The organism is Pyrinomonas methylaliphatogenes, assembly GCF_000820845.2.
Taxonomy (GTDB): domain Bacteria; phylum Acidobacteriota; class Blastocatellia; order Pyrinomonadales; family Pyrinomonadaceae; genus Pyrinomonas; species Pyrinomonas methylaliphatogenes.
In genome coordinates this window covers 172,845-228,866 of sequence record NZ_CBXV010000002.1, presented here as the reverse complement: position 1 = coordinate 228,866, position 56,022 = coordinate 172,845, and the positions used below count along the sequence as shown (strand labels likewise).

The window sequence follows — 56,022 nt, the reverse complement described above, 5'->3', positions numbered from 1 at the left end:
CTTTACGAGGCTGGTGAACCGAAAGAGGTGACGGATGTGGTCGTCTCGACGCAGCATGCCAGCGGGACGAGTCAGGATGAGATTCGACAGTATGTCATCGAAAGTCTCGCGCCGCGCGCTCTCGACCGTTGGTTCCATCCGCGGATCCGCTTTAGCGTCAATCCAACGGGCAGTTTCGTCCAAGGCGGGCCTTCGGTCGATTGCGGCGTGACGGGGCGCAAGATCATCGTCGATACTTATGGCGGGATGGGGCGCCACGGCGGCGGCGCTTTCTCCGGCAAGGACCCGTCGAAAGTGGACCGCAGCGGCGCATATTTCTGTCGCTGGCTCGCGCGCCAATTGATTAAGGAAGGGTTGGCGCGGCGAGTCGAAATCCAAGTCGCCTACATGATCGGCGTGGCGCGGCCCGTCTCGGTCAAAGTCGAAACTTTCGGGACCGGAGATGATGAGGCGGCGGCGGAGTTCGTCTCGCGTTTCGATTTCCGTCCCGCGGCGATCATCGAACGGCTCGATCTTTTGCGCCCGATCTACAGACAAACGACGAACTACGGCCATTTCGGCAAGCCTTGGCTGACTTGGGAAGAATAGGGACTTCCATCTGATCCAGCCAATCGGAGTTTCTTGCGCGCGCGGGTGTATCGCATCTTTCATCTGATCCAGCCTCAATCGGCGAGCGCTTGGCGGTAGACGGCCTCCGTTTCGGCGACCATCCGTTCGAGCGAAAACTTTTGCTGAACGATCTGGCGGGCCTTCTCGCTCAAACGTTCAGCCTCCTCGGCGCGGTCGAGCAGTTCGATGATCGTTGCCGCCAGCGCTTCGGCATCGCCGATCGGAACGAGACATCCGCTTACGCCATCCGTAATGATCTCGCTGGCGCCTGCGGAGCGGGTCGCGATCACGGGAACGCCGCTCGCCATCGCTTCGACGATCGCGAGGCTGAAGGCTTCGTAACGCGAAGTCGAAACGAACAAGGTGAGCGCGGCGAACCACGACTCGATGTCTTCGACCCAACCGGACAGGCTGATCCTCCCATCGAGATCGAGCCGTTCGATCAACCTCAAAATGCGAGCGAGATTCTCGCGCCCCGGCGATCGGTCCTCGCCCGCGATGACGAATCGAACGTCGCGGTGCCGCCGCGCGACGAGGCTCGCTGCGCGAATGAAATCTTCTGCCCCTTTGATCGCCGTAAAATCGCTGATCGTTCCGATCAGTTTGCCGGACCGGTGGGCTTCCCGCCGATCGGCGAACCTCTCACAATCTATGCCGTTGTGGACGACGCTGATCTTCGCTTCGTCGAAGATGCCTTGACGGCGTAGCGCGTCGCCGACGGCATGGGAGACGGCGATGATGCGCGCGGCGTTGCCGAGCGTCAAACGGTGAATTCTCGTCAGCGGAAAGAGCACGTGGCGCGTGAGCACGAGGCGCGCGGAACCGGCCCATCTGACGGCGACCGCGGCGAGCGTGTAATCGCGCGCAAGATGGGCGTGAACGATCTCTATCCGATGTTCGCGGATGAAGCGCGCGAGCTGCCGCGCGCTCAGCAGATCCACGGCGTTACGTAGCCCGAGCGTCAAGATGTTTCGTGGCTGTAGCGAGGTCAGTTGCGCGCGAAGCGGAGAATGAGGGCGCAGCGCGACATATACTTCGTGTCCACGTCGGACGAGAACATGGACGAGATCGACGAAATGCCTCTCTCCGCCGCCGATGCTTCGTGCCGAACTGATCTGCAGGATCCTCATGCGCCCTTGCCGAAGATTTTAGGCTAAATGCGCGTGACGGAGATAACCTTCGCGCATTCGCCTGAGTCGCCGCCGTTGAGTCTCAATCGGTGGCGATCCGCTCGCGTTCGCTTTTGTCATCACTTGCAGGTAAAATAACGCGCTTTGCGGGTGTCGAAAGGGAGTTGTGCGCCATGACCTTTGCGCATCTGGGTGGGATCGAGCTGGCTTACGATGAGCGAGGTGAAGGGCTTCCGGTCGTCCTGTTGCACGCCTTCCCGCTTAACCGCACGATGTGGAGCGAACAGGTCGAAGCCTTGAGCCACGAGTATCGGTTCATTACGCCCGACCTTCGCGGTTTCGGCGAGTCAAGCGTGATGCCATCGGCGACCATGGAAGAAATGGCGCAGGACATAGCTTCGCTCCTCGATGACTTGGGGATCGAGCGGGCGGTGATCGGTGGACTCTCGATGGGAGGATACGTCACGCTCGCCTTCTACCGCCAATTCCCGCAGCGCGTGCGCGCCCTCATCCTCGCCGATACGCGCGCGCAGGCCGATTCGGAAGAGGCGCGACTCAATCGCGAGCGGATGGCCGAGCGCGCGTTGCGTGAAGGGGCGGCGGCGATCGCCGAAGAGATGATCCCGAAATTGATCGCGCCGCAGACCATAGCCGAACGACCGGAGATAAGCGAAAGGCTGCGATCGATGGTCGTGCGCAACGATCCACAAGGGATCGCCGCCGCGCAGCGTGGCATGGCGGCGCGGCGCGATCAAAGCGACTTGCTCGCTCAAATCCGCGTTCCCACGCTCATCATCGTCGGGCGCGAAGATCAGTTGACGCCGCCGGAGCTGTCTGCGGCGATGCATCGCGAGATCGCTGGTTCGACTCTGGTGGTGCTCGACGGAGCCGGGCATCTGTCGAACGTCGAGCGACCGGAAGAGTTCAATCGCGCGCTGGACCAGTTTTTGAGCAGCCTGTGAACGGAGAAGAGTCGTTGCACGAACCTTGGAAATTCTGCATCGAGGAGCGCGTCCGATGGGGCGATGTCGATGCCGCGCGCATCATCTTCTACGGCGCTTACATACGCTTCTTCGAGTTCGCCGAAACCGAACTGTTCCGCGCCATCGGTTTGCCTTACAGCCGCCTGTTCGATCAGTTGGATATATGGTTGCCGCGCGTTCACTTGGAATGCGACTTCTATCGCGCTGCGCAGCTCGATGACCTGTTGGAAGTGGCGACCTATGTGGGCCATTTCGGCCACAAATCCATGCGCATAAATTTCGAGGTGCGCCGTAAAGGCGAGGCCAATCTGATCGCCGAGGCCCATTTCGTGCTGGTCGCCGTCAAGCGCGAGACGATGAAGAGCGTGCCGATCCCCGAAGAGCTCAAACGCCGCCTTCTACCTTACACTCATCCGGCGGCTCGCGCGCAATCGCATGCCGTTTCCGACTGATCCCTCCAGCCTGCGACGCCGGGCGAAACGATCTTCGCGCATAGCGCGTCGAGGGGAGCTGGTCAAAAACCGGCGCGCTATCTGGGACAACGGGCGCAATCTGTGACCATCCCTTTCGACCGACAACCAGCCTTCATCGTCGCTCACAAGAGCGACGGGCGCAATCTGTGACCATCCCTCACTCGGCGTTCGAGTCAATGGTTAGATTCACTCGCCGCGCCGGAACGCTTGTCGAAGACGTTCTGGCGAAGAAGCCGAAAACGCAAGATTTTTATTGATCTCTCATGGCGAAGGCAACGCAGCACTGCCATAGTTCGGCGGGTTTCGAAACGGTTCGGCGCGTGTTTGGCCATTCGGATGAAACAAACCTCACACATTCGAGCTTTGCGCTTGAACTCTTCCTGAAGCTCTTAGGTAAAGATGCGACCTTACAGATCTGGCTTTTTCCTGAAACTCAGATCGAAATTGGCCTGTAAACTTTCTTTCAAAGAATTGTCAGCTTCTTTCAAAGACGGATCGTGCGAAAGGCTCTAAGGTAAACGCCATGCGGTTGCAGCCAGATCGAAAAAAGCCAGGTCGTATGGGTAAGGCAATCACCGCGCGTTAGGGCGGTGCAGTCAGAGTCAGTTCGCGCGGTCGAAAAGGGCGAACGGATCGTTTCGCGTCGATTCTAGCGCGGAGGGCGAGACTGGTGAGCAACCGAACGTTTTCGCACAGGCCGTCGTGCGTCGCATTGTGCCCCAGGTGGCGCGCGCTGGCATGCCCTTAACCCTCTTGAAGTGCCACATCAAATATGGAGGATAAAGATGCGGCAAACCCTCAAAATCTTCTTTCTCGCGGCCATCTGCCTGCTCGCAGCGGGCTCCCTTCGGGCCGACACTCTCACGGTGACAAACAATAACAACGCTTTACAATTGGCCAACGCGCTGCTCTCTTCATCGAGCGGCATCACTATCAACAGCGCCACTTTGACCGGCGCGCAAAATGCTGCTGGCACCTTCACCGGCGGTGGCACGAGCATCGGCATCACGCAAGGCATCGTGCTCACCACAGGATTGGCCACCTTCGTTCAAGGTCAAAACGGCAGCGGCAGCTCAGGATCAAATAACGGCGCGCTGGGCAGTTCGTTGCTTTCCGGGTTGGTCAATGGGGCCAATACCTACAATGCGACGTTGCTCGAGATCAGGTTCGTGCCGAACGGCAACCAGATTCAGTTCAGCTACGTTTTCGGTTCGGAGGAGTACAATGAGTACGTCGACAGCCAGTACAACGATGTCTTCGGCTTCTTCGTCAACGGAGCGAACTATGCCTTGATTCCGGGAACGTCAATGCCCGTTGCGATCAACAACGTCAACAATGGACACGCTAGTGGTAGAAATAGGGCTGCAGGACCATGCGCGAACTGCAGTTACTACATAGACAACAATCCGTTTCCGGGCAACACGGTCGGGCCGTACGAAACGCAATTGGATGGATTCACGACGGTGCTGAGTTTTGTGGCGCCTGTGAACCCTAATCAAGAGAACGTGCTGATCCTCGGCATCGCCGATGTCTCTGATGCTAATCTTGATTCCGCCGTGTTCATCCAGGGCGGGAGCTTACAGGTTTGCGGTGGTCCGAATCAGCCGCCTTGCGGGCAACAAACGCCCGTACCGGAGCCGACGACGATGCTGTTGCTCGGCACAGGGTTGACTGGCATGGTCGGCGCGATCAAACGACGCCGGCGCAAGTAAGCGCGAGCGCGAATTCTGTCGCTGTATCGCACGAGCCTTGTAAGGGGCGCGAGACCAGCTTACAAGGCTCAAACTTTGCGAAGGGCAATTGGCGACCGATCGGAAGCGGCGCTGGAGTTGATGGTTGTGGCGCCGCTTCCCGAATCGCGCTTATCGCATTGGGGAAAGACGAGAGCGACGCGAGGCCGTCAGCCGAGCCTCGCTCGCCAAAAGATCGGGAGCGGGATCTTAGTTTCTGCGTTTCAAAAGTTCTGCGATCAGTCGTTGGTATTCGGGATCCGCGCGCAGCCAGTCAAAGTCAGGCGCCTGCATAGCGTACACCAGTCGGCTTTCGCGCCGCTCCACCGCCTGCCGCAAGCTTCGTAACGCGAGATCGCGTTCGCCTATGCGCGCGTAGCTGCATGCGTTCGCGTAGGCGAGACGCCACGGATAGCGCGCGAGAAAGCTCTTGACGGCGGCTTTATAGCCTATTGTGCGGTACGACCGCATGAGTTCTTCGGCAAATTCGGTTCTGCCGGCGGCGACCAGCCCCGCATACATCGCTTCGATGGCGCGTTTGTCATCGCCCATCAACTCGTAAGTCTCGTAGAGGCGAAGGTGGGCCAAATAGTAGTTTCTATCTAATTCCAGCGCGCGTTGAAAATGCGCAATCGCTTGGTCATATTCGCGGGCGAATAGGTATGGGAGCCCGCCGTTAGTCACGATGATGATCGAAAGCGGATTGATCTCGACGGCGCGTTCCATCTCCGCTTTGGCCTCATCGAACCGCCCAGCCGTCATCAGGAAGAGCGCATACCAGTAGTGGGCCATATCGTAGTTCGGCGCGAGCGCGATCGCCCGTTTGAAATCCTCTTCGGCGCCGGTCCAGTCCCAATCGTAGCGATGTTTGACGAAGGCGAGCACGGCGTAAGCGGGGCCGAACTCAGGATCAATCGCGATGGCGCGCAGTGCCATATCGCGCGCCCGTGAGAATGCTTCGGGCGCCTCCGCGTAGTTGAGGTCGCCGAGCAGGGCGTAGGATTCTGCCAAACCGACATAGGCGAGCACGTAGTCCGGATCACGGGCGATGGCTTCGCGGAAATGTTCGATGGCCTTTCTCGTCGCCTTTTCCGTGCGCTGATTCAAGAAGTGGCGACCCAAAAGGTAGCTCTTCTCCGCCTCGGGATCGGCTGTCGTCCGTCGCAGCAGCCGTTCGCGCTCTTCTTTGGCTAGGGCGAGGGCGAGCGTGCGCACGACCTTTTCGGCGATGCGATCTTGGACATCGAAGGGATCATCCTCTTTGAGATCGAACTTCTCGGCCCAGATGATCGCCTCGTCTTGCGAACGGAAGATTTGCGTCACGACGCGCATCCTGTCGCCGACGCGCTGGATCTTGCCGATAAGTACGGCTTCGACGCCGAGCGCGCGCCCGATCTGTGTGATCTTCTGCGTGTTGCGCGCGCGCTCGAGCGTTTCGCCGGTCGGGCGAATGACCAACCGTTTGACCTCGCTCAAACGTGTGACTAAAGCATCGGCTGCGCCGAGGGCGAAAGCTTGATCGCCAGCGCGCGCGTCGAGCATCTCGAACGGAAGCACGGCCAACGTGCGCAGCTTCGCGATTTCGGCCCCATCTTCATGTGTCTGCTTCTCGCTTCGCCGGAGAACAAGCGCCGTCATCAGCAGCAGCGCGACGGTCATCAACATGGCGATGAGAAATGGTTTGCTCTTGATGAACGAAAGGTCGCTCCCTGCGCTCGAGGGGACTTCGCGCTTGAAAAGCGGCGTGGCGGTGAGCGCCGTTTCATGGCCTCGCTCAGCGATCGCTTGTTCGGCTCTTTGAATGACGGCAGATCCTTCTGGCGACTCGCCTTCGGGCGGTGACGGCGATCTTTCGACCGGCGCGGTGAAACGGTAGCCGCGTTTGGGCACCGTCTCGATGTAATTGGCCCCTAGAACCTTGCGCAACACCGAAACGTTTCGCGCCAGACCTACCTCTTCGACAAACGTGTCGGGCCAGATGCGCTCCATCAACTCATCTTTGGTGACGACGTGGCCGCAACGCTCCACGAGCGCAAGCAGCGTCTCAAGAGCTTTGGGCGTGATGGCTATGCGTTCGTCACCGCGCCAGAGCGTCTTCTCGGCGACATCGAGCGTGAATGGACCGAATCTGTACTGGGAGGGAGATTGCTCTAAGTTGGCCGTTGAGGTTCTCTCCATAATGAAGACTCCGCGCAAGGCTTGTAAGGAATTTGTCAACTCACTCTTCAACTTTTTGTCAAGACAGAAGGATCGCCGGAAGTTTAATCTCGCTCGTTGCGAGTCAAGGGGCTAGAGACTCTCGGGCGGGTTCCGAGTGTCGCCGTATCCGGAGGCTTTCCAGACGGAACGATTTTACCTTAGGGGGCGCAGTCGAAACAACACCAAACTTGTTGATTTACTACTGCTATACATCGTTTATCAGCTTGGGGAGGGAGCGATGATGCGAGCAAGGGGGATGAAGGGCACACGGCGTAGGGCTTTTGGGGAGAGGGCCCTATGGCCGTGTGGCTCCTTCGGGCAGCGGGTTCGGTCTCCTCGAACGCGGGGTAGAAGGCAAAGGAGGGTGAAGATGAGGTCGGCGATCAAGTTCAGTTTCCTGTTATTTCTCATCAGCGCAATCGGCCCTCTCGCCGACGCTGACGTGAGGATCAAAAGTCGCACATCTGTGTCTGGTGGGCAGAGTTTCGAAAGTGCGACATACATCAAGGGGAAGCGCGAGCGTTCGGAGCAGAGCATGGGCGCGGTGCAGATGGTGACCATCACGCAATGTGATCTGCGCCGCTCCATTCAGCTCATGCCGGTGACGCGAACCTATAAGATCACGCCTTTCGCTACGGCGGATGAGGAGACGAACGAGCCGACGAAGGTCGAACCTTCTCGTTCTGGTCCAATGCGACGTGGAGGCGTCGTGACCTATCTGGTCGATGTCATCGATACGGGCGAGCGTCGTCAGATGTTCGGCTTGACGGCGCGCCATCTGAAGATCACGACGACGTGGGACTCTTCGCCTGATGCCTGTAATCGGTCGCGGGGCAAGATCGAGGAGGAGGGTTGGTACGCGGATTTCGACTATGATTTCGACTGCGAGCGGGGACCGCGAAGACCGATGCAGCCGATGCGCGCCGACAAACCGGATTGCGTTGATCGCGTGAGATTCAGAACTACGGGGGCGGGGCGGCGCGGCTATCCTCTCGTGCAGACCGTCAAGTTCTACGATGAGGGCGGGCAGGTCATCTCGACCATCATGGTCGAAACGCTCGAGTTGAGCGTCGCGCAACTCGAGCCAGCGCTCTTCGAGATCCCGCCGGGCTATCGCGAGGTGCAAGATGAACGAGAGATGTTCGCCGGCCTCTCCCCGCAAATGAAGTCTGGAGAGAGCGAGATGGATTCGACCCGAGCTATGGCCTCTGCGCCGCAGGCGAACCCAGCTGGCTTTACTTCTGTCTCGGCGCCGAAAAGGGAAGGCATCATGCGCATTGGGCTCGCGTTGCCGCGAGCGCAAGTGTCGGGTGGCGATCCGAATCTCGCCGCGGAAGGTTTGCGTAACTCATTCGCCAGTTACTTGAAGGGCCCGAGCGTTGAAGTCATCGCGCTCGACGCTCGATTGCCCGTTCAAGCTTTGGAAGAAGCCAAACAGAAGCAGTGTGACTTCGTGCTCTTTTCGGAGATGGCGGTGAAGAAGGGCAAAGGCGGCGGGCTGCTGGGCAAAGCGCTTGGCAACGCGGCGGGCGCGGCTGTTTGGAACATCCCGTATGGCAACACGGCGGGCGAGGCGGCGGCGCGCGCGGCTACCGTTGCGACCGTTTACACGGCGGCTGACGTGGCGCGGGATTTCAAGACCAAAGACGAGGTGAGCCTCGACTATAAGCTTCAAAAGGTCGATGGGACGATCGTCGCGACGAATGGTCTAAAGGCCAAAGTGCAAGCCGATGGCGAAGATGTGATTTCGCCGATGGTCGAAAAATCGTCCGAAGCGATCGTTACGGCGATGCGCAAGTGAGAGGGTGTTGCCGTAAGTTCATTTCGTCTGCGCTGAACATTGGCAGATCCGGTCAATGCGGCGGCTTTAGGAGGCGCGTCGCGTTGGAGTTTGACAAGATCCTATCCCCAAATCGGGCTGAAGCTGAGGCGAGGCGACTTCGGCCATTTGGGGATTGGGTAACTTGACCCGCTTTCGATCATCACGGGTGGTTGAGGCGAGGCGGCCACCTCTCGGTCGAGGGCGGGTCAAGTTGATTTCAAGGCGGCGAATATTCCGAGCTATTCGCGGCTTTTATCGCTCAGTCCACGCACAGACTCAACCGATCTGAGTTCCGGGAGATTCACAATGAGACCACAGTCATCGCAACAGTCCGACCGCGCGCCGGAGCCTTCACCGGCGCTCTTCTTTGAAACGGTCAACGCATATCAGCGCACCGCCGCGCTCAAAGCGGCGATCGAACTGGACCTTTTCACCGCCATCGGGGAGAAGAACGAAACCGTTCAAGAGCTGGCCCGTAGATGTGACGCTTCTGAGCGCGGGTTGCGCATCCTTTGCGACTATCTGACGATCATCGGCTTTCTCACGAAAGAAGGCGATCATTATGCGCTCACCGGTGACTCATCGCTCTTTCTCGACCGGCGTTCTTCGGCTTATCTCGGGAGTTCGATCGAATTCCTTCTCTCTCCGACGCACGTCGAAGCTTTCGGAGATCTCAAAGAGGTTGTGCGCAAAGGCGGCACGCTCATGCCCGATGGCGGAGCGCTCGCTCCGGAGCATCCGATGTGGGTGCGATTTGCACAAGTGATGGCTCCGATGATGGCCCTGCCCGCGAGGTTGCTGGCGAATATCGTAGATGAGCGAGCGACCGACAAATTGCGAGTGCTCGACATCGCCGCCGGGCATGGGATGTTCGGCATCGCGCTCGCTGAGCGCAATCCGCGAGCCAAAATTACGGCTCTGGATTGGCCCAATGTGCTCGAAGTGGCCCGCCAGAACGCGCGCGAAGCGAAGATCGAAGATCGCTTCCAGACCATCGCCGGAAGCGCTTTCGAAGTCGATTATGGCGACGGTTATGATCTCGTCTTGCTAGCTAACTTCCTTCACCATTTTGACATGCCGGCGTGCGAGACCATCCTGCGGAGAGTTCATGCCGCGCTCGCCGAAGATGGGAGGGTCGCGCTCGTCGAATTCATCCCGGACGAAGATCGAATCAATCCGCCGATCGCCGCTTCGTTCAGCCTGATGATGCTCGGCACGACGCCAAATGGCGACGCCTACACCCTTTCGCAATTCGACGAGATGTTTCAACGGACCGGTTTCGCCGAAGTCGAGCTTCGCGCCATGCCGCCGACTTTCTTCCGGGCGTTGGTCGCGCGCAAAAGATGAGGAATGGCGTGAGGCTAAGCGAGGGGGGATCCATTCGCGCGAAACTCACGCGGCGCGCGAATCGGTTCAAGATGCGCCCGTTTCGGCGCGCCGCTTGTGCTAAAATTGACCGTCATGGTCGAACCGGCGCATCTGCTCGGACTGTCGCTAGATGAGGTGATCCGCTTCGTCGAAGAGTTGGGCGAGCGCCCCTTTCGCGGGCGACAGCTCTTCGCCGCGCTGCACGCCCGACGTGTGCGCTCGTTCGAGGCGATCACGGATCTACCGAAAGCCTTCCGCGCGATTCTGGCCGAGCGCGCCGTCGCTTCGGCGCTTGCGCTCGAAGCGCGGTATGTTTCAACCGATGGCACGCGCCGCTATCTTTTCCGCACGCGAGATGGTCATCCCGTTGAGACGGTCTTCATTCCGGAAGCGCGTCGCGATACGATCTGCTTCTCATCGCAAGCCGGATGCGCGCTCGCGTGCGATTTCTGCTTGACGGCGCAACTCGGTTTGAAACGGAGCTTGACGGCGGGCGAGATAGTCGAGCAGATCATTCACGCGCTCAACGACGTGTATGGCGAAGGGACCGAAGTCCCGCGCGGGACAAATCTTGTCGCGATGGGCGCGGGAGAACCGCTTCTCGCTTTCGAATCGTTGATGAAAGCGTTGCGCGTCATGGCTGAGCCCGAAGGTTTGCATATCGTGCCGCGGCGCGTGACCGTTTCGACCGCCGGGATCGTCCCGCGCATCCGTCAACTGGCCTCGATCCCGGATCGCCCGCATTTGGCCATCTCGCTTTCGGCCCCCACTGACGAACTGCGCGACCGCTTGATGCCGATCAATCGCCGCTGGCCGCTCGCCGAACTGATGGCCGCCTGCCGCGATTTTCAGCGTTCGCTCAAACCGGGCGAACGGCTGACGTTTGAGTACGTCATGCTTGATCGCGTGAACGATTCGGACGAGCAGGCGCGCCAACTGGCCCGACTGCTCAACCGGCATCAACTTCGCGCCAAAGTCAACCTGATCCCGCACAACACGGCGGAGCCGCTTCCCTACCGTTCATCTTCCACCGAGCGCATCGCAAGCTTCAAAAGCATCCTTGAAGCCAAGGGCATTCCTGCCTTCGTGCGCCGTCCACGCGGACGTGACATCTTCGCCGCCTGTGGGCAGTTGGCCGCGCGCCATCTCGCCTCTCCCGCTCTTCAAACGCTTCGGTGAGTTACAGCGCGCCTCGCCTGAGGGCGTTTGGCATGGCTAAAACTGGGCATGTAGAATTCTTCGTCGAATCTTCTAACGCGGAGGGGAAGGAATTGAGAGGTGTGATGAGGAGTGGATATCTCGCGCTTCTGGCCGCGCTCTTTCTCGCTGGCCCAGCAGCCGTTTCCGTTCGGGCGCAGGCCCCGATCGAGGTCAGCGGCTTCTACTCATTGAATCGTGCGCCGCGCGGGCGCGTCGTTCAGGCTGCCATCGTCATGCAGATACCTGACGGTTATCATGTCAATGCGAATCGTCCGTTGAGCAAATATGCGATCCCGACCGAAGTCAAAATCGAGGCGCCCGCTGGCGTGCGCGTTGGTCCCGTAATCTATCCGCGCGCGGTGGTCCGGCGCTTCAGCTTCTCTAAAGATCAAATCGCGGTTTACGAGGGGCGCACGGTGATGCGCTTCAACGTGACTATCCCTGCTAGCTTCCGCGGCGATCGGATCGAACTGCGCGCGCGCGTCCGCTATCAAGCTTGCACAAACGAGGTCTGCTATCCGCCGCGCACGAAAGAGGTCGTGATGCCGATCGAGGTCGTCAATGCCAATGAACGAGTCGAACGGATCAACACGAACATCTTCGGCGGAAGAGGGAGAAGAGGGTAGATCCGTCACGGTCAGGATTATCGGGGAGGATCGGCTATCTCGTCTGCACGGCCTCTCGGGCGTTTCCGCAAAGCCGATTCTCTCCCGCTAAGCGATCGCGATGACTCCGGCGCCACGGATCGCATCATGTTTGAGCGCGATCAAGGCTTCGTTTGCCTCTTCGAAGGCAAAGGTTCGGATCTGCGTGCGCACGGGAATGCGTGCTGCTTCGGCGAGGAATTCGCGCCCGTCTTCGCGCGTGTTGTTGGCGACGCTGCGAATCAGACGCTCATCATAAATGAGCCTGTAATCTAGCGATGGGATAGGACTCATGTGAATGCCGCCGAGCACCAGCGTCCCGCCTCTGTCCAGCGCTTTCAGGGCGATGGGGACGAGTTCGCCAGCAGGCGCGAAGATGATCGCCGCGTCGAGTTTGATCGGCGGTTCGTCCATCGCGCCGCCTACCCATGCGGCGCCGAGTTCGGCGGCGAGCTTTTGGTGGCGATCGCGATCGCGCGTCATGACGTAAACGTCAGCGCCGCGCGCGCGGGCCACCTGTATGCAGACGTGGCCAGCGGCGCCGAACCCGTAGATGCCGAGCCGCGCTCCCGCCCAACCGTGCTGGTCCAGTCCGGTCAACCGAAGAGCGCGATAGCCGATGATGCCAGCGCAAAGCAACGGCGCGGCCTGCAGATCGTCGAAGCCATCCGGGATCGGATAGGAGAAAGAGGCGGGCGCGACCGAATACTCGGCATATCCGCCGTTTACGCTCCAGCCGGTGAACTCGGCGTTCGCGCAAAGGTTCTCTCGGTTCGCGAGACAGAAGCGACACAGGCCGCAAGTGCGATGGAGCCAAGCGATGCCAACCCGTGCGCCCCGTTCCAGATTGGCGACCCTCTCTCCGCATGCGACGACGCGACCGACGATCTGATGGCCCGGGATGATCGGCGAGCGTCGCGGCGGAAGCTCGCCTTCGACCACATGTAGATCTGTGCGGCAGATGGCGCAGGCTGAAACCTGAACGAGAACCTCATCCTCGCCCGGCTCGGGGATTGGGACCTCCCCTATCCGCAGTGGGCGCGTTTCGATGGGCGCTGGTTGATCGAGAAGAATGGCGCGCATCTTTTCCATCATCCTGAAAGGGTGGAAGCGAGAGATCCTTGCTCACGGTCGCCCCTGAGCATCTAGGTCTCTTCCGTCCCGCTCTCGCCCGGCATAGAGCGCCAGCGCTCTTTCATCCTGGATAAGCAGCGATTTGCCGCGCAATTCGATCAGCCCGGCGTTCTTCAATCTTGCGAACGCGCGCGAGACCACTTCTCGCACCGTGCCGATGCGGGCGGCGATCTGTTGATTGGTCAATTGCAGGTCAACGGCCAGCGTGCCGTCCGCTCTGCGCCTCCCGCGCGCATATGCTTCATCGAGCAGGAAGGCGGCCAACCTTTGACCGACCTCGTGTAGCCCGAGAGCTTCGATCAATCCGGCTGTGTAACGAAGACGGCTGGCGAGAGTCTTGAGAGCCGCCAGCGCGATGAAAGGATGTTTGAGGCAGAGCTGTTTCACATCCCGCTTCTCTATGAAAAGGACGACCGAATCCTCTTCGGCGGCGGCGTTCGCCGGATATGGGCCATCGTCGAAGACTGAAACTTCGGCGAGCGTGCCGCCCGCGCGTTCGACGTGGATCGTCTGTTCGCGCCCATCTCTGCTTTCGCGATACGCGCGCACGGCCCCTTCGACGACGACGTAGATACCGCGCGCTTCCTCTCCGGCGATGAAGAGCATTTCGCCTCGCCGCAGCCTTCGCTCGACCGTCCGTTCGGCGAGCGCGCGAAGCGATTCCTCGTCGAGTTCGGCGAAGATCTTCGTGCGTTTTAGCGCCGCGATGCGGTCCATCACGCCACTATCATCTATCTTGCGCGCGTGAAGTTCAAGCGCGTGGGCAGGGGCCGGGGCGTTGGCCGAAAAGCGGCGCCGAGTGACTTTTGTCATTCCGCATCGGTTCCCGTCGAAAGGAAGATAAGAGGTTGAACTTTTCAAAAGAGCGAGGGATGATCATCTCTCGAGAAGTCCGAGGACTGAGCCGACGCACGGCGATAGGGCATATGTTCGATTGGGGACTCATCTTCTTGCGCGATTTGGCGTTGGCCGTTTGGTTGGGCGGGTTGATCGTGATCGATCTGATTGAAGCGCCGATAAGGTTTCGCGTCCCGGAGATCAACCGCAATCAATCGGTCGCCATCGGGCGGCGCGTCTTTGCCGCGCTCAATCGTCTGGAGGCGGTTGCCGGCGCGATCATGCTGACAGCGAGCGCGCTGTTGATGAGAAGCGCGGCGACGGTCGGCACGGGAGAGCGTCTGGCCTTCGGGTTAGTCGGGGCGATGTGGCTCATCGCGCTCGCGCAGCTCGTTTGGCTTCGCCCGCGCATGTCGCGATTAGCCAAAGGGCTCGATCTCGTCAATCGCCGTCCCGACGATGCGCGGTATGCGCGGGTCGGGCGGCTCCATCGCCTCTACGTCGCATTCGATTTCGTGAAGATGGCGGCGGGCATCGCGGTCGTCGCGCTCTGGGCCAGGGCGGGGGCGTAAGCGGGCGATGAAACGGCGTATCGTCGGATTCGATACGGATGAGCATGGCGATTGGCGAGCTAAGCTCGAATGTGGCCATTATCAACACGTGCGCCACGCGCCGCCGCTCATCTCACGCCCCTGGGTGTTGACCGAGGAAGGGCGACGGTCTCGCTTGGGATTTGAACTCGATTGCAAGCGCTGCGATGAAGAGGCGAGCGACGAAACCCGCTTGAATTAGCCGCCCGTTTGCGGAGCTTTAAGCTTCGTGCGTTCTTTTGGCTTCTTGCCAGAGCGCTTCCATCTCTTCGGGCGTCGCTTCTTTCAAGGTTCGATCGCGCTCTCGCAGCCTCTTTTCGAGGTGGCGGAAGCGTTCGCGGAACTTTCGGTTAGCTGCTTTCAAGGCCGTCTCCGGTTCGACATCGAGATGGCGTGCGATTTGCACGATGGCGAAGAGCAGATCGCCGATCTCTTCGCGCACGCGCTCTTCACGCCGAGAGGCGTCGGATTCGACCGCTTCGCGCAATTCATCGAGCTCCTCTTGAAGCTTATCGAAGACATCTTCAAGGCGCGTCCAATCGAATCCGACGCGAGCGGCTTTGACCGAAATTTGATGCGCTTCCATCAGCGCTGGCGCTTTGCGCGAGACGCCATCGAGCAACGAAGCTTCTTCCGTCAATTCGCCCGCAGCGCGCTTCTCCTCGGCTTTGATCTCTTCCCACTTGCGCAGCACTTCCGCCGCATCGCGCGCGCGCGCGTCGCCGAAGACGTGCGGGTGGCGGCGTACCATCTTCGCATAGACGGCTTCGATCACCTCATCGATCGTGAAATCTCCGCGTTCGCGGGCGATTTGCGCGTAGAAGACGATTTGAAAGAGCAGATCTCCGAGTTCATCGCGCAGCTTGCGCGGGTGGCCCCGCTGCGCTTCCTCGACCGCTTCGAAAGTTTCGTAGGCCTCTTCGAGCAGCATCGGAGCGAGCGTGGCGTAAGTCTGTTCGCGGTCCCACGGACAGCCTTCGGGAGAGCGCAAGCGAGCCATCAACGCGACGAGATCGGAAAAAGAGCGTGGCATAGAATCTCACCTCGAAGATTAAAGACGGATTGTACGCGATAGATTGTGCGCGCGCAAAAGCGCGCCGCCTGCTGGCTTCCTTGCAGTGGCCTAAAGCTTGATGTTACCATTCTCCATCCCATTTCAAATTAGCGAAGGCCGTGATTTAGGAGAGATGGACGAAGTCAACAAGGAGAGCGAGGAGAGACCGAGTTTCAAGGTCACGGATCGGCGCATCTTCAACCCCGATGGGACGCTACGCGAAGGCGTGCAGATTGCGGAAGAGCCGCCGAAACCTGCGACGAGTAAGGCGGAAGAGACCGCGCGCGCCGAGGCGAAGGCGGAGGATGCCGCGCCGACGGGCGATCCGAAAGATTTCATCAACCTCGTCATGTTCATCGCTTCGCCCGCTGCCGCCGCGCTCGGCATGGATCCGTCGGGCTTATCGCAAGGGATAGATTTGCAGTTGGCCAAACACTGCATCGACCTGCTCGGCACGCTCCAACGCAAGACGCAGGGGCGCTTGACTTTGCAGGAGCGACAAGTGCTCGAAGATGTGCTCGCTGAATTGCGCATGCAGTATGTCGCGTTGTCGAGCGGAGGGAAACGGTCGGCGGCTGGACCAGCGCGCGGCGGATTTACGGGGAGCGATATCACGGGCAAATGAAGGGCTCCTTACGCGCAAGTTCAGAAGATGAAGCTTACCTTTCTCGGCACGGGAACTTCGACGGGCGTCCCTGCGATCGGTTGTCAATGCGAGACATGCACTTCGAATGATCCACGCGATAAACGGTTGCGCGTTTCCGCCCTCGTCGAGCATGAAGGGAAATTGGTGCTCATCGATACCTCACCCGATTTCCGACAGCAAGCCTTACGCCATGGCATCAACCGGCTCGATGCCATCTTCATCACGCACTGCCACGCCGATCACATCTTCGGATTGGATGACCTGCGTCCGCTCAACTTCCAGCACGGCGCGCTTCCCGTCTTCGCCAGCGAACGCTCTTGGCGGGATATTCGCCGCATCTTCCAATACGTCTTCGAGCCGTCGCATTTCGGCGGCGGCGTGCCGCAGATCGTCCCACATCTGATCGAAGAACGGGCGCCGTTTTGTCTCGGGCGCGATCTGCGGGTATGGCCTTTGCGCGTGATCCACGGGCGCTTGCCGGTGCTGTGTTTCCGTCTCAACGATTTCGCGTACGTCACGGATTTGAGCGAGATGCCGCCGGAGACGAAAGATCATCTGCGCGATCTGGACGTGCTCGTCCTCGGATGCTTACGTTTTCGCGCCCATCCGACCCATCTGAACGTCGAGCGGGCTCTCGCGCTCATCGCGGAGTTGCGCCCTCGTCGCGCCTATTTGACCCACATCTCGCATGAGATCAAACACGCGCGCGATGCGGCGCAACTGCCGCGCGGAGTAGAGTTCGCTTACGACGGACTGGAGGTGAGCGATTGAAAATCTGCTGAGCGCGTTCTTCGCGCTGGTGCAACGTGCTACGGCTATGAGGGTTTTCCACGGGATCGACAACGCGGAGATCGCCCGGCCTACGGTTTTGACGCTCGGCGTCTTCGATGGATTGCACCTCGGGCATCAGTTGATCATGCGCACGGTGGTCGAACGCGCGCGCGCCGTCGGGGCGATCCCGACCGTCATCACCTTCGATCCTCATCCGCGCGCCGTGCTTCATCCCGAAGCCGCCCCGCCGCTATTGCAGACGCTGGACCAGCGGCTCGAAGGATTAAGGTTCCTCGGCATCGAACAGACGATCATCATTCGCTTCACGCGCGAATTCGCGCAGATCCGGGCCGAAGACTTCTTGCGCGATATCGTTCACGAGCGGTTGCAGGCGCGGGAGGTCTATTTGGGGCAGGGATTTGCCTTCGGGCGCGGACGCGAGGGCAATATCGAACTGCTGCGGCGCGTCAGCCGCGAACTCGGATTTTTCGCCGACGAGGTGCCCGAAGTGCGCCTGCGCGGTCAGCGGATCAGCTCCAGTCGCATCCGCGAGCTGCTCACACAGGGGCGCGTCAATCTCGCGCGACGGATGCTGGGGCGCCCTTACGGAGTCGAAGGGCGGGTGGTGCGCGGAGCCGAGCGCGGTCGTGCGCTCGGCTTCCCGACGGCCAACTTGCAACTTCAAAACCGCGTCATACCGAAGAACGGAGTTTACGTGACGGCTGCCTTAATCGAAGGCGTATGGCGGCGCAGCGTGACCAACATCGGCACGCGCCCGACCTTTGAGAAAGACGGAGCGCCCGCGATCGAAACTTACGTGCTCGACTGGTCCGGTGATCTGTATGGTGATGTCGTGCGCGTTCGATTCCTTCACCGGCTGCGCGATGAACGCAGATTCGCTTCCGTCGAGGATTTGAGGCGTCAGATCATCGCCGATGTGAAGCGGGCGGAGCGCTACTTCGCCTGCTCTTACGTGCGGCGCGCTCTTTCCGTCGTCTGAATTCTGGTGACCCGAGTGAGATGCTCGAACTAGCGAAGGGAAAAGATCTTCTCGCCCCATCGGCCAACGGCGATGGGAGGAGCTCTGTCCCCACCGTCGGACACAATGGTCACGCCGCGGAGAGAGCCGAACGCGCCATCGCGCGCGCGCTGGCGGCAAGGAGCGGTCCTCGCGCTTGGTGGCGTGCGGTGCGCATACTCTGGACGCTCGGTTGGTTAGCGCTCTATCTTTTCTTGGACAGTTACGATGTGCGCGCGCGTTACAGTCAACGACTCACGACAAGGCTTCATGCAGAGGCGCGCGCGCGCGGGCGCATCGCGGTCTTTAAAAGCTGGGCGCGCTCGTTCGGGCGGCGCGTTGCCGATCTCGTTATCAGGATCGCTCGTTTCCTCATCTTTCGCGGGCCGGATGGTTCGCCGCGCAAAGAGGCGCGTTTGGAGCGGCAGGCGCGTTGGCTGAAGAACGAACTGATCGCGCTCGGTCCGACGTTCATCAAGATCGGACAGGCGCTGGGCACGCGCGCCGATCTGTTGCCGCTCGCTTACATCCGCGAATTCGAGACGCTGCAGGATCAGGTCCCGCCGTTCTCAAGCGCAGAAGCTTATGCCACGATCGAACGCGAACTGGGGCGTCCGCTCTTTCGCGCGTATGCGGAGATCGAAGCGGAACCGCTCGCCGCCGCTTCGCTCGGGCAAGTGTATCGCGCGCGACTTCATACTGGCGAAGAGGTCGCCGTCAAGGTCCAGCGTCCGCATCTTGAAGAGACGATCGGTTTCGACATCGCCGTGCTTCGCTGGATCGTTCGCTGGCTCGCGCGCTATCCGCACTTCAGCGAGAACGCCGATTGGTCCGGGATGCTCGATGAGTTTACGAGGACGATCTTCGATGAGATGGATTACGTGCGGGAAGCTCATAACGCGGACCGCTTCCGCGCGAATTTCGAATCATGGCGCGCCGTCTATGTGCCGAAGATCTACTGGACGCACACGACCCATCGCGTCTTGACCATGGAGTTCATCCGCGGGACGAAGGTGACGGATCTCGAGGCGTTGCGCGCGCGCCACATCTCGCCGGTCAAGGTGAATCGCTTGCTGGTCCGCACCTACTTGAAGCAGTTGCTCGAAGACGGATTCTTTCACGCCGATCCGCATCCCGGCAACCTCCTCGTGATGGAGGATGGGCGATTGGCCTTCTTCGATTTCGGCATGACGGGCCGGATCGCGCCCAAACTGCAGAGCATGATGGTCGATGCCTTCTTTCACGTCATCAACCGCGAGATATCTGAGTTGGCGAACGATCTCTTCAAACTCGAATTCTTGAAACCCGGCTACGACCCGGAGACGATCCGCCCGGTGATCGAGAGGTTGTTCGAAAAACATCTGAATTTGAAGCTCGGCGAGGTCAATTTCAAGGAGTTGACTTACGAACTCGCCGATGTCGTCTACGCTTATCCGTTTCGCCTCCCGTCGAACTTCACCTACATCATGCGCGCCTTGATGACGCTCGAAGGCATCGGTCTGGTGACCGATCCGGAATTTAACTTCTTCGATACGGCGAAGCCATACGCGAAGGAGTTGGTCCTGCGGCGTGAAGGGCGCGAACTTCGACGGATGCTCTTCGATAAAGCGTTGAGGCGCAATGGTGACGGCAGGATCGAGTGGGATCGCGTCTGGAAATTGGCGAAGTGGGCCGCGAAGACTTATCTAGCGAAATAGTCTACCTTCGATTCGGATGCCAATTTGTCGTTTTCCACGGATGGCCCAGCCGCTGAGTCGCTTTAGATCCGAGGTTAAGAACCCGCCCAGCGCAAAACCTGCGAAGCCTAGATCAGTTGAGACGCGCGCCGAGCGTTATCATCTGACTCACAAACCGCCCAGCGCGAAATCTGCGAAGCCTAGATCAGGTGACGTTGACCTTTATGCGGTGATAACCGGAAGCGCCATCGGGAAAAGGGGCGGATCTTTCAGCCGTCTGCCTTTGGCCTCTGCCATCGACCGCCCGCACGGTAAGAATGTATTCCCCGCGCTCCTCAGGCCTCCAAAGATATCGCCAAATCGCCCACGTCGTCGGCGACGCCCCGGGCAAGATCTCGGCTTCGACCCATCCGCCGATCGCATCGTGACCCGCTCGCTCGATTGAAACCTCAACCGAACTGATGCCGCGATCGCCGCTGAAAGCGACGCCACCCACCTCGTACGTTCGCCCGGACAGCAGTATTTCGCCATCCCGCGGCACGGTGAACTTGGACATGGTCTTGACCGCAGCCGTATCGGCCCATCCGCGTTGCTGCCAGTAGCCACGATAATCCACAGTGACCACCGCGATCTCGCTCAACCACTTGACGTTCTCCATCCCAAACAGCCCGGGCACAAGCAGCCGCGCCGGATATCCGTGATCCCGCGGCAAGGTCTCGCCGTTCATCCGCACGGCGATGATCGTCTCCTCGCGCATCGCCCACTCGACGGGAATGCTGTCTGAGTAACCGTCAACGGCGCGCAGCACGACGTCACGACTTCCGGCGCGCAACCCGGCGCGCTCGAGCAGGATCTTGAGCGGCACGCCCGTCCAACGTCCGTTGCTGATCAGCGGCCCGCCGACTTCGTTCGACACGCATTCGAGCGTAATCTCACGCTCGACCATCGGCAACGAAAGCAGTTCGTCGTAGGTGATCGCGAACGGGCGTTCGACGTTCCCTTTGATCGAAAGCCGCCACCTTTTCTCATCGACGACGGGATTGAAAGCGTTCTTTGAGACCTGGTAAAACTCCGCGTTCGAGGTCAAAAACGCTGGCAACCTGCCGCTGACGACCCCGACGGCTTGAACTAACGAACGGAAGAGGCGACGCAGGACAGTTGAAGTAAAGACGACGGCCATCAAAGCGGCGCTCGTGCCAAACAGCACGCGCCGCCTGGCGAGCCTGTGGGCCAGAGAGCTTCCGCCTTCTTCGTTCGTATCGGCGAGAAGGCCGAGCGAGACGCCGAAGGTGATGTTGAAGAGCAGGAGCGAAAGGACGGTTGGGCGAATCGGATAACCCGTGAGGATCTCCGGCGCGAGCGAAAGGATCACGCCGATGAGAAGCGCTGTGATGATGATCGGGAAAAGCGAAAAGAGGAGACCGCGCGTGATTGCCCGTTTGGCCGGAAGCAGATCCTTGATTCGCGCAAAGAAGATCCCTAAGAGCGCGGCGGCGATATAGTAGAGGAGAAAAGCGATGGCTACGCCACCGATCTTAGCTCCTTTGCCGAAGGTTTCGATCAAGAATCGAGTTGCGGCGGGCGGCGAAAATTCGATTCCCAACTGCGCGCTCACTTCGGGCAGAAAAGCGGCATTCATCGTCGCGCGAAAGGCGTAAGAGACGGCGAAAGCGGCGATCGCCGCCATTACTCCTGCTGATGCTGCCTGAAATCTCTCCTCTCCGTTCATGACTTAACTCCGCATCATCGAAGCAAAACGGCGGAAGCAAGTCTCCGCCGGACGAGCGCGTGTTACTCGCCGTCAGCCGGACGAAATCGTTGAGCAGGATATAGCTTCCTCTTCGACGAATATTCTCACACTTCGGCGGTTCGGGAAAGTTCTTCAGGAGAACCCTCAAATTAAAAACTTCCAGATGAGCGCGGTCGCACCCTTCGATCCTCATTTAGGAAGATGCCTCGCGTTCTGCTAACTTGCGCCTGCGGTCCTCTCCCGCACTGGATGCCTTCCCCGTCGAGCTCGGTTGCGGACGTTCCTCACATGCCTGGGAGGACGGCGCGCGGCCGACTCCGAGCGCCATCTTGCGAGTCCATGCGGCCAGCTCCGGCATCTGAGGTTCACAATAGGTCCGAAGGGTTGTCATCTGATAGATGATCGCAGCGCGCAATCTCTCATAATCTGAGGTTCACAATACGAAGGGCCGTCAATATCGATCCTCGGTTGCGCGCGCTTTGCGGTCTCCTTCTCGCTTATGATTCACATGGAAATCTGTGCCGGATCGGTTGATTACAGCCTTGCTACGGATCGTCGAAGACGTGTAAAGTAGGCTCGCTCTCCCTAGATCCGCCTATCTTGAGATTTGGAGCGCACGCGAGATATGTCGAGCGAAACGGTTGGGTTACCGCAGGCCGAATATCCGGATGTCGTCGGCGCGAAAGAGGCGGGGCAGAGAACGCCGGCGGCGACTTTTCAGCCATACGTCGCGCCGGAGGTGGTGATACCGGAATTCACGCCGCTGCCGCTGATCGTTGGCACCATTTTAGGCATGATCTTCGGCGCTTCGTCGCTCTATCTGGTCTTGAAAGTCGGTTTGACGGTGAGCGCTTCGATTCCAGTGGCGGTCATCTCGATCACGCTCTTCAGCCTTTTGGCCAAACTCGGAGCGCGCAAGGCGACGATCCTCGAAAACAACATCGTGCAAACGGCCGGCTCGGCTGGGGAATCGATCGCCTTCGGCGTCGGCGTGACGATGCCCGCGATCATGATCTTGGGCTTCGATCTCGAATTGACGCGCGTCATGTTGGTCGCCGTGTTGGGCGGATTGTTGGGTATCCTGATGATGATACCGTTGCGGCGCGCGTTGATCGTACAGCAGCACGGCGTCCTCAAGTATCCGGAAGGCACGGCGTGCGCTGAGGTCTTGAAAGCAGGCGCCGCAGACACCGTCCCGCGCGCCGAGGAGCGTGCGGCGAATCGCTTGGGTGCCGCGACGATCTTCGCCGGATTCGGCATCGGCCTCGTTTACAAGACGCTGATGTCGGCCTTCAAAGGTTGGAAGGATGTGCCGGAAAAGGTCTTCGGCCCACCTTTCAAAGGCGGATCGGTCAGTTTGGAGATCTCGCCCGAGCTTTTGGGCGTCGGGTATATCATTGGCCCGCGAATCTCTTCGGTCATGGCGGCAGGCGGCGTGCTCGCCTATTTGGTCCTGATCCCGATGATTAAGCTCTTCGGTGAGTACGCTTCAGGCCCGATCCCGCCGGGGACCGTTCCCATCAGCGAGATGGAGCCGAACGATATCCGCGGCGCATACATCCTGTACATCGGCGCCGGAGCCGTCGCTGCCGGCGGGATCATCAGTCTGTTTCGCTCTCTGCCGACGATTTGGCATGGGTTGAAGGAGGGGTTGCGCGATTTTCGTCCCGGCAGCCAAGCGGCGGGTTCATCAGTGCCGCGCACGGAACGCGATCTTTCGATGAAGTTCGTTTTCGGCGGGATCATCGCGCTCATCATCGCGATCATCATCGCGCGCCCGCTCCATATGAATCTGCTCGGCGCGATTCTGATCATCGCTTTCGGCTTTCTCTTCGTCACGGTCTCTTCGCGTCTGACGGGCGAGATCGGTTCATCGGCGAACCCGATCTCGGGAATGACGGTTGCCACGCTCCTATTGACGTGTTTGATCTTTCTGATCGTCGGCTGGACCGGGCCGCAGTATTACGTCACAGCTTTGTCTGTTGGGGCCATCGTTTGCATCGCCGCTTCGAACGGCGGGACGACATCGCAGGATTTGAAGACTGGCTTTCTGATCGGAGCGACGCCGAAATATCAGCAGATCGCCATCCTCGTCGGCGCGCTCGCTTCAGCTCTGATCCTCGGCCCGATCCTCATCCGCTTGAACGACAACGGGACGGTTTATGTGCCGCGGGTGACGCTCGAGCCGTTCACGCAGGGTGTTACCGCGGTCGAGCCGCAGAGATTGCCGGAACTTCCGCTTTATGCGGAGCGGATCGGCGTCTCCGGCGAATATCGCGTGCTCGCCGTGCGACCGGACGCGCCGGTTGCTGGGCTTACGCCGGGCGAGTATCTTGTGGACCAGTCCGGTCGCGTCGTCTATAAGATCCAGCGAAACTTCCCAGCCGAGCTTCGCGCCGATGTCTCGAAGCTATCGGAGCGAGAGCGGATCAAGGGACCGCAAGCGCGGTCGGATGCGCGCGAGTATTTCGTTTGGCACAAAACGGATGCGACGCTCGGACCAGCCGGAAAATATCTGGTCGATGATCATGGCGTGCCGGTCTACTACGTCGATCCGGGCGTCAACGGCACGCATAAGGTCCGCCCCGATGGCACCCCCGTGACGAAATTCGATGCCCCGAAAGCGACGCTCATGTCATACATCATCAAGGGCGTGCTCGATCGGCAGTTGCCTTGGGGATTGGTCCTGCTCGGTGTGATGATCGCCGTGGTGTTCGAGCTATCCGGGATCCCTTCGCTCGCCTTCGCCGTCGGCGTCTATCTGCCGCTTTCCACTTCGGCGCCGCTCTTCGTCGGAGGCATGATACGTTGGCTCGTCGATCGCAGTTTGCGCCGCCGTGAAGAGTACAGGCGATTGACGGAGGAAGAGTTCGCCGCCGAAGCCGATAGGAGTCCGGGTGTGTTGCTGGCTTCGGGATATATCGCTGGCGGCGCTGTGACCGGCATCATCATCGCTTTTATGGCCGGCCCCTTGGAGAGGCAGTATAAGATGATCACGGAGTGGGCTAGGGCCAATAATCCGTTCTTTGAGGGGCCATATGCCGATGGGCTCGCCTTGATACCTTTCTTGGCGCTCGTGCTTCTGCTCTATCTGGTCGGGCGCGGTCGTTTGTTGAGCGCCGAGCGGAGCGGTCAACCGTGAGGGGGACTTATGTTCGATCTTCGGCGGACGAGACGTTTCGTTGCGGTATTGATCATCGTTTGTGGGTTCGCTTCGAGCACATGTGCCGCTTATCGGCGCGATGGGGGCGATCCGTCTCAAGCCTCAAAACGCGGCCCTTCTGAAACGGTGCGCGAATTCTATCGCGCGTTACATGAGCGTCGGTTCCGCGATGCGTTTGCCATCTCGATCTATCAACCGGCCATCGCCGGTTTGAGCGATGAGGAATTTGCCGATCTTCGCCCGGACTTCGAACGGATCGCCGCCGCGGTGCCGGAAAATTTCGAGATCGTCGGCGAACAGATAAGCGGCGATGGGGCGACGGTCTTCATCCGCTTGAGCGATGACAAGACCGCTCCGCCCGAATCGGTCGCCCTCTTGCGCGCGGGAAGCGGTTGGATCGTCGGCGATCGGCAGAGTCGCGATCTGGTCCTGAAGCGAGGCAAAGACTTCTTCTTTCAGGCGCGGATCGACGCCCATCACAACGAAGTGCAAGCGATGTTGCAACGTATCGCCGCTGCTCAATTGATCTACAGCGCGCGCAACGATGGACGGTTCGCCGATCTGGCGACCTTGATCAAAGAAGGGTTGGTCCCGAAAGATATCGAAACGCCTGACTCGACCGGCTATCGTTTTCATATCGCGCTCGCCAGCGACAAACGCAGCTACGCCGTGCGCGCCGAACCGGCGCGTTATGGGCGAACCGGTCGCCTCTCCTTCTACATGGACCGAAATGGGATCAAGAGCAAAGATACGGGAGGGCGTCCGCTCGCGGAGAACGAAAAGTGATCGGCTCCGCGCATTCGGTTGAGCGCTTGAGCCAATCTTCACTGAACGGCGGTCAGAGTAAGGCGGAATGACGGGCGCCGAAGGGAATCGGCCTTGATAAAGCGGAGCTGTCGATCAGCGTTCTAGCATCATTTGGCTCGAACTGGTCCGACGGAGAGAATGCCAGAACTTTTACGTTCAATCGCCGCGCGGTTACGCCGACTGATCGGCAATCGGCGCCGCGCGCCGCGCTATCGCGTGCGCTTGCCTTTCACCGTCACGTTGCCGGATGCTCCGCCGCTCGTTCCCGGTTCGCGCCGCCCGGTTTCAGTCGATGGACATACGCGCGACATAAGCGCGAGCGGGTTGGCGTTGATCGTCCCCACCATACGGATCGGCGACCGTTATTTGACGGGACATGACCGTTTGCAAGTCGCTTTGGAATTGCCGACTGGACCGGTGCAAATCATCGCCTTGCCGGTACGTTATGAACCGCTCGAAGAGGATGATGAAGATGCGGGATTCCTCATCGGCGTGCGCATCGGCGAGATGGGCGAAGTGGATCGCGCGCGTTACTTGAAATATCTCGACCGGTTGAGGCGCGAGAAGAGATGGCGCGCGTAATTGGGCTTGGGTGGCAGTGATCCTCGCCCGCCGCTCGTTTCGCTTGCCGGGGGATAGTTCGGGGCGGAAAATCAATCGCCGAAAACGAGACGCCCGAAAGCTTCCGGGACGTGAAAATTCGGTTGCGGTGTGCGCGTCGGGCTCCAGGCGAGATAGCCGCGATCCGGACCGGCGCCGATGCAACGAAAAAGATTGACGCGCCAGAACTCGCCCGCACGAGGCTTCCGACCGAAAGCGTGCCAAGGCAGGCGCATTGCGATTCTAACCCTTTCATGTTCTATGGATGCGGCGACGCACATCCCTGAAGCGTAATCCCAATCCGTTTTGCGCCCTTCGGGGCGCCATTCGATGGCGAGGTCGAGCCATTCGCCCGTCGGCGCCGCTTCGAATTCGAAATAGCGTTCCGGTCGTTCCGCATCGGGGGCGATGAATATTTCGCAGACATCGCGTTCCCACAGTCCGAGGCTCTTCTTTTGCGTTTGCGGCGCATCGTTGACGACCAGCGCTTCGTGTTGGCGGCCAACGAAGAGGACGTGCAGCGCCTCGCTCGACCAGAGCACGCGCGCTTCAGCTTGCCGCCTCAGAGGCGCAGGCTCGCCGGACCAGTAGCGTTCGATCTTAATGGGCGAAGCTGTCGCCCAAGCCGCGTGATCAAGGGCGGTCCCGACATCGGTTTCAACTTTAGCGGCCCTTGCCAGTCGTTCGGACATGATCGGGATCGCGGGATCTAAAAGATCCCGCGGACGTATCCCCCATCGACCTGTAAGGTGACGCCGGTGATGTAAGAGGCCCGTTCCGACGCGAGGAAGACGGCGGCGGCAGCGATCTCTTCCGGCTGTCCCATCCGTTTCATCGGCGTCTGTTCGGCCCATTGAGCGAGGATCTCTTCTTTAGTCTTCCCGAGCTTCTGGGCGCGCGCTTCGGCCAGTTCGGTTTGTCGCTCGGTTAAGGTATATCCCGGCGCGATGTTATTGACCGTGATCCCATCGGCGGCGACTTCCGCTGAGAGCGTTTTGGCCCATCCCGTCAGAGCGGCGCGCGTCGTGTTCGAAAGGATCAGCCCTTCGATCGGCTGTTTGGCCGAGACGGATGTGATGTTAATGATACGGCCCCAACGATTTCGGCGCATCTCGGGGATGACCAGTCGCGCGAGCCTGATGGCCGATAGGGTGTTCAGCTCGAAAGCGCGACGATACATCTCCAGATCTGCCTCATCGAAAGTCGAAGCGGGCGGTCCGCCTGCGTTCGTTACGCAGATGTCTACGCGCCCGGCTTGATTCAGAACTTCCGCGACGAAGCGTTCGATCTCTTGTTCGCTCGTCACGTTAGCGCGTATGCCTGTGACTTCGACGCCGACCTCGGCGCGGATCCTGTAAGCGGCTTCGATGATGTTCTCGGCGCTGCGCGAGCAGATGAAGACGCGCGCGCCTTCGCGCGCCAATTCGCGCGCGATGGCAAACCCTATGCCTCGACTGGCGGCGGTGACGATCGCGACGCGATCCGTGATGCCTAAATCCATCTCCCTTCTCCCCCAAAGATCATTTCCGCTTTCGAAGGCTTGTCATCGCTGCCTCAGCCGCCGCGCTCTTCGTAAGCTTTGAGGCAAGCGGCGAGCAAGAAGTTCGGCTCATCGGCCAAAAGGAGCTGCGCCGTGCTTCTTTTGGGAAAAGCTTCGAGCAACTGCGAAGCGCAGTCGGCGACACCTCCCGTGCCCGTCAAGCAGCCGATGATGCGCCCTTCGTCGTAGGCGATCGTAAATTCATTCAGCGAGCCGATCGAACCGCCGACGAAGATCGCTATGTCGCACGAGCGGACGAGCACGACGTTTCTCCCCTTAAGGCCAAATCCCGTGTAGATGATCACGTCGCAGGCGTCGAGCGGCAATCCATACGCTTTGACGTGTTCATCCCGATTGGCGGCTGGCGAGATGCCGATATGGAACGCCCCGGCGGCCTTTGCCGCTCGCCCGACGAGATACGGGATGCCGGTTGTCGCTCCCGTAAGAAGCACGGCGCGCCGCGCGGCGATCGCTTGACCTAGCGCTTCGCCTTTCGCTTCGAGCGATGCGCGCCCTTCTGTGGGCAAGGTGTCAGCGGCTGAGCCCATGACGCCGATTTTGATCTTCCCGCAGTTCATCGGTCCAAACGAAAGCGACCATCAAGCCATCGGTCCACCCGAAAATGAGAGCGTCCCCGAGCTTGACTCCCTCTCCGGCTCGAAGAGCCGTGTCTTCCGGCGCGTTAAGCCTCGGGATGTCGCGGCTGGCTCGATCAGAATTAGGATCACTTCTTCCGATATCTTTCAAACCAGCCGCGCAGATAGAGTATCTGCCAAAGGCGATTCGATGGATGGCGCGGTCCCAACGGCGCGTTAAACCCGTGATACTCGTCATTCAGACGCACCATCACCGTATCGACCTTGCGCATTTTGAGCGCGCGATAGAACTGCTCGGTCTGCTCCATCGGCGTGCGCAGGTCCAGTTCGCCGGTCAACAGCATGGTCGGCGTTTTGACGTTCCCGACGTAAGCCAGCGGCGAACGTCGCAGATGTTCCTGCGGATCTTCCCACGGGAACTTCTTGAAGTTGTAATACCACATCGCGCTATCGGTCGTGCCGACGAAGCTGTACCAATTGACCACCGGTTTCATCGAAACCGCCGCGGCGAAGCGATCCGTGTGGCCGACGATCCAAGCCGTCAGAACGCCGCCGCCCGATCCGCCGCAGACGAACAGGTTCCTCTCGTCAATATAGCCCCGCTTGATCGCTTCATCAACGCCGCGCATGAGGTCTACGTAATCGTCGCCGGGATAGTTGTTCTTGATCGCGTTGCCGAACGTTTGCCCGTATCCGGTCGAGCCGCGCGGATTGACATAGAGGACGACGTATCCTTCAGCGGCGTGATTCTGGAATTCGAAGTTGAATCCGACGCCGTACATAGCGTGCGGACCGCCGTGGATGTAGAGGATGAGCGGATACTTCTTGTGCGGATCGAAATCGGGCGGTTTGACGATCCAGCCCTGGATCTTGAAGCCGCCGACCGAGTCATACCAGATCTCTTCGACCTCGCCCAGTTTGCGCCCGGCCAACAGATCATCATTGACGAACGTCACGCGCCGCGGCGTCGGTTGCTTTAGGCTGAAGACGACGACATCTGGCGGTTGCTGCGGCCCGGTGAGTATGCCGACGACGGTCCCATCTTTGCCGATCGCGGTCACCGATAGCTGATGGTTGCCTTGTGTGATCTGGCGCGGCGCGCCGCCTGTGGCGGAGATGAACCAAAGGTTATTCGTGCCGCGATCTTCGGTGGTGAAGTAGATCCCGCTTCCATCGGGGGCCCAGAAGAGTTCTTCGGGCGAGCGGTCGAAATCTGGCGTCAAGACCTTCTTGTTGTTGCCGTCGGCATCCATCAGGTAGAGTTTTGAGACGATGTACGTGTCATCCGTCTGATCGTATCCGGTGTAGGCGATCAAACGCCCGTCGGGAGAGACGGTCGGATTCACGTCTGGACCATCGCGGTCGGTCAGTTGCTGTATCCGTCCAGTGCGGAGCGAAAGCTTGTAGATCTCCGTCCCATTGCGCAGGTACTCGGCATCGGGCTTGCGTACGGCGCTGAAGACGAGCGTGTCGGAATCGGGCATCCACTCGGGAGCGCCGTGATTGTAATCGCCATCGGTCACCTGTCGAGGCGTGCCGCCGTCGGCAGAGACGATGAAGATGTGCATGAAGCCTTCTGGCCGATAGCCGGCTCCGTCGGCGCGGTAGTTCAATCGGTCGATGACGCGCGGCGGATCGATCCATTTCGCGCCGTTCGGTTTAGGCGGCGGCTTCACCGTGAAGGAGTTGGTCGCCGGAACGATCATGTTGAAGGCGATCTTTTTCCCATCGGGCGACCAGCGTATGTTCGATGGTGAGCGCTCCAGATGTGTGATCTGCGTCGTATCGCCCGTATCCAGCCAACGGACGAAGATCTGCGCTCCGGAAGGCTGGCCCGGAGCGATGAAGGCGATGCGCGTGCCATCAGGCGACCATTGGGCCTGTGATCCTTTGACGAGGAAGCGATTGCGGCTGCCATCGACATTCATGATCCAGATCTCGTCCTCGTATTTATCGTTGACCTTATCGGTCCAGCGGCGCGTGTAGACGATTTGGCGTCCATCGGGCGATAGTTGCGGTGAGGCGACGTATTCCCAATCGAGGAAAAGATCGAGCGTTAGACGATCCTTCTGGGCGAAGCCGCTCGCGGCGCATAGGATGATGAGCGCGAGCGAGACGAGAAGTCCCTTCCTTTCCATTCTCCACTCCCTCAGATTGTTCGGGTTGGCAAAGCGAGAGCACGCTCCATACATCGAGTTCGCGTGAGCGCGTGCGGAATCATAATCCCATACGCCCATCTTTGTTAATCCGCGAACGGCGGTCGATTGTTTTGACCTCTGTCGGTCAGTTTGAATCGGTCAAGCTGATCGAAGGCCGCGGAGGGCGCTTCCGCTGAAGGCCCGATGGCGCGAGTCAAGCCTTTCCATTTCATCAGTTTAGATCAGCCGCTTGGCGTTTCGAGTGGACGTGGCACGGGGCTTGTTTATCGAGTGAAGCGCAGCTCATCGCGGATTCGCCGCACGGAGTCCGCGATGAGTCGCGAGGCGAAGATGAGATAGATCGTGGACACGCGACGCGAGACCGCGGCGACGATCGTCCGCTGTGCTCACCCTGTCCGTCGCAGGCCGAGTGCCCCATGGGCCTGCCGCTTGCCCCGGTCCGTCGCTGAAAACGAAAGCGCCAGTGCCCCACGCTAGAGTTTTTGGCGACGGACCTCGTTTTATTCGCGGCCTTGGGTCGCTTTCTTGGGAGAAGAGTTGAGATGACCTCACGATCTCGGACGGAACAGAACGAATCGGAGAAAGAAGCGATTTTCGAACGGATCTTCGGAGAACGAGAGCGCGTCGAGCGGAACCCACAACGCCTCATGGCGGCGGGCGCGCTCGCCATCTTGCTCGCGACCTGTGGCGTCATTGCCGCAGTGCGAAGCGCTCTTCATCCAGACGTTTCACACCTGATCCTCGTCGGAGCGATCTCGGTCGCGGTCGGATCGGGTTACTGGGCGAATCGAAAGCGCTCGCGCGAGATGGTCCAGAGCGCGATGGCTCTTCACCGCTTACATCTAGCCACGCTCGAAGCGCTCGCTGCCGCAGTCGATGCCAAAGATCAGATGACGCACAACCACGTCAGGCGCGTGCAGATCTATGCGACCGGCGTCGGCGAAGTTTTGGGTCTGTCGAGACGCGAGATCGAAGCTCTCCGGGCCGGAGCGTTGCTTCACGATATCGGCAAGCTCGCGGTTCCGGACCACATTCTGAACAAGCCTGAAAGTCTGACCATCGCCGAGTTTGAGAAGATGAAGGCGCACGCCATCATCGGAGCCAAGCTTCTCGAGAGCATAAAGTTCCCGTATCCGGTCGTGCCGATCGTGCGCCATCATCATGAACGTTGGGATGGGAGCGGATATCCGGACGGATTGCGCGGCGAGGAGATACCGTTGACGGCGCGCATCCTCGCCGTCGCCGAATGTTTCGACGCTTTGCGCGAGAATCGCCCTTACCGTCGCGGCAAATCGCGCAAAGAGGCGTGCGAGTTCCTGCGTCAACACGCCGGAAGCCATTTCGATCCGCGCGTGGTCGAAGTCTTCTTGCACCATTTGCCGCGTTTCGAAAGTCAGATCGCCGCACTGGGCCTCGAGGTATCCGATCAGCAGGGAGCGAAACTCGGCGACTATGAGACGCCGAGCCATCTCGATGAGATACGCCGCGCGCATCGCGAAGTTTACGCTCTGTATGAGATCGCCAGATCATTCGGCTCGTCTTTGCGCGTAGAAGATACGGCGGCGATCATCGCGCGCAAGGTCGAGCAGGTCATCCCTTTCGATACGTGCGTCGTCTATCTCTACAGCGATGAAGATGGATACGCCCGCGCCGTTCACGCTGTCGGGCGAAACGCCGAAAAGGTCGTCGGGCGGTGTGTTGCGCCTGGCGAAGGGGTGATCGGTTTCGTGCTCTCCAACGGGTTGAAAGTAATTGAGCTCGATCCGATGCTCGATTTCGCCGGGATCGAACTCGAAGCGGGCGAAGAATACCGTTCGGCCATCGCGCTGCCGCTCGCCAAAGGCGAGCGGCTTTTTGGCGTGCTGGCCGTCTATTCTTTCGAATCGAAGCGATACACGGAAGATCATCAGCGCTTGCTCGATACGGTTGCCCGTCTGGCTTCGGATGCTCTCGCCAACGCCATCCATCATGCGGAGGCTGAGTCGAACGCGCTGACCGATGCGCTGACGGGCTTGCCCAATAGACGCGCTTTGCAATTGCGCTTCGAAGAAGAAGCGGCGCGGACGCGCCGCACGGGGCGCCCGTTTCAACTCATCATGCTCGATCTAGATGATTTCAAGCGGGTCAACGATACGTTTGGTCACAAGATCGGCGACCAACTGCTGCGTGAGGTGGCCCGGCGTTTGCAGACGCAGTTGCGCGACTATGACTTTCTGGCGCGGTACGCGGGCGATGAATTCGTCGCTCTGGTTCACGATCTGACGGCCTCTCAGGTTGAGGAGTTGCGCGCGCGCATCGAGCGAACGATCGAATCCTTCTCTTTGCACGTGCGCGACAATCAACGCGCGCGCGTCGGCATCAGCATCGGAGCCGCAAGTTATGGAGCGGATGGCGAGACGCTCGATCAACTTATCGTCGCCGCCGATCGCCAGATGTATGAGGTCAAGTTCGCGCGCAAACGTGAGGCCGAGCGGGATCAAACTGACGGGAAGGTCGTCATCAATTCGCTTTCATCGGCTTCCGTCAATTGAGAGGATGATCTTGACACGAGAAGGCCGCTTCGCTTTCAATCCAACTAGATGCGACGTCGGGTCGGAGAACGGGGCCGACCGCGCGCAAGGTGAAGGCTTGCGCTTCGACATCAATCAAGCTTGGGTGAAAGCATGGCAAGCAGGTCAACCCGCCGCAGCGAGCGGGCGACGGTGCTCATCGTTGAGCCGGATGTCAATATTCGTCGCCACCTACAACGTGCGCTCGGTGGCGGCGGCTATCGCGTTCTTACGGCTTCGGATGCGCTTTCCGCGCTCAGGCTTTTACATCAAGAGGACTGTGACTTAATCATCCTTGAGGCGGAGCTGCCGGGAGTCGGTGGCCTCGCTCTGTGCCGTTTATTACGGGCGCAAACGATGGCTCGACGCATACCCATCATGATCTTATCCGCAGAGGGGGAGGCGGATCATAAGGTCGCCGCTTTCTCCGCTGGGGCTGATGATTATCTAGTCAAACCGATCGCCGCGCGTGAGTTGGTATCCCGCGTCGAAGCGCACATCGAAGCTGCGCAACGCGAGCGCGAGCTCGTCGGCACCAATCGCGAGCTGAGTTTCTTGGCCGATCTCGGACGCGGGCTGCTTTACGCGCTCGAACCCGAGCAGGTCGTGCGCCGCGTGGCGGGGGCGGCCTATGAGGGAACGAACGCCGATCTGTGCGCGGTCTTCGCTCTGCATGGTAATGGGGTTATGTGCGTGTTCGACCGCGAAGGGATCGCGCGCGAAGACGATACGTTACTTCACCGGGAGCGACTGCAAGCGTGGCTCGAACGCTCGCCCGCCACCTCGATACGCCTCGAAAAGCGCGGGCGTTTCTTCCTTCGAGATGAGGGGCATAAGGTCGAATACATCGCTCCGCTCCGCTTCGGCAGCCGCAGCGTAGGCGCGCTCATCGTCGCCTTCGACCGCCCTCGGATGCTCGGCGAGAGCGAAGCGCGGCTCGTCGATGCGGCGGCGCAACTGGCCGCTTTGGCTTTCCGCATCGCCACGCTTTATGCCACGGCGCGAGATTCATCTGCCGATTTGGCGCGCGCGGTCGCGGAACGGACCGCCGAAGCCGAAGCGCAACGGCGCTTCACGGAAGCGATCGTGGACAATCTGCCGCTTTCGCTCTACGTGGTCGATCGCGATCTGCGGATCGTCGCGTGGAATCGCACGCGGGAACTGGGCGGGCAAGGGATCCCGCGCGAAGAGGCTTTGGGAAGGAAGGTCTTCGATGTGTTAACCAGGCAACCGCGCGAAGTGCTGGAACGCGAATTCCGACACGTCTTCGAAACGGGCGAGGTCGTGCGCGTCGAACAGCAGACGGTCGCGCCCGATGGCACCAAGCGGCATTGGCTCGTCAGCAAAATCCCAATGCGCGTCGATGGCGAAGATATCTCGCACGTGATCGCGATCGGCGAAGACATTACGGCGCGCGTGGAGGCGAATCAAGCCGTCGCGCGCGCTGAAAAGCTCGCCGCGGTCGGACGTTTGGCCGCCGGCGTCGTGCATGAGATCAACAATCCGCTGGCGACTATCTCGGCCTGCGCCGAAGCTTTGGAGACGCGCGCCGCCGAAGGCGATTTCGGTAGTTCGCCCTCGGTCGCGGAGCTTCGCGAGTACCTCAATCTGATACGCAGCGAGGCTTTTCGCTGCAAGGCGATAACGAACGGGCTTCTCGACTTTGCGCGCGCGCGGGCGGGCGTGCGGGCGCCCGTTTCGGTCGCGTCGGTCATCAATTCGGCGGCTCGACTTGTGGCTCATCAACAGCGCGAGGCGAATGTCGAGATCGTCGTCGAGGCGGATGAGGACCTGCCGCTCGTTTCGGCTGATGAGGCGCAATTGCAACAGGCGATCATCGCTCTGGCGACCAATGCCGTCGATGCGATGCCCGAAGGGGGCGTTCTGCGTTTCGGCGCCCGGCATGAAGCGGGCTTGGTCGTCATCGAGGTGAGCGATACGGGGGTGGGGATCCCGCCGGAGATCATGCCGCGGATCTTCGATCCGTTCTTCACGACCAAAGAGGTCGGGCGCGGCACGGGATTGGGACTGGCCGTCTGTTACGGCATCGTGACAGATCACGGCGGAAAGATCAGCGTCGAATCGAACGTCGGGCGGGGCAGCACTTTCAAAATCTCGCTCCCCGCGCTCGCGAATTGAAAATTCGGATGAAGCTTCGTCGGGTTTTGTGGTATAAAGCCGAAAGGCTCGAAGAAGAGCGCCCCCGCTTCGAGCGCGAAACGTCCTGCCCCGTCAACGAACCTTATCGTTTCTGAAAGCTATGCAGAGAGCGAAACTGCTTGTCGTGGAAGATGAGGCGAATTTGCGCTTGGTGCTGCAGAAAGAGCTCGAACGTATGGGGCACGAAGTCCATACGGCGGCTGATGGCGAGGCGGCGCTTCGCGCCCTCGAGGAAGAGTCCTTCGACGTTCTGCTGTGCGATATCAACATGCCGCGCATGAACGGAATGGAGCTTCTGCGGCGCGTGCGCGAGCGGGCGAATCCGCCCGAGGTGATCATGTTGACCGGCTACGCGACGGTCGAGACGGCGGTCGAAGCGATGAAGCTCGGCGCATATGATTATTTGACCAAACCGTATCGCATCGTCGAACTCGATGCGCTCGTGCGCCAAGCGGCAGAAAAGCGCCATCTGCGCGTCGATAATCAACGGCTGCGCGCTCAACTGGCCCGCCAAGCGGAGCCTTGGCCGATCATCTATGTCTCCGCCGCGATGCGCGAATGTTTGAGATTGGTCGAGCGCGTCGCGCAATCCGATGTCTCGGTCCTCATTACGGGCGAATCGGGAACGGGGAAGGAGTTGATCGCGCACGAAATCCATCGGTTGAGCGCCCGCCGCGAAGGCGCGTTCGTCGATCTGAACTGCGCCGCGCTGCCCTCGGAATTGATCGAATCGGAGCTTTTCGGCTATGAGGCCGGAGCGTTCTCCGGCGCGAAGGGGCGCAAGCTCGGTTTATTCGAGCTTGCAGACGGCGGCACGCTCTTCCTCGATGAGGTGGCGGAGTTGCCGCCATCGTTGCAGTCGAAGCTTTTGCGCGCGATCGAAACGCGCTCCTTCTATCGCGTCGGAGGGGTGCGCAAGGTGCATGTCGATGTGCGCGTCATCGCCGCGACCAACCGCGATCTCAACGCCCTCGTAGGCGATGGCGGTTTTCGGCCCGATCTGCTCTATCGCATCAACGGTTTTCAGATCAACTTGCCGCCGTTGCGCGAGCGTCCGGAAGATATCGTCCCGATCGCGCGCCATCTGCTCAAACAACTGGGCGGCTCGAATCCGCCAGAACTGACGGATGAAGCGCTCATCGCTCTGCAACGCTATCACTGGCCCGGAAACGTCCGGCAGTTGCGCAACTGCCTTGAACGCGCCGTCATCCTTGCCAACGAAGGGCGCATTACGGTAAACGAACTGCCTCCCGAAGTGGTCGGTTCGCCGCCGAGCGGCGTCGCTTCAGTCTCGCCTTCAAACTCCCAGCCGCCTCCAAGACCCGTGACCGCGCCGCTCCACGAGGTCGAAAGGCAACAGATCCTTGCGGCTCTCGAGCAGACAGGTTGGCATCGCGGCAAGGCGGCGGAGTTGCTCGGGATCTCCCCCTCAACCCTCTATCGCCGATTGCGCGATTACAAGCTGACGCGGCGCCTTTAAGATCAGCGGCGCTGGCGCTTAATGCTTCGCATCGGGATGAGCTCGCAAAGCGCTTGAAGCGCGTCGGGTGGATGCCGCGGTGCGATCGTTGCGCTACCTTCATCCGCTCGAGCTTCTGGGCCAGCGAAAGGGGCGCTGCGCGTGCGGCCTTGTTCGGGTTACAAGATCCGAAGCGGTCGAGTCACATCGGCCCTGGGCCTTAAACGGGGCGCCGAAGATCTCTGAGGCCCGCCTCTTCGCTGACCTTCGCTTCACAAGTTTAAATTGCGAGCGCGCTTGGTTTATTATAATTTTTGAGATCAGTGCGTTCACGGCACGTGCGCAACGAGGCCCGGGTCGGCGCAGATCGGATGCGCTTCTCGGGCGGTTTGCGATCGGTGGAGGCATAGGCAGATGGCGACGCGAACGGTCATTATGGCGAAGAATGACATGCTCGCGCTGATCACGATGGTCAAATCTGAGAGGGGAGCTTCTATTACGACCCTCGATCCGCGCCGCGGGCATCCGCTGGTGAAAAATTATGAACCGTGGGCGGTCGTCGAAGAGTTTCGCAAAGTGTTACGTTTGAGCGAGGAGAACGGCTGGCGTGTCGTTTATGATGGGGAGCCGCTGTGGGGCTAAAGTCACCGGTTTTTTTGGGGCGCAAGATCGCCCTGCGGTAACAGCATTGATTTAAATCGAAGTGTGCGACTAGAATCGAAAGCTATCCCCGATCGGGGATGGCTCCTCGCTCTCCGAAAGACGTCAAACTGCCCCCATTTTAATCCTCCACAACTCACGCCGTATCGAGCTGAGTCAATTGGCTTGTGAAGCGAGAGGCGGTGAGATAGATGAGAAAGATCCTTTTCGTTGACAGCAAATACGATGCTATCGGCGGGATGCAGTGGTTGACGCGCTCGATCGGCGCGCAATGGGCTATGACTTTCGTGCGCACCGAGGAGGAGGCGCTGAAGAAGCTCGCTGAAAACGATGACTTCGACGCCGTCGTGATCAACCCGCAATCGAACGCCGAAAAAGGGATGGGGTTGTTGGCCGAGTTGATGCGCCATCACCCGCGCCCCGTGCGGATGATTCTATCCGACAAGCTCGATCAGGAGATGCTCACCAAATGGTTGGGTCCGGCCCATCGGCGGCTGTCGCGTTCCTGCACCGCCGCGGATCTAGAAAAAGCGATCGAGCGCGCCTGTGCGTTGCGCGATCTGTTGGCGAACGAATCATTGCAGCGCGTCGTCGCGCAGATGGACTCTTTGCCGAGTTTGCCATCCGTATACGCGCAATTGATCGAGGAGTTGCAATCGCCTTCCCCTTCGGTGCGCAAAGTCGGTGAGATCATCGCGCATGATCTCGCTTTGACGGCGAAAGTCCTACAAGTGGTCAATTCGGCCTTCTTCGGCCTGCGGCGCAAGATAACCAGCCCGTCCGAAGCGACGATGTTCCTCGGGCTCGATACGATCATCAGTCTGGTCTTGGCGATCAGCGTCTTTTCACACTTCAACGCGAAGCGCCTGTCGAACTTTTCGCCCGAAGCTTTGTGGTCGCACAGTCTGCAAACGGCTGTCTTCGCCAAGCAGATCGTCCGTTTGGAGCGTCATGCGGACAAGATGGCGGAAGATGCTTTCACGGCTGGATTGCTTCATGATGCCGGGAAGATCGTGTTGGCGACGATGTTGCCCGAATGGTACGAACAAGCGCTCAGACTCGTCGCCGACAAGCGATACCTGTTCGCCGATGCCGAACAGGAGGTATTCGGCACGACGCATGCCGAAGTCGGCGCCTATTTGTTCGGGCTATGGGGCTTGCCCGATCAGATCATCGAAGCCGTCGCCTTCCATCACCGCCCGGGCGATCGGGCCGGTGGTGATTTCGATGCGCTCATCGCCGTGCACGCTGCGGATATATTCGAGCACGAAGGGCGCAGTTACACGCCCGTGCCCGATTTCGGTTACCTAGAGCGCAACGATCTTCTGGAGCGGTTCATGAGTTGGCGGAACGTCTGCTTGCGGATGCGGGGGGCAGAGGAAGGAAGTTAAGGGCGAAGATGTTCTAAGCTCATCCTGCCATTCGCTATGCGGAACGTCCACTCCCTTCACACGCTTTCGCTCGATTTCGCCCTCTTCGGGGGAAGTTTTTCATCGTCATCCTAGCGTGTTGACCCTCGCTCCATTCTCTTCATATCATCGCTTCCGTGCGGAAGGTGGTCACAGCCGAAGAGATGCGCGCCATAGATCGCGCGACCTCAGAGCAATATGCGACGCCGTCGCTGCTTCTGATGGAAGCGGCGGCGACGAACGCCGCGCGCGAAGCGGTCACGTTGTTGACCGAAGGCTCGCTCGGATCTCATGAAGCCAACTTGCACGGAAAGCGAATCGCGATCATCTGCGGGCGGGGCAACAACGGTGGCGACGGAGCGGCTGTCGGTCGGGCGCTGTGGCGTCAGGGAGCGCGCGTCGAGATCATCTTGTGCGGTCGTTTAGCGGACGCCAAGGGCGACGCGCAGATCAATTTCGAGATCGCGCGTCGGCTTGCCGCCGGACCGGATCGATCGCTCTCTTTCATCGAGTGCGATACGTTATCGACTTGGAATGAGGTCGCGGCGCGACTCGCTGATTGCGATCTAATCATTGACGCGCTCTTCGGCACGGGCCTGACGCGCCCGGTCGAAGGCGCGCATCGCGCCGTCGTTGAGCGGTTGGTCCAATTGCGCGAAGCCCGTGACCGATCCGGCGTTTCGACTCCGCGGATCCTGTCGCTCGATCTCCCATCTGGGCTCGACGCCGATCGCGCGCAACCGATCGGTCCGGCGGTGCGCGCGGATGTGACCGTCACCTTTACGGCGCCGAAGCCGGCTAACGTCTTGCCGCCAGCCTCGCGTCTCAATGGGCGCCTCGTCATCGCTCACATCGGTTCGCCCGGTGAGTTGATCGAAGCTTCGCCGTCGCGATTATTCCTGCTTGAAGCGAGCGACGCGCGCGCTTGGTTGCGCCGCACACGCTATGCGCCAGGATCGTACAAAAACTCGCACGGCCATGTGCTCGTCGTCGCCGGTTCTCGTCGTTTCACGGGAGCCGCAGCATTGACCGCGAACGCGGCGATGCGTTCAGGGGCCGGGCTCGTCACTATCGCCGCGCCGCGATCGGCCATCGAAGCGGTCGCGGCACGCTTGATGCCTGAGGTGATCACGGCGCCGATCGCCGAGACGGCGCATGGGACGGCCAGCGTCGAGGCGGTCGAGGAAGTCCTCACGCTCGCCGAGCGCATGACGCTCATCGCCATTGGGCCCGGACTCGATGCGAGCGATGAGGCGACGCGCCGTTTCGTCCGTGAGGTGATCGTACGACGCCGCGTGCCCGTGGTGATCGATGCTGACGGGTTGAACGCGCTCGCGCCGTGGCCCAGCGATTTGCGTGGAAGCGATGTTGCGCCGTTGATCTTGACACCGCATCCGGGCGAGATGCGCCGCCTGATCGGTACGGCGGGCGATGAGATGTTACAGGATCGAGTCGAAGCCGCGCGCGATTTCGCTACGAAGCACGAACTCCACGTCGTGCTCAAAGGTGAACGCGCGCTCATCGCATCCGCCGATGGCCGCGTCTTCGTCAATCCGACCGGCAACGCTGGGCTCGGCACGGCGGGTTCGGGCGATACTTTGACGGGGATCATCGCCGGTTTTCTGGCCCAGGAGTTGGCTGCTCGCGCTCAAAACTCCGACCCGATCGCGGCGGTCAACGCGGCAGTTTACATCGGCGGTCTGGCTGGGGATCTGGCGGCGCGCGCGCGCGGCATGCGGACGATGACCGCTTCGGATGTGCGCGAACATTTGAGCGAAGCCGTCCTTCAACTGGACGCAGAGGGCGAGTTGCCGAGTTGAATCAGCGTTTGCTTCTCCGGGCGGCATCCGGTGAGCGCCGAAACTGTGAATCAGCTCTAAAATGCGCCATTCGTAAAGAGGCTGGATGGCAGCGGCTTTTTCCGATGCGATGAGCGGCGAGATTTTACTGCATCATGCCGCGACGGGTAAGTGGTGGCATTTCAGCGATCCGATCGAAGCGATCGAAGCCTATCGCGTCGAAGAGGTGCTGCCGCGATTGCGACAGGTTGAAGCGGCAGTCGAAAAGCACAATCTCTATGGCATCGGTTTCATCAGTTACGAGGCCGCTCCTGCATTCGATCCCGCTTTTCGCGTTCGGCGGACGAGCGATTTCCCGTTGCTTTGGTTCGGGCTCTATCGCGAGCCTGCCGTGGATTCGGCGCTGAGAGCCTCGCGTTCGCGACAGTTAGAGATCTCAGCGTGTGAGTGGAAGCCATCTGTCAGCGAAAGCGAATATGCGCAGGCCATCGCGCGTATCAAAGATGAGATCGCGCGAGGCAACACCTATCAGGCGAACTACACCTGGCGTTTGCGCGCGCTCTTTCGAGCCGATCCGAAAGCCTTATTCGTCGCGCTCGTCGAAGCGCAGCCGGTCGCCTACGCGGCGTACCTCGATACCGGTCGGTACGCGCTCTGCTCGGTCTCGCCGGAGCTTTTCTTCTCGCGCGATGGGGCGATGGTCGTCGCCAAACCGATGAAAGGGACCGCGCCGCGCGGGCGGTTCAACGCGGAAGATCGCGCGTATGCTGCGCAGCTTCGACGCTCGGCCAAGAACCGGGCTGAAAACGTGATGATCGTCGATATGGTGCGCAACGACCTCGGTCGCGTCGCCAAATTGGGAAGCGTGCGCGTCGATCGTTTATGGGAGACGGAGCGATACGCGACCATTTGGCAGATGACTTCTACCGTCGTTGCTGAGACGAACGTCGCCACTTCGGACCTCATCGCCGCGCTCTTCCCCTGTGCCTCGATTACGGGCGCGCCGAAGGTGAGCACGATGCGCCTTCTCTCTGAACTCGAGACGGAACCGCGGCGCGTGTACACGGGCGGCATCGGTTTCCTCGCACCGCAAAGGCGCGCGCAGTTCAACGTTGCGATTCGTACCGTGTTAGTCGATCGAAAATCGGGCGAGGCCGAATATGGCGTCGGCGGCGGGATCACTTGGGATTCCGAGGTCGCTGACGAATATGCGGAATGTTTCAATAAAGCGCGCGCCCTGCTGCAACCTGACCCGGAATTCGAACTGTTCGAAACGATGCGCTGGACGAGGCGTGAAGGCTATTTCTTGCTCGAACGCCATCTTGCGCGACTGCGCGACTCGGCTGACTATTTCGACTTCGCCTTCGACGAAGAGCGCGTGCGAAGAAAGCTGTGTGATCTGGCACGATCTTTTGTGGCACCGCAGCGTATCCGTTTGTCGCTCGCCCGTACAGGCGAAGTGAAGTTGGAGAGCGCGCCTCTATCGTTTAACGATCGACAGCCGCTGCGCTTGCAACTTGCGCCGACGCCGGTCAACTCTTGCGATCGCTTCCTCTTCCACAAAACGACTCATCGCTCTGTATACGCCGCAGCGCGCGCGTTGTGTCGGCGGGCGGACGATGTGTTGCTATGGAACGAACGCGGCGAACTAACCGAGACAACCATCGGGAATGTGGTCTTACGATTGAATGATGAATTGGTGACGCCGCCCGTCGAGTGCGGACTGCTGCCGGGGACGATGCGGGCAGAGCTTTTAGCCAAAGGGCGCGTGCGCGAGCGTATCATCATGCGCGATGAGCTAGAGCGTTGTACGGAGCTTTACCGGATCAATTCGGTGCGAGGGTGCGAGCGCGCTGTGTTGATCACGGGTTGAGTGTTAGGCAACGCAAGGCCTCACGAACGTGGTGGCTTGGAAAACCGCGTCGCTCGGAGATCGGATGAGCGTTATCGCCAGCGCGCTCATGCTATAATCGCCTGCGCTCGAAAAGATGATCGTCCAGTCTGTGGGGAGCAGATCGAACTTGCGATGAAGGATGGCATGGCAGCGGATTTCCCGCGACCGTTGGGAGAGAGCGAGCAGACCGAACTTGCGATGAAGGATGGCGCAGACATACCGACGGGCGTTTGGATCACGCGCGAGCCAGCGGAGACGCGCGCGCTGGGCGAACAGGTTGGGCGCGCCGTTCGAGGCGGCGAGGTCTTCCTTCTCGATGGCCCGTTGGGAGCCGGCAAAACGATCTTCATCAAAGGGCTCACCAGCGCGCTCGGTATCGAGGAGGATGATGTGAGCAGTCCGTCATTCACGCTCGTCAATCGTTACACGGGCCGCTTGACGTTCTATCACCTGGACCTTTACCGCATGCCTGAAGGCTCGGTGGCCACTTTCGCCGTCGATCTCGAAGAGTTGTTGAGCGACGCACAAGCCGTGATCGCCATCGAGTGGGCCGAGCGGATCGGTCGATTCCCGCTGCCGGAGACCACTTGGCATGTGAGGATCGAGGGCGACGGGGAAGCGCCGCGTCGAATCACGATCGAAAAGCTCGGATCCGATCAAGCGAAAGGATGATGCGCGGATTGAAGCTCCCCGTCGAAGCGAGGAGAAGGATCTTCCTGGCTGCGCTGAGTCTTCCATTAGGAGGCGCGCTCTTCTTCGTGGGGGTCTGCGGGCAAAACGCTAGACCGCGTGCGCGCGAGGCAGGCGTCATCGTCGGCATCTTGCCGACTGGACCGCTCAACGCCATCACGGACGTCGCCGGCGTCGCCGTCGGCCACGTGACGATCATCCGCGGTGATGATGTGCGCACGGGGGTGACGGCGATCTTGCCTCACACGGGCAACATCTTTCGCGAGAAAGTGCCCGGCGCCGTCTTCGTCGGCAACGGTTTCGGAAAGCTCACCGGCTCGACGCAGGTCGCCGAACTCGGCGAGATCGAAACGCCCATCATTTTGACCTCGACCCTGAGCGTGCCGCGCGCCGCTGATGCCGTGCTCGATTATGTGCTCTCTTTGCCGGGGAATGAGGATGTGCAATCGGTCAACCCGCTCGTCGCGGAGACCAATGATGGCCTTTTGAACGATATACGCGGGCGGTATATCGCGCGCGAAGACGTCCTGACGGCCATCCGCAATGCGCGCGGTGGCCCAGTCGAAGAGGGGGCCGTCGGAGCTGGCACAGGTACGGTCGCCTTCGGCTTCAAGGGCGGGATCGGCACGGCGTCGCGTCGGTTGCCGCCGAACTTAGGCGGTTACACCGTCGGCGTGCTCGTGCAAACGAATTTCGGCGGCGTGTTGACGATCAACGGCGCGCCAGTCGGATTGGAACTCGGACAGCATTATTTGCGCGATGAGCTGAGAAAAGGCGCTGCGCGAAGAACTGATTCAAGCGCGAGCGCGGCGATGGCCGATGATCCGGCAGATGGGTCTGTGATCATCGTCATCGCCACGGATGCCCCTGTCGATGCACGTAATCTGCGTCGGCTGGCGGCGCGCGCGATGATGGGATTGGCGCGCACGGGAGCCGCTGGAACCAACGGGAGCGGCGATTACGCCATCGCTTTCTCGACCGCGCCCGAAGTGCGCATCAACATGGATCGAGCGCGCGCGGCGCGCTACGCGCCGTTGCCGACAAAGTTGCTGTCGAACGAAGCGATGTCGCCGCTCTTCTTGGCCGTCATCGAAGCGACGGAAGAGGCGATCTACAACTCGCTCTTTCGTGCGACGACGATGACGGGGCGCGGGCGGACGGTCGAGGCTTTGCCGATCGAGCGCACGCTCGAAATTCTGCGCCGCCACGACGCGCTCGGGAAGAGAGACGCGAGGTGATTCGAGCATGACGTGTTCCTACAACTCTTCGAAACAGCGGGCGATCTATGATCGTTTCGCGCCGCGCTTCGATCGTTTCATGCGGCCGCTCGAAGAGCGATTGCTCGCGCGCCTCCGCGCGCGTGCCATCGCCATGTTGCCATCGAACGGGCGCGTGATCGAGATCGGCGCTGGCACCGGCGTGAACTTCAACCTCTATCCCATGAGCGCTTCGGTCATCGCCAGCGAGCCGAATGCGGAGATGATCAGGCTGGCCCAGGAGAAGAGAGGGCCGAAGAACATTCAACTCGTGCGCAGCGTCGCCGAGGATCTACCCTTCTCTAACGGAGCTTTCGACGCCGCGCTGGCGACTTTGGTCTTCTGTTCGGTGCGTTCGCCGAGGCGCGCGTTCGCCGAGTTGAAGCGGGTCACTAAAAGCGGCGGGCCGATCGTGTTGATCGAACATGTGCGGCCCGCAGGGTGGCTCGGACCGCTCTTCGATCTCATCAGTTTGGCGACGGTGTTGCTTTTCGACGATCACTTCAATCGTCGCACGGCGCGCGAGGCGGAAAAGGTCGGATTGCACATCGAGCGGATCGAACCCTATGCGCGCGGCATCTTTCAATTGATCGTCTGCCGCGCTTGAGGGCGACGTGAGAGGCGGAATGAAATTTCCGGGGGCCCAAGTGGAGATCGGATGTCAAGGTTGGAACTATGATGACTGGACCAGTCGTCCGGGGGAACGCATCTTCTATCCGCAGAATACGCGCGCGGCGGAGATGCTCTCGATCTACGCGCGCGCGTTTCAAACCGTCGAAGTCGATTCGACCTTTTACTCTATCCCCTCTATCGCCACGGTCGAAAGCTGGCGCGAGCGAACGCCGGAGGATTTCAGCTTCGCTTTGAAGCTGCCGCAACAGATCACACATGAGCGCGAGCTTGCGGATAGTCGCGAGCTGCTCGAAGAGTTCTGCGCGCGCGCGCGCCGGTTGGGGAGCAAATTGGCCGTCGTGCTCATCCAGCTTCCGCCTTCTTTCGATCCTTCTCCTTCGCGCGCGCAAGCGTTAAGAAACTTCCTTCAAATCTTGCCGCGCGATATGCGCTTCAGCGTAGAGTTCCGTCATCCGGATTGGCTGACGGCGCACGTCCTCGACATGTTGAATGAGAATGGGATCGCCTGCGCGCTCGTCGAAGGTCCGTGGATCCCGCGCGAAACGATGTGGCGTGTGGGCGAAGCGCAACGGACCGATTTCGCCTACGTGCGTTGGATGGGAAGACGCGACCTCACGCGTTTCGATCGCGTTCAGCGCCCGCAAGATGAGAATTTAAGGGCATGGAGCGAAGAGCTCAAACGACTCGCTGCCCGTGGCGTGCGCGTCTTCGCTTACTTCAGCAACTTCTATGAAGGGCACGCGCCGGCCAGCGCGAGTAAAATGAAGAAGTTGCTTGGACAGCAAACGGTCGAGCCTGAGGAGTTGGACGATCAGCGCGCGCTCTTCGGTTGAAGCCATCGTCGCGCGAAGAGCACGCGGTGCTGACCGGCTTGGGCATCGCACAGACCGAGGATGATCCGAGCGTTTCGGGCGAAGATCCTGCGCAAGGCGCTCAACCGTTCTCTTCCTCTTCAGAGAGCCGCATCATGATTTCGGTGAACTGTTCGAGTTCTTGGCGCGCTCGTTCCATCGCCCGTTTGCTCTCTAGGTAGGCCGCCCAATGGGGCGTGGTGGTGAGCGCGGAAAGGGCGTCCTGATCGAAGGCTTGAGCCATCAACGCGATCATGTCGTTGGCTGCGCGCGCATGTTCGAGCAGCGTTTCGATGATCGAATAGGCGAGCTGCGCTTGCGTTCGGTTGAGATCGCGCGCCGCGCGATCTTTGTGGCTTGGAAGTTTGTCGCTCATGTCGCTCCATCCCAACTGCCGCGGACCATCGGCAACGCGGCGACGCGCGCTTTGAACTGGCGCTCGTTCAATGCGATGTGCGCTTCGGTCCCGGGTTCGAGATAAGCGTAGCGGATATAAGCGAGCGCGATCGTGCGTTCGAGGCGTGGCGAGCGCGCGCTCGAGGTGATGCGCCCCATCTCTTTACCGTCGGGCGCAATGATTTTGGCTTTCGGCAGCGCCTCTCGCTCCTCTTCGCTCGGCTCGTTGCGCTCATCGAAGACGAGCCCCATGAGTTTCTTGGCTACATGGCCTCGCCAGCGTATGCGCGCGATGATCTCTTGCCCGAGGTAGCATCCTTTCGTGAAACTGACGGCTTCATCCAGACCTGTTTCGAGGACGACCGTCGTCTCATCCATGTCGATGCCGTAGCGCGGGATGCCGGCTTCGATGCGCAACGTCTCAAGGGCGTCGAAGCCGATGGGGCGCGCTCCCGCAGCTTTCGCCGCGCGCCAAATCTCCGGCGCGCGACGCGCTTCGATGAAGATGTCAAACCCGTCCTCTCCAGTATGCGAGGCGCGGATCAGGAGCGGACCGTTGCGATCCAAAGATGCGATCCTGTTCCTTTCGAGGCGCGCCGCTTCTTCGCCGAAGACTTTGGCGATCGTCTCCCGCGCTTTGGCCCCTTGAAGCGAGAGCCGCGCCATCTCTTCAGTCGCGTCGCGCACGCGAAAATCCCCAGCCAACGTGTAGCGTTCAAGCATTTGTCGCACGCGATCGCGCGTCGCCGCTTCCGTGTCGAGCAGAAAGAGCGTCTGATCGAGGCGCAGGATGCGGACCAAGGCGACGAGCCTTCCTTGCACGTTGGGGAAAGCGGCGAGCATCCAAGCGCCTTTGGGCAGAGCTTTCACGTCATTGGTGACGAGCCCGTTGAGAAAAGACTCTGCTTCTGAACCGGCCACTTCGATCCGCCCGCCGGCGCACAGATCGATCAAGCCGCATCCGCCATCGCGGACGATGCGATACTCGTCCAGCGGATCGACATAACGCGCCGGGATAAGCCAACCATCGCCTGTTCGCATGGCGGCGCCTTCAACGCGATGCGCTTCATCGAGCGGGCTACGTTGAACCATGCTTGGCGAAGCTTTCTCGCTCATCTTTGCAGGAAACGTTCGTAAGCCTTCGGCGTAAAGCCGGCGATGGCGCGCTCCCCGATGATGAGCACGGGGCGTTTGATGAAGGTGTACTCTTCCGCCATCAAACGGAGCATCTCATCATCGGATAGCTCACGTTTGTCGAGTCCCAACGCGCGATATTTGCGCGCGCGCTTTGAGAATAGCTCGCGCGCCCCGCCGACGAGTCGCGCGAGCCGTTCAACCTCGGCGCGCGTGAGCGGCTCCATCTTCAAATCGCGGCGCTGCTCGAGCGCGATGCCGCGTTCTTCCAGAAACAGGGCGGCCTTCTGACACGTCGTGCAGTGCGGCAGCCAATAGAATTCGATTCGCTCACCCATTTCAAGTCACAGAAGGCGCATTCTCAAACGATCACCTGTTCTGCGCCGCCTCTTCGCTCTTGAGCTTTTCGAGTTCGGCGCGCAGCCGATCGTAGTCCTCTTTGTTGCCGGCGCGAAACGCCAGATTGACGTAGCGAATGCGGCCTTGTTTGTCGATCAGGAAGACGGTGCGTTTGTTGAAGCCGCTCGCTTCGTCATAGCTGCCGTAAATGCGCGCGACCTTGTGATCGTGATCGGAAAGGAGCGGGAACTGCAGTTTATGATACTTCGCCCACTCATGATGGGAGAAGACGTAATCGCCGCTGATCCCGAGCACCATGGCGTCCAATTTCGCTAACTCGGCGAAAGTGTCGCGCAGCGTGCAGACCTCTTTGGTGCATCCGCCGGACCAGTCAGCCGGGTAGAAAGCGAGGATCACGTTCTTGCCGCGCAGGCTCGACAGCGCGAGATGCTCTTCCGGGCGGATGAAGATCTTCTCTTGTGTGGCGTAGGGGAGTCGAAAATCGGGCGCTAGATCGCCGACTTTAGGCGCAGATGGGAGAACCGTTGCGCTCGCTCTGGCGGCGATCGTCATCTCCGGGCGCCTCTGTTGCGCGCTCAGGCCCAAAACGCTGGCGAAAAGCAGGAGCAAGGATGCGAGGCGAAACGGTTTTAACGTGCGTGCCATTTGAACTTCACCTCCTAGTCGGTTTCATTCGCAAGGCGTAAGGCGCGCTTGATAGCTTTGTAATCTCGCCGTTGCTCTCGTTCTGTACGGTGCGAGATAAGAACTTGCGGGCTCGGATGATAAAGCGGCACGAGCAGCCGTCCATTCCAATGGCAAATCCGCCCGGCATGAGTGCGAAGCGAAAATTCATGATACTCGATGGTGCGAAGCGCAGCAAGCGCGACTTGCCCGAGCGTGGCGACGACCGCTGGATCGACGATCTCGATCTGCTGACGAAGGAAAACGGCGCAGTTGGCGATCTCCTGCGCGCTCGGGCGGCGATTGGCGCCGGATGGCTTGTGTGGATTACAGAGGACGGCATTGGTGACGAAAACCCGTTCGCGCGTTAATCCGATCGAAGCGAGAAAGCGTGCGAAATTACGCCCCGATTGATCGCCGCTGAAAGGGATGCGCGTGCGATCGGCGCCTCGCCGGCCCGGCGCTTCGCCGATGAATAAGACGCGCGCCCGCAGATCGCCGTTACTTGGGCCGAGAACCGGACGACGATCGCACATCGCGGGGCACCGCCGACATGCGGCGACCTGATGGACTAGTTGCGCAAACCATTGAGCTCGTGCGCCAGACATCGCCCCATAAGCGCTTCCTGCGGCCTTATCTTAGCTTCGCGACCGAAACGACGCCGAAGAAGGTTGGCGCGCTTCGTTCGAAAGAGACCGCCTTCAGTGCTGTGACGCGCTTTGACGCTTCTCTCGCTTCTCTTTGGCGATCGAGTGATTGTAGTTATCAACGTAAGATGCGCAGCCGGAAAGGAGCGCAGTCAATAGCATGAGCAGAGCGATCTTCCTCATCTGATCGTTACGGTCACCTCCTCTTCGAAAAATCATCAGGTTCGGCGCGTGGTTCGTTGAGAAGTCGCCGTTTCGAAGCGGCGATTGATCTCATCCCAGTTGACGACGTTCCACCACGCCTCCAAATACTCGTTGCGACGATTCTGGTACTTGAGGTAGTAAGCGTGCTCCCATACGTCGTTGCCCATGATCGGATAGAGTCCTTGGGTCAAGGGGCTATCCTGATTGGGCGTCGAAATGATCTGTAGGCGCCCGGCGCGATCGCGCACGAGCCAGACCCAACCTGAGCCGAAGCGTTTCATCCCAGCATCGTTGAACTGCTTCTTGAACTCAGCGAAGCTGCCGAACGTCCGCTTGATCGCTTCGGCGATCGGACCGGTCGGCTCGCCGCCGCCGTTCGGCTTCATGATCTGCCAAAACATCGTGTGGTTGACATGACCGCCGCCGTTGTTGCGCACCTGCTCTCTGATGTCGGCGGGGACGCTTTGAAGATTGCGGATCAAGTCTTCCGCTGAACGATTGCTTAGCTCAGGATGTTTCGCGATCGCCGCGTTCAGGTTATTGACGTAAGCGGCGTGATGTTTGTCGTGATGAAGCTGCATCGTTTCGGTGTCGATGTAGGGTTCGAGCGCGTTGTATTCGTAGGGCAGTGGCGGAAGTTTGTGCGGCCCGGAGGCCGTTTGTTGGGAGACGCTTATAACCGCTGCAGGCGAACTATAGCTCGTTCTGGTCCAGAGTGCGACCGCTGCCGGAGCATACAGGGCGTAACGCAAGAACTCGCGCTTGTTCATCTTCCACCTCCTTTCTGCAAAGGCCGATCTTATGAGCGAGCATCTTGGATGGTCGTCGCATTAAGTCGACTCTCAAGACCTCGCCAGATCGCCGGAACTTCTGCGAGAAAGCGAAAGGCGCATGCAAGCTGCGCCGCTTCCATGCGCCTTCGTCTAGGAGCCATCCATTCGGCGGAGGGCCGAGACGCGATCCGCCGAATCATCGCGCTGAAAAGACTGAGAGCTTCAACGTGCTTGTTCGAAACGGCGATTGATCTCATCCCAGTTGACGACGTTCCACCACGCCTCCAAATACTCGTTGCGACGGTTGCGATACTTCAAGTAGTAAGCGTGCTCCCATACGTCGTTGCCCATGATCGGGTAATGCCCTTCCATGAGCGGATTGTCTTGGTTCGGCGTCGAGGTGATTTGCAGTTGACCATCCTTCGATCTGATGAGCCAGACCCAACCTGAGCCGAAGCGTTTCATCCCAGCATCGTTGAACTGCTTCTTGAACTCAGCGAAGCTGCCGAACGTCCGCTTGATCGCTTCGGCGATCGGACCGGTCGGCTCGCCGCCGCCGTTCGGCTTCATGATCTGCCAAAACATCGTGTGGTTGACATGACCGCCGCCGTTGTTGCGCACCGCAGTTCGGATCTCCTCAGGCACGCTGTTCAGATCCTTGATCAAATCTTCGGCGCTCTTGTTTTGAAGTTCAGGGTATTTCTCCAAAGCGGCGTTCAGGTTATTGACGTAAGCGGCGTGATGTTTGTCGTGATGAAGCTGCATCGTTTGTGCGTCGATGTAAGGTTCGAGTGCGTCATAAGGATATGGCAAGGGCGGTAGTTCGTGCGCCATTTTCTATTCCTCCTCTCTCCTGATTGTGAATACAATCGAAAGCTTACCGGTCAACCGCGAGTTCATGGTTGCGAAGCTTGGCGACCGATGAGCAAGATGATGATGGCTGCGAGGCTGAGAATGATCATCAGTCCGCCGGGCATCATCTTGAACCCTTTGAGCGAAGCGAAGGCGAATCGCGCCAATAAGAGCGCGGCGATGATGAGCGCGATCCACCAGCCTAGAAGATACGCGCCGCGCATCATCGCCGCGGCTGACCCGATAAGCAAGATGCCTGCGCCTAATCCGGCGATGAGCGACGGCATGCTCTGCGCTTTAATGTAACCGTAGATGCCGCCCACCGCGACCAAAATGCCGTAAACGAGAATGGCTATAGCTGTGTTCATGGTCGCCTCGCGCTCCCCGGAGCGAAAAAACATCGAGAGGCCGGTTTCGAACGGCTCGCAAAATAGCGCATCTTAAGATGATCGAAACCAGCGCTCGATCCGCGAACTCGAACATGTTATCGCTGACCAAAGCTTAACACCAATCTCCGGGGAGGTGCAAAGAGAGCCGCGGTGAGATCGCTCCGGTTCAATCGGCAGGGCGCGGTCCGGGATCGAGATTGCGCACGCTCGCTTGATTGATGACGCGCAACCTCAGATCGCCTTGGATGCGGATCTGACAGGATAGGCGTATATTGGGCGCGAGTTCCTGCTCTCGCGCGAGGCGATTGCGCTCGGCTTCGCCCATTTCGCCCGCCTCGCCTCCCAGAATTTCGACGCGGCAGGTCGTACAACGAGCGTTCCCTCCGCAACGATGAAGGATGTCTATCCCGTTATCTTCGAGCGCGAGCACGAGCTTGCGTCCGGTTTCGGCTTCGAACGTTTTAATCCCCGTCGCCGTCTCCGCCTGAATGATCGGCATCGCCAAAATCCTCTCTTCTTGTCTTCGCGTAAGGTGAAGAACTTAAGGCTTGACATACGATCAGCGTAGCACGCCGAACCGACGCGCTACGCTGACAGCCAATCGTCCTGCGATGGCAGTTAGACGGTAAAGGATGAGCCGCAACCGCAGGTGCCCGTCGCGTTCGGATTCCTGAAGGTGAAACCGGAACCCATCACCGTCGAGACGTAGTCGATCTCGACGCCGTTCAAGTACTGCGCGCTGAACATGTCGACGAAGAGGCGCACGCCGTTCGAGTCGAGCACGTAATCGCCTTGGCGCGAATCCTCTTCGATGTTCAGGCTGTACTGGAAACCGGAGCAACCGCCCGGCACGACGCGCACGCGAAGACCTGCGGTCTCGGGCAGATCCTCTTCGCCAGCCATGAACTTCTTGATCTCTTCAGCCGCCTTGTCGGTGATGTTGATCGTCAAAGTCGGAGCCGTTGTCACAGACATCTCTAACCTTCTCCTTAAAGTATGACTTCGTCGTCGCTCATCGGATCGATGATGGCAGAACTTTTGTACCACACTTGTGGCGCAAATCCCAAGGATGAGGGCGCCACCTCAAGCGTTCGTCTTCAGGATCGTCAGCTCCGGCTTCATCGCCTCGATCGAAACTTGCCGAGCGACCTCTTCAGCGACCCGCTTGAAGGCCTGCGCTTGTGGCGAATTAGGGTGCGCTATGACGACGGGAACGCCTCGATCGCCGCTCTCGCGCACTTCGATCCCGAGAGGGATCTCGCCGAGAAAAGGCACGCCGTAGCGCTCGGCCAATCGCCGCCCTCCGCCTTCGCCGAATATCTGATAGCGCGCGCCCGTGTCGGGCGCGATAAAATAGCTCATGTTCTCGACGATGCCGAGGATCGGGACGGCTACCGTCTCGAACATGCGCAGCGCGCGACTGACGTCAGCGAGCGAGACCTCTTGTGGCGTCGTCACGAGCACGGCCCCTTGCACGGGGACGAGTTGCGCTAAGCTGAGTTGCACGTCGCCCGTTCCGGGCGGCATGTCCACGATCAAATAGTCCAACTCTCCCCAAGCGACATCTTGCAGGAACTGCCGCACAAGACCGTGCAAGATCGGACCGCGCACGATCATCGGCTCATCGCCGGGCTTGATCAGCGCCATGGAGATCATGCGCACGCCGTAAGCTTCGATGGGCAGTAGCTTGTTGCGATCGATGATCGGACGGGCTTGGACGGCCCCGAGCATGAGCGGGACGTTGGGCCCGTAAATGTCCGCATCCAGCAACCCGACGCGCGCCTGACGAAGCGCGAGCGCGACCGCCAGGTTGACGGCGACGGTCGATTTGCCGACCCCGCCTTTACCGGATGACACGGCGATGATGTTGCGCACGCCGGGCAGGGTCGCGCGATTGCCGATCCCGCGCCCGCGCGGCACCTCGGCGTCCATCGTCACGTTGACGCGCTCAACGCCGGGAAGCTTACTTACCGCTTCGATCGCCGCTTCGCGCATCTGCTCTTTGACGGGACACGCTGGCGTCGTCAGCACGATCCGAAACGAGACCTCGCCTCCTTCGATGCGCAGATCGCGGATGAAACCGAGCGTGACGATGTCCTTGTGTAGATCGGGATCCTTGATTTGCCGCAGCGCGTTCAGCACGCTCTCTTCAGAAAGTAGATTCATATCTCCCTTCGCCTAAACTAGATTGTGGTGTGCGCGCGTTTGCGCTTCGCCCGCCTCTTCTCCGTTCGAGGACGAAGGACGCGGTACAGACAACTCGCCCCTCCCGCAACGATGCGAGTTTCGCGAAAAACCTCGGCCCCGAGGAGCTCGCGATACACGATCAATTCTCGGTCGCAAAGCTGGCGGTACTCGCGCGCAACCTCCGTCACTGGGCAGTTCCACTCAGTCAAAACGTAAGAGCCGTCGGGTTGCTTTTCGGCGCGAGCTTCGTATCCAAGGCCGTCAAGCAACTGGGCGAGCTTCCTCACTCGCGCGTCGAAGCCTAAGCCCTCGAGCTGCGGACGCAAACGGCGGATGACCTCCTCGGCACAGCGGCAAAAGACCGCGTTCAGCCCATCCGTCCCCCATAAAGCTTCGACTTGCTCGAGCAGAGCCTGAGAGAGTAGTTCGTAGCGCTTCGGGAATAATTCGTTCGCCTGCGTCGTCAAGCGATAGCGATGGACCGGTCGCCCGCGCCCATTGCGCTCGATCGCGTGACACACGTAACCGTCGCGTTCGAGCGCGTCGAGATGTTTGCGCACGCACTGCTTCGACAGACCGAGCGCGCGCGCCAGTTCGTCGGCTCGCGCTGACTCTCGTTTGCGCAGTAGCCGCACGATTTCGCCGCGCGATCGCCCGAGCGGATTGTTCGTCGGAACGGAGAACACCGGCTCAATGTTAAGATCGCCGAAAAGGTTTTGTCAACCGAAAGGTTGTTTTATTCTTGCGGCGGCGAAGGTTGGAATCGGTGTCTGAGAGCCGATGGCGGGCGAATGCGAAACGGGCGCATCGCAACTTAACAGTTCTTCGCATCATCGAATCACAGGGGTTGAACGTCATCGGTGAGATGCTTGGCGGCTTGCTCGAGGCGGCGGACCGATTGGTTGCGCTCGGATTTCGATTGAGGCTTGGTTTAAGCGGATGGATTGTGAGGTCAAAACGATGAAAGAAACCACTCTACTCTCCCGAGATGAAAGGGGCTCTTCTTCTGTCGAGATCGAGCCTCATCTGCGGCGATTAAGCTGGGTGCTCGATGATCTGATCCGCCTTCCTGTGGTCGGGTGGCGCATAGGGCTCGATGCCATTTTGGGCTTGATACCTTGGATCGGCGATGTGGCGACGACGCTCGTTTCGCTCTACATCCTTTTCTCTGCGGTACGTTACGGTCTGCCGAAGATCGCTTTGGCGCGGATGGGGATCAACATCGGGATCGATTACGCGCTCGGGTCGTTGCCGCTTGTCGGCGACCTGTTCGACGCGGCGTGGAAATCGAACCGGCGTAACCTCAGGTTGCTAGAGCGCCACCTGGGCGCTTCGACCCGCCAACGCGCGCGTTTGAGCGATTGGCTCTTCGTCATCTCGATCGCGTTGGCGCTCGCTTTGCTGGCGTTCGGCTCGCTATTTGTCGCCATCTATCTGTTCGACCATGTGGTCCATCGTTTGGTTTGACGAGGGTCTCGGTACTATGGAGGCGCAAAAGGATCAAGGTTGTGGGTGCGCGCGCACGTAAGCGATGAGCGCATGCACGTAAGAAGGGAAAGAGGGGCACACCACGCCGTGCGGTTCGAGCAGTTCGCGCGCGCGCGTCGTATCATAGATCTGTTCGATGAAGAAGTATGGAACGCCGACGCGCGGCAGTCCCGTGATCGTTTCGGAGAAGGGAAGTTGCAAGGTCGAGCGGACGAGCGTCGGTGGGACGTGAAGGCGCGAGCCATGGCCCGCTGCCGCTTCGGCGATGGTTTCAAAGAGATCATAGGTTGTGAGCGGCTCGGGATCGGCCAGATGAACCGTTGCGCCGATGGCCCGTTCATCTCGCGCCAGCGTCGCCATCGCGCGGACCACGAAATCGACGGGCACGACGTTCAATCGCACGCGCTTATTCCCGATGTTGACCAGCGACAGGAGGTCGGGTTGCATCAGGATGTAGTTGATGAGGTAGTAGATACCATCGTACTTCGTCGTTTCGCCCGTCTTGGAATCGCCGCAGACGACCGCCGGACGGTAGATCGTGATCGGCAAACAGTCTTTGAGGCGGTCGACTTCAAGCTCCGCTAGATATTTCGATTCCTCGTAGAAGTTACGGAAGCCCGCCGAATGTTCGAGTTCGGTCTCGCGGATCAGTCCGGTCCGTTTTCCGGCAACGTAACATGTCGAGACGTAGTGGTAGCGTTCGAGTCTGGGGAGCTTGAGGGCGAAACGGTTGACGTTGCGCGTGCCTTCGACGTTGACGCGCATGGCCACGTCGCGCGCGACCGCCAGATCGTATATCGCTGCGAGATGAAAGAGCGCCGTCGTCTCCTCGCGGGCGCGTTCGAACTCCATCGTCGAAAGGCCCAATTGGGGCTGCGTGATATCGCCTTCGAGAAGATGGAATCTATCTCGGTCGCCTGCGGTCTTTTGAGCGAGGCGGGCGATCTCGGCGCGCGCGCGCGCGCCGAAGCGCGGTTCGACGAGCAGCAGGAAGCGCGCGTTATCGTCTTGCGCCAGAAGTTCAATTAAGCGCCCGGCGATGAAGCCGGGGAACCCGGTGACGAAGATCG

General features: G+C 59.9%; 53 protein-coding genes (2 of these 53 running past the window's edge). 29 read left to right on the top strand and 24 right to left on the bottom strand.

Annotated features, from left to right (window positions below; all coding sequences use genetic code 11):
* Nucleotides 1-588, top strand: partial view of a methionine adenosyltransferase gene (metK, locus tag PYK22_RS02655; RefSeq protein ID WP_041974055.1) — the 3' portion only. It extends 519 nt beyond the left edge of the window; the window shows 588 of its 1,107 coding nt (coding positions 520-1,107); its start codon lies off the left edge, out of view; it ends in the stop codon at nt 586-588.
* A 74-nt stretch (nt 589-662) separates the two neighbouring features.
* Here metK and PYK22_RS02650 read toward each other — a convergent pair whose 3' ends face one another.
* The gene (locus PYK22_RS02650) at nt 663-1,739 is read right to left on the bottom strand and encodes a glycosyltransferase family 4 protein (protein WP_041974052.1); all 1,077 of its coding nucleotides are present in this window, start codon (nt 1,737-1,739) and stop codon (nt 663-665) included.
* Nucleotides 1,740-1,912: 173 nt separating this feature from the next.
* On the opposite strand from PYK22_RS02650, the gene PYK22_RS02645 reads away from it, so the two are divergent.
* From PYK22_RS02645 to PYK22_RS02630, 3 genes are all read left to right on the top strand, one after another.
* Nucleotides 1,913-2,701, top strand: coding sequence for an alpha/beta fold hydrolase (locus PYK22_RS02645; protein WP_041974050.1), 789 nt, complete (start codon nt 1,913-1,915; stop codon nt 2,699-2,701).
* A 14-nt stretch (nt 2,702-2,715) separates the two neighbouring features.
* A complete protein-coding gene (locus tag PYK22_RS02640) occupies nt 2,716-3,174 on the top strand; it encodes an acyl-CoA thioesterase (protein WP_162199776.1) in 459 nt (152 codons plus the stop codon).
* A gap of 806 nt (nt 3,175-3,980) precedes the next feature.
* The gene (locus tag PYK22_RS02630; protein ID WP_041974042.1) at nt 3,981-4,907 is read left to right on the top strand and encodes a choice-of-anchor L family PEP-CTERM protein; all 927 of its coding nucleotides are present in this window, start codon (nt 3,981-3,983) and stop codon (nt 4,905-4,907) included.
* A gap of 228 nt (nt 4,908-5,135) precedes the next feature.
* Here PYK22_RS02630 and PYK22_RS02625 read toward each other — a convergent pair whose 3' ends face one another.
* Nucleotides 5,136-7,103 (bottom strand): TPR end-of-group domain-containing protein, encoded by a 1,968-nt coding sequence (locus PYK22_RS02625; RefSeq protein ID WP_041974040.1) that lies wholly within the window; start codon nt 7,101-7,103, stop codon nt 5,136-5,138.
* A gap of 391 nt (nt 7,104-7,494) precedes the next feature.
* Here PYK22_RS02625 and PYK22_RS02620 point away from each other — a divergent pair, with 391 nt between their 5' ends.
* The 4 genes from PYK22_RS02620 (at nt 7,495) to PYK22_RS02605 (ending at nt 12,140) form a co-directional block, all read left to right on the top strand.
* Nucleotides 7,495-8,925, top strand: coding sequence for a hypothetical protein (locus PYK22_RS02620; protein ID WP_157770628.1), 1,431 nt, complete (start codon nt 7,495-7,497; stop codon nt 8,923-8,925).
* A gap of 327 nt (nt 8,926-9,252) precedes the next feature.
* Nucleotides 9,253-10,293 carry a class I SAM-dependent methyltransferase gene (locus PYK22_RS02615; protein WP_041974036.1) on the top strand — a complete coding sequence of 347 codons (1,041 nt, stop codon included), beginning with the start codon at nt 9,253-9,255 and terminating at the stop codon, nt 10,291-10,293.
* A 96-nt stretch (nt 10,294-10,389) separates the two neighbouring features.
* Nucleotides 10,390-11,493, top strand: coding sequence for a 23S rRNA (adenine(2503)-C(2))-methyltransferase RlmN (gene rlmN, locus PYK22_RS02610; RefSeq protein WP_211197593.1), 1,104 nt, complete (start codon nt 10,390-10,392; stop codon nt 11,491-11,493).
* 104 nt (nt 11,494-11,597) lie between these two features.
* Nucleotides 11,598-12,140 carry a protein-disulfide reductase DsbD N-terminal domain-containing protein gene (locus PYK22_RS02605; RefSeq protein ID WP_041974030.1) on the top strand — a complete coding sequence of 181 codons (543 nt, stop codon included), beginning with the start codon at nt 11,598-11,600 and terminating at the stop codon, nt 12,138-12,140.
* Between the two features lie 87 nt (nt 12,141-12,227).
* Here PYK22_RS02605 and PYK22_RS02600 read toward each other — a convergent pair whose 3' ends face one another.
* Together PYK22_RS02600 and PYK22_RS02595 are read right to left on the bottom strand one after the other, a co-directional pair.
* A complete protein-coding gene (locus tag PYK22_RS02600; protein WP_041974473.1) occupies nt 12,228-13,241 on the bottom strand; it encodes a zinc-dependent alcohol dehydrogenase family protein in 1,014 nt (337 codons plus the stop codon).
* A 42-nt stretch (nt 13,242-13,283) separates the two neighbouring features.
* On the bottom strand, nt 13,284-14,105 hold the full coding sequence (locus tag PYK22_RS02595) for a Crp/Fnr family transcriptional regulator (RefSeq protein ID WP_060635258.1): 822 nt from the start codon (nt 14,103-14,105) through the stop codon (nt 13,284-13,286).
* Between the two features lie 59 nt (nt 14,106-14,164).
* Between PYK22_RS02595 and PYK22_RS02590 the strand changes: the two genes are divergently transcribed.
* Together PYK22_RS02590 and PYK22_RS02585 are read left to right on the top strand one after the other, a co-directional pair.
* Nucleotides 14,165-14,701, top strand: coding sequence for a DUF4149 domain-containing protein (locus tag PYK22_RS02590; protein WP_041974027.1), 537 nt, complete (start codon nt 14,165-14,167; stop codon nt 14,699-14,701).
* Nucleotides 14,702-14,708: 7 nt separating this feature from the next.
* Nucleotides 14,709-14,921, top strand: a complete 213-nt coding sequence (locus tag PYK22_RS02585) for a DUF3565 domain-containing protein (protein ID WP_041974024.1) — start codon at nt 14,709-14,711, stop codon at nt 14,919-14,921.
* An 18-nt stretch (nt 14,922-14,939) separates the two neighbouring features.
* On the opposite strand, the gene mazG is transcribed toward PYK22_RS02585, so the two are convergent.
* Nucleotides 14,940-15,752, bottom strand: coding sequence for a nucleoside triphosphate pyrophosphohydrolase (gene mazG, locus PYK22_RS02580; protein ID WP_041974021.1), 813 nt, complete (start codon nt 15,750-15,752; stop codon nt 14,940-14,942).
* A gap of 154 nt (nt 15,753-15,906) precedes the next feature.
* Here mazG and PYK22_RS16260 point away from each other — a divergent pair, with 154 nt between their 5' ends.
* The 4 genes from PYK22_RS16260 to PYK22_RS02560 are packed head-to-tail and all read left to right on the top strand — an operon-like array spanning nt 15,907 to nt 19,905.
* Complete coding sequence (locus PYK22_RS16260) at nt 15,907-16,398, top strand: DUF1844 domain-containing protein (protein WP_060635257.1); 492 nt, start codon at nt 15,907-15,909, stop codon at nt 16,396-16,398.
* Between the two features lie 27 nt (nt 16,399-16,425).
* Nucleotides 16,426-17,190: an MBL fold metallo-hydrolase gene (locus tag PYK22_RS02570; RefSeq protein WP_041974018.1), complete on the top strand. Its 765-nt coding sequence runs from the start codon at nt 16,426-16,428 to the stop codon at nt 17,188-17,190.
* 46 nt (nt 17,191-17,236) lie between these two features.
* Complete coding sequence (locus PYK22_RS02565; RefSeq protein WP_041974016.1) at nt 17,237-18,190, top strand: bifunctional riboflavin kinase/FAD synthetase; 954 nt, start codon at nt 17,237-17,239, stop codon at nt 18,188-18,190.
* Nucleotides 18,191-18,210: 20 nt separating this feature from the next.
* Nucleotides 18,211-19,905: an ABC1 kinase family protein gene (locus PYK22_RS02560; RefSeq protein WP_060635256.1), complete on the top strand. Its 1,695-nt coding sequence runs from the start codon at nt 18,211-18,213 to the stop codon at nt 19,903-19,905.
* Between the two features lie 184 nt (nt 19,906-20,089).
* Here the strand turns inward: PYK22_RS02560 and PYK22_RS02555 are convergent, their stop codons facing one another.
* Entirely contained in the window at nt 20,090-21,613 is a 1,524-nt protein-coding gene (locus PYK22_RS02555) for a molybdopterin-dependent oxidoreductase (RefSeq protein WP_083437544.1), read from the bottom strand.
* A 646-nt stretch (nt 21,614-22,259) separates the two neighbouring features.
* On the opposite strand from PYK22_RS02555, the gene PYK22_RS02550 reads away from it, so the two are divergent.
* The 3 genes from PYK22_RS02550 to PYK22_RS02540 all read left to right on the top strand — a co-directional run bounded on the left by PYK22_RS02550 (nt 22,260) and on the right by PYK22_RS02540 (nt 26,186).
* The gene (locus tag PYK22_RS02550) at nt 22,260-24,776 is read left to right on the top strand and encodes an OPT family oligopeptide transporter (RefSeq protein WP_083437543.1); all 2,517 of its coding nucleotides are present in this window, start codon (nt 22,260-22,262) and stop codon (nt 24,774-24,776) included.
* Between the two features lie 9 nt (nt 24,777-24,785).
* Entirely contained in the window at nt 24,786-25,583 is a 798-nt protein-coding gene (locus PYK22_RS02545) for a hypothetical protein (protein WP_041974013.1), read from the top strand.
* 159 nt (nt 25,584-25,742) lie between these two features.
* Nucleotides 25,743-26,186 (top strand): PilZ domain-containing protein, encoded by a 444-nt coding sequence (locus PYK22_RS02540; RefSeq protein WP_041974010.1) that lies wholly within the window; start codon nt 25,743-25,745, stop codon nt 26,184-26,186.
* Between the two features lie 71 nt (nt 26,187-26,257).
* Here PYK22_RS02540 and PYK22_RS02535 read toward each other — a convergent pair whose 3' ends face one another.
* The 4 genes from PYK22_RS02535 to PYK22_RS02520 form a co-directional block, all read right to left on the bottom strand.
* Nucleotides 26,258-26,896 (bottom strand): carbohydrate-binding family 9-like protein, encoded by a 639-nt coding sequence (locus PYK22_RS02535; protein WP_041974008.1) that lies wholly within the window; start codon nt 26,894-26,896, stop codon nt 26,258-26,260.
* 17 nt (nt 26,897-26,913) lie between these two features.
* Nucleotides 26,914-27,705, bottom strand: a complete 792-nt coding sequence (locus tag PYK22_RS02530) for an SDR family oxidoreductase (RefSeq protein WP_041974005.1) — start codon at nt 27,703-27,705, stop codon at nt 26,914-26,916.
* A gap of 53 nt (nt 27,706-27,758) precedes the next feature.
* Nucleotides 27,759-28,322: an SLOG cluster 4 domain-containing protein gene (locus tag PYK22_RS02525; RefSeq protein ID WP_041974003.1), complete on the bottom strand. Its 564-nt coding sequence runs from the start codon at nt 28,320-28,322 to the stop codon at nt 27,759-27,761.
* 146 nt (nt 28,323-28,468) lie between these two features.
* Entirely contained in the window at nt 28,469-30,478 is a 2,010-nt protein-coding gene (locus PYK22_RS02520; protein WP_041974001.1) for a S9 family peptidase, read from the bottom strand.
* A gap of 563 nt (nt 30,479-31,041) precedes the next feature.
* Here PYK22_RS02520 and PYK22_RS16255 point away from each other — a divergent pair.
* The 11 genes from PYK22_RS16255 to PYK22_RS02460 all read left to right on the top strand — a co-directional run bounded on the left by PYK22_RS16255 (nt 31,042) and on the right by PYK22_RS02460 (nt 45,841).
* Nucleotides 31,042-33,030 (top strand): diguanylate cyclase, encoded by a 1,989-nt coding sequence (locus PYK22_RS16255; protein WP_060635254.1) that lies wholly within the window; start codon nt 31,042-31,044, stop codon nt 33,028-33,030.
* Nucleotides 33,031-33,162: 132 nt separating this feature from the next.
* Nucleotides 33,163-35,187 (top strand): ATP-binding response regulator, encoded by a 2,025-nt coding sequence (locus tag PYK22_RS16250; RefSeq protein WP_083437542.1) that lies wholly within the window; start codon nt 33,163-33,165, stop codon nt 35,185-35,187.
* A gap of 121 nt (nt 35,188-35,308) precedes the next feature.
* On the top strand, nt 35,309-36,688 hold the full coding sequence (locus PYK22_RS02500) for a sigma-54-dependent transcriptional regulator (RefSeq protein WP_041973996.1): 1,380 nt from the start codon (nt 35,309-35,311) through the stop codon (nt 36,686-36,688).
* Nucleotides 36,689-37,081: 393 nt separating this feature from the next.
* Nucleotides 37,082-37,309 carry a hypothetical protein gene (locus tag PYK22_RS02495; RefSeq protein ID WP_041973994.1) on the top strand — a complete coding sequence of 76 codons (228 nt, stop codon included), beginning with the start codon at nt 37,082-37,084 and terminating at the stop codon, nt 37,307-37,309.
* A gap of 209 nt (nt 37,310-37,518) precedes the next feature.
* Nucleotides 37,519-38,718: a response regulator gene (locus PYK22_RS02490; RefSeq protein WP_060635252.1), complete on the top strand. Its 1,200-nt coding sequence runs from the start codon at nt 37,519-37,521 to the stop codon at nt 38,716-38,718.
* Between the two features lie 164 nt (nt 38,719-38,882).
* On the top strand, nt 38,883-40,556 hold the full coding sequence (locus tag PYK22_RS02485) for a bifunctional ADP-dependent NAD(P)H-hydrate dehydratase/NAD(P)H-hydrate epimerase (protein WP_060635251.1): 1,674 nt from the start codon (nt 38,883-38,885) through the stop codon (nt 40,554-40,556).
* Between the two features lie 85 nt (nt 40,557-40,641).
* Nucleotides 40,642-42,408 (top strand): aminodeoxychorismate synthase component I, encoded by a 1,767-nt coding sequence (pabB, locus tag PYK22_RS02480; protein WP_060635250.1) that lies wholly within the window; start codon nt 40,642-40,644, stop codon nt 42,406-42,408.
* 165 nt (nt 42,409-42,573) lie between these two features.
* On the top strand, nt 42,574-43,101 hold the full coding sequence (tsaE, locus tag PYK22_RS02475; protein WP_157770627.1) for a tRNA (adenosine(37)-N6)-threonylcarbamoyltransferase complex ATPase subunit type 1 TsaE: 528 nt from the start codon (nt 42,574-42,576) through the stop codon (nt 43,099-43,101).
* Nucleotides 43,101-44,357 (top strand): DmpA family aminopeptidase, encoded by a 1,257-nt coding sequence (locus PYK22_RS02470; protein ID WP_083437574.1) that lies wholly within the window; start codon nt 43,101-43,103, stop codon nt 44,355-44,357. Before tsaE ends, PYK22_RS02470 begins: the two co-directional genes overlap by 1 nt.
* 7 nt (nt 44,358-44,364) lie before the next feature.
* Nucleotides 44,365-44,982, top strand: a complete 618-nt coding sequence (locus PYK22_RS02465) for a class I SAM-dependent methyltransferase (RefSeq protein ID WP_060635248.1) — start codon at nt 44,365-44,367, stop codon at nt 44,980-44,982.
* A gap of 19 nt (nt 44,983-45,001) precedes the next feature.
* A complete protein-coding gene (locus PYK22_RS02460) occupies nt 45,002-45,841 on the top strand; it encodes a DUF72 domain-containing protein (RefSeq protein ID WP_041973991.1) in 840 nt (279 codons plus the stop codon).
* Between the two features lie 100 nt (nt 45,842-45,941).
* Here PYK22_RS02460 and PYK22_RS02455 read toward each other — a convergent pair whose 3' ends face one another.
* The 13 genes from PYK22_RS02455 to PYK22_RS02400 form a co-directional block, all read right to left on the bottom strand.
* Nucleotides 45,942-46,235: a hypothetical protein gene (locus PYK22_RS02455; RefSeq protein ID WP_041973989.1), complete on the bottom strand. Its 294-nt coding sequence runs from the start codon at nt 46,233-46,235 to the stop codon at nt 45,942-45,944.
* The gene (ygfZ, locus tag PYK22_RS02450) at nt 46,232-47,371 is read right to left on the bottom strand and encodes a CAF17-like 4Fe-4S cluster assembly/insertion protein YgfZ (RefSeq protein ID WP_041973987.1); all 1,140 of its coding nucleotides are present in this window, start codon (nt 47,369-47,371) and stop codon (nt 46,232-46,234) included. Before ygfZ ends, PYK22_RS02455 begins: the two co-directional genes overlap by 4 nt.
* Nucleotides 47,368-47,727, bottom strand: a complete 360-nt coding sequence (locus PYK22_RS02445; protein ID WP_041973985.1) for an arsenate reductase family protein — start codon at nt 47,725-47,727, stop codon at nt 47,368-47,370. The genes ygfZ and PYK22_RS02445 overlap by 4 nt, the downstream gene beginning before the upstream one ends.
* A gap of 31 nt (nt 47,728-47,758) precedes the next feature.
* Nucleotides 47,759-48,394 (bottom strand): redoxin domain-containing protein, encoded by a 636-nt coding sequence (locus PYK22_RS02440; protein WP_083437541.1) that lies wholly within the window; start codon nt 48,392-48,394, stop codon nt 47,759-47,761.
* A 14-nt stretch (nt 48,395-48,408) separates the two neighbouring features.
* On the bottom strand, nt 48,409-49,020 hold the full coding sequence (locus PYK22_RS02435; RefSeq protein WP_041973983.1) for a uracil-DNA glycosylase: 612 nt from the start codon (nt 49,018-49,020) through the stop codon (nt 48,409-48,411).
* Nucleotides 49,021-49,113: 93 nt separating this feature from the next.
* Nucleotides 49,114-49,242 (bottom strand): hypothetical protein, encoded by a 129-nt coding sequence (locus PYK22_RS18130; RefSeq protein WP_268871516.1) that lies wholly within the window; start codon nt 49,240-49,242, stop codon nt 49,114-49,116.
* Nucleotides 49,243-49,277: 35 nt separating this feature from the next.
* Nucleotides 49,278-50,033: a superoxide dismutase gene (locus PYK22_RS02430; RefSeq protein ID WP_041973980.1), complete on the bottom strand. Its 756-nt coding sequence runs from the start codon at nt 50,031-50,033 to the stop codon at nt 49,278-49,280.
* Nucleotides 50,034-50,258: 225 nt separating this feature from the next.
* Complete coding sequence (locus PYK22_RS02425; RefSeq protein ID WP_041973977.1) at nt 50,259-50,870, bottom strand: superoxide dismutase; 612 nt, start codon at nt 50,868-50,870, stop codon at nt 50,259-50,261.
* Between the two features lie 62 nt (nt 50,871-50,932).
* Complete coding sequence (locus PYK22_RS02420; protein ID WP_041974444.1) at nt 50,933-51,256, bottom strand: TMEM14 family protein; 324 nt, start codon at nt 51,254-51,256, stop codon at nt 50,933-50,935.
* Between the two features lie 187 nt (nt 51,257-51,443).
* A complete protein-coding gene (locus tag PYK22_RS02415; RefSeq protein ID WP_041973974.1) occupies nt 51,444-51,776 on the bottom strand; it encodes a 2Fe-2S iron-sulfur cluster-binding protein in 333 nt (110 codons plus the stop codon).
* A 119-nt stretch (nt 51,777-51,895) separates the two neighbouring features.
* Complete coding sequence (gene erpA, locus PYK22_RS02410; RefSeq protein ID WP_041973971.1) at nt 51,896-52,252, bottom strand: iron-sulfur cluster insertion protein ErpA; 357 nt, start codon at nt 52,250-52,252, stop codon at nt 51,896-51,898.
* A gap of 108 nt (nt 52,253-52,360) precedes the next feature.
* A complete protein-coding gene (locus PYK22_RS02405; RefSeq protein WP_041973968.1) occupies nt 52,361-53,443 on the bottom strand; it encodes an Mrp/NBP35 family ATP-binding protein in 1,083 nt (360 codons plus the stop codon).
* Nucleotides 53,444-53,460: 17 nt separating this feature from the next.
* A complete protein-coding gene (locus tag PYK22_RS02400) occupies nt 53,461-54,150 on the bottom strand; it encodes a helix-turn-helix transcriptional regulator (protein ID WP_041973965.1) in 690 nt (229 codons plus the stop codon).
* 274 nt (nt 54,151-54,424) lie between these two features.
* On the opposite strand from PYK22_RS02400, the gene PYK22_RS02395 reads away from it, so the two are divergent.
* Nucleotides 54,425-54,931 carry a DUF4112 domain-containing protein gene (locus PYK22_RS02395; RefSeq protein ID WP_083437573.1) on the top strand — a complete coding sequence of 169 codons (507 nt, stop codon included), beginning with the start codon at nt 54,425-54,427 and terminating at the stop codon, nt 54,929-54,931.
* 33 nt (nt 54,932-54,964) lie between these two features.
* On the opposite strand, the gene PYK22_RS02390 is transcribed toward PYK22_RS02395, so the two are convergent.
* A protein-coding gene (locus PYK22_RS02390; protein ID WP_060635244.1) for an SDR family oxidoreductase crosses the window boundary here: on the bottom strand, nt 54,965-56,022 show its 3' portion. 7 nt of this gene lie beyond the right edge of the window; only the last 1,058 of its 1,065 coding nucleotides appear in the window; its start codon lies off the right edge, out of view — the gene reads right to left on this strand; its stop codon occupies nt 54,965-54,967.

What these genes read in the sequence shown, in the direction of transcription:
- PYK22_RS02415 (WP_041973974.1), bottom strand. Translation starts at nt 51,776, where the DNA reads ATGCCGATCATTCAGGCGGAGACGGCGACGGGGATTAAAACGTTCGAA.
- PYK22_RS02645 (WP_041974050.1), top strand. Translation starts at nt 1,913, where the DNA reads ATGACCTTTGCGCATCTGGGTGGGATCGAGCTGGCTTACGATGAGCGA.
- ygfZ (WP_041973987.1), bottom strand. Translation starts at nt 47,371, where the DNA reads ATGAGCGAGAAAGCTTCGCCAAGCATGGTTCAACGTAGCCCGCTCGAT.
- PYK22_RS02460 (WP_041973991.1), top strand. Translation starts at nt 45,002, where the DNA reads ATGAAATTTCCGGGGGCCCAAGTGGAGATCGGATGTCAAGGTTGGAAC.
- mazG (WP_041974021.1), bottom strand. Translation starts at nt 15,752, where the DNA reads ATGCCACGCTCTTTTTCCGATCTCGTCGCGTTGATGGCTCGCTTGCGC.
- PYK22_RS02570 (WP_041974018.1), top strand. Translation starts at nt 16,426, where the DNA reads ATGAAGCTTACCTTTCTCGGCACGGGAACTTCGACGGGCGTCCCTGCG.
- PYK22_RS02525 (WP_041974003.1), bottom strand. Translation starts at nt 28,322, where the DNA reads ATGAACTGCGGGAAGATCAAAATCGGCGTCATGGGCTCAGCCGCTGAC.
- PYK22_RS02395 (WP_083437573.1), top strand. Translation starts at nt 54,425, where the DNA reads ATGAAAGAAACCACTCTACTCTCCCGAGATGAAAGGGGCTCTTCTTCT.
- PYK22_RS02555 (WP_083437544.1), bottom strand. Translation starts at nt 21,613, where the DNA reads ATGAACGGAGAGGAGAGATTTCAGGCAGCATCAGCAGGAGTAATGGCG.
- erpA (WP_041973971.1), bottom strand. Translation starts at nt 52,252, where the DNA reads ATGTCTGTGACAACGGCTCCGACTTTGACGATCAACATCACCGACAAG.
- PYK22_RS18130 (WP_268871516.1), bottom strand. Translation starts at nt 49,242, where the DNA reads ATGAGGAAGATCGCTCTGCTCATGCTATTGACTGCGCTCCTTTCCGGC.
- PYK22_RS02550 (WP_083437543.1), top strand. Translation starts at nt 22,260, where the DNA reads ATGTCGAGCGAAACGGTTGGGTTACCGCAGGCCGAATATCCGGATGTC.
- PYK22_RS02565 (WP_041974016.1), top strand. Translation starts at nt 17,237, where the DNA reads ATGAGGGTTTTCCACGGGATCGACAACGCGGAGATCGCCCGGCCTACG.
- PYK22_RS16250 (WP_083437542.1), top strand. Translation starts at nt 33,163, where the DNA reads ATGGCAAGCAGGTCAACCCGCCGCAGCGAGCGGGCGACGGTGCTCATC.
- PYK22_RS02470 (WP_083437574.1), top strand. Translation starts at nt 43,101, where the DNA reads ATGCGCGGATTGAAGCTCCCCGTCGAAGCGAGGAGAAGGATCTTCCTG.
- PYK22_RS02420 (WP_041974444.1), bottom strand. Translation starts at nt 51,256, where the DNA reads ATGAACACAGCTATAGCCATTCTCGTTTACGGCATTTTGGTCGCGGTG.
- PYK22_RS02465 (WP_060635248.1), top strand. Translation starts at nt 44,365, where the DNA reads ATGACGTGTTCCTACAACTCTTCGAAACAGCGGGCGATCTATGATCGT.
- PYK22_RS16260 (WP_060635257.1), top strand. Translation starts at nt 15,907, where the DNA reads ATGGACGAAGTCAACAAGGAGAGCGAGGAGAGACCGAGTTTCAAGGTC.
- pabB (WP_060635250.1), top strand. Translation starts at nt 40,642, where the DNA reads ATGGCAGCGGCTTTTTCCGATGCGATGAGCGGCGAGATTTTACTGCAT.
- PYK22_RS02445 (WP_041973985.1), bottom strand. Translation starts at nt 47,727, where the DNA reads ATGGGTGAGCGAATCGAATTCTATTGGCTGCCGCACTGCACGACGTGT.
- PYK22_RS02560 (WP_060635256.1), top strand. Translation starts at nt 18,211, where the DNA reads ATGCTCGAACTAGCGAAGGGAAAAGATCTTCTCGCCCCATCGGCCAAC.
- PYK22_RS02405 (WP_041973968.1), bottom strand. Translation starts at nt 53,443, where the DNA reads ATGAATCTACTTTCTGAAGAGAGCGTGCTGAACGCGCTGCGGCAAATC.
- PYK22_RS02520 (WP_041974001.1), bottom strand. Translation starts at nt 30,478, where the DNA reads ATGGAAAGGAAGGGACTTCTCGTCTCGCTCGCGCTCATCATCCTATGC.
- PYK22_RS02495 (WP_041973994.1), top strand. Translation starts at nt 37,082, where the DNA reads ATGGCGACGCGAACGGTCATTATGGCGAAGAATGACATGCTCGCGCTG.
- PYK22_RS02535 (WP_041974008.1), bottom strand. Translation starts at nt 26,896, where the DNA reads ATGTCCGAACGACTGGCAAGGGCCGCTAAAGTTGAAACCGATGTCGGG.
- PYK22_RS02430 (WP_041973980.1), bottom strand. Translation starts at nt 50,033, where the DNA reads ATGAACAAGCGCGAGTTCTTGCGTTACGCCCTGTATGCTCCGGCAGCG.
- PYK22_RS02605 (WP_041974030.1), top strand. Translation starts at nt 11,598, where the DNA reads ATGAGGAGTGGATATCTCGCGCTTCTGGCCGCGCTCTTTCTCGCTGGC.
- PYK22_RS02455 (WP_041973989.1), bottom strand. Translation starts at nt 46,235, where the DNA reads ATGAGCGACAAACTTCCAAGCCACAAAGATCGCGCGGCGCGCGATCTC.
- PYK22_RS02500 (WP_041973996.1), top strand. Translation starts at nt 35,309, where the DNA reads ATGCAGAGAGCGAAACTGCTTGTCGTGGAAGATGAGGCGAATTTGCGC.
- PYK22_RS02425 (WP_041973977.1), bottom strand. Translation starts at nt 50,870, where the DNA reads ATGGCGCACGAACTACCGCCCTTGCCATATCCTTATGACGCACTCGAA.
- PYK22_RS02615 (WP_041974036.1), top strand. Translation starts at nt 9,253, where the DNA reads ATGAGACCACAGTCATCGCAACAGTCCGACCGCGCGCCGGAGCCTTCA.
- PYK22_RS02590 (WP_041974027.1), top strand. Translation starts at nt 14,165, where the DNA reads ATGATCATCTCTCGAGAAGTCCGAGGACTGAGCCGACGCACGGCGATA.
- PYK22_RS02625 (WP_041974040.1), bottom strand. Translation starts at nt 7,103, where the DNA reads ATGGAGAGAACCTCAACGGCCAACTTAGAGCAATCTCCCTCCCAGTAC.
- PYK22_RS02630 (WP_041974042.1), top strand. Translation starts at nt 3,981, where the DNA reads ATGCGGCAAACCCTCAAAATCTTCTTTCTCGCGGCCATCTGCCTGCTC.
- PYK22_RS02490 (WP_060635252.1), top strand. Translation starts at nt 37,519, where the DNA reads ATGAGAAAGATCCTTTTCGTTGACAGCAAATACGATGCTATCGGCGGG.
- PYK22_RS02540 (WP_041974010.1), top strand. Translation starts at nt 25,743, where the DNA reads ATGCCAGAACTTTTACGTTCAATCGCCGCGCGGTTACGCCGACTGATC.
- PYK22_RS02440 (WP_083437541.1), bottom strand. Translation starts at nt 48,394, where the DNA reads ATGGCACGCACGTTAAAACCGTTTCGCCTCGCATCCTTGCTCCTGCTT.
- PYK22_RS02435 (WP_041973983.1), bottom strand. Translation starts at nt 49,020, where the DNA reads ATGTCTGGCGCACGAGCTCAATGGTTTGCGCAACTAGTCCATCAGGTC.
- PYK22_RS02595 (WP_060635258.1), bottom strand. Translation starts at nt 14,105, where the DNA reads ATGACAAAAGTCACTCGGCGCCGCTTTTCGGCCAACGCCCCGGCCCCT.
- PYK22_RS02530 (WP_041974005.1), bottom strand. Translation starts at nt 27,705, where the DNA reads ATGGATTTAGGCATCACGGATCGCGTCGCGATCGTCACCGCCGCCAGT.
- tsaE (WP_157770627.1), top strand. Translation starts at nt 42,574, where the DNA reads ATGGCAGCGGATTTCCCGCGACCGTTGGGAGAGAGCGAGCAGACCGAA.
- PYK22_RS02545 (WP_041974013.1), top strand. Translation starts at nt 24,786, where the DNA reads ATGTTCGATCTTCGGCGGACGAGACGTTTCGTTGCGGTATTGATCATC.
- PYK22_RS02620 (WP_157770628.1), top strand. Translation starts at nt 7,495, where the DNA reads ATGAGGTCGGCGATCAAGTTCAGTTTCCTGTTATTTCTCATCAGCGCA.
- PYK22_RS16255 (WP_060635254.1), top strand. Translation starts at nt 31,042, where the DNA reads ATGACCTCACGATCTCGGACGGAACAGAACGAATCGGAGAAAGAAGCG.
- PYK22_RS02650 (WP_041974052.1), bottom strand. Translation starts at nt 1,739, where the DNA reads ATGAGGATCCTGCAGATCAGTTCGGCACGAAGCATCGGCGGCGGAGAG.
- PYK22_RS02600 (WP_041974473.1), bottom strand. Translation starts at nt 13,241, where the DNA reads ATGCGCGCCATTCTTCTCGATCAACCAGCGCCCATCGAAACGCGCCCA.
- PYK22_RS02585 (WP_041974024.1), top strand. Translation starts at nt 14,709, where the DNA reads ATGAAACGGCGTATCGTCGGATTCGATACGGATGAGCATGGCGATTGG.